Here is a 48,121-nt window from a genome sequence, read left to right on the forward strand (position 1 = left end):
GAGCGACACAGGAGCGTCGCGTCATTACGAATTACGAATTACGAATTATTTAATGATGGTGGTGATGATGTTCAGCTAATTGAGGATTAACCGTCATCGCTTGCTCATTCCTCAACTCGGCAATATGAGCATTTGCCCACTCGGCTGCCATTGCTAAAAAGTCTGGGTGGTCGTTGACGCAAGCCATTTGTACATAGTCTACGTCGGAATGTTGTTTCTCTAAAGTATGGATAATATGGTGTACATCCAATAGAGTTTCGTGGTTTTCTGTAGCAAAGCCAATTGGCATAAATACCACCACTTTTGCACCCAATTGAATCAGGTTATTAGCAGCTTGCTCTGCATTTGGCTGTGTCCACTCAATTAGAGGTGTATCGTGATTCAGCCAGCCTACCGAAATTAGAGGATAGCGATTAATCAACCGATCGCGTACTAAATCATATAGTGCTTGACTTTCGGTAATCCCAGAGGTGAATCCTTTGGCTTTATGGGGACAGCCATGGTTCATTAGCACAATCCCAATTTGAGAAGGTAAATAAGCACTTGCTAAGTCAGCATTAATTTTTTCTTCAACCAGGTGAGCCATTAAATCGATGTAGGCTGGTTCGTTGAAGAAAGAAGGAATGTAACGCTGTCCTTTTACCCAGTGTTCTTCACCATCGGCGATCTCAGCTAAAGCTTTGTTAACTTGCTCGATCGCAATTCCACTGGTAAAAATAGAATCGACAACCAGTAGCGGGTAAATTAGCAACTTATCAAACCCTTGGTTTTTGATTTCTGCCAAGACTTGTTTGGGTAAAAAGGGGGCACAAAAGTTGAAAGCTTTGAAGACTTGAACCCCATCACCCCACTTTGCTTGTAAGTGCTTTTCAATCCCAGCACGCTGCTGTTCAAAGATAGCGTTGTGTGGCGAGATAAAATCGTGATGTGTATGTCCCCATTCATGGCGATCAAATAATGCTAAAAGCCTTGCTAGGGGGGGATAAATCCAAGTTGGTACTGGTGCAAATTTTGCTGTCAGCAGATTTAAAGCTTGCTCGTTATAGTTAGCAAAGTCTTCGTAGCTTTCGACTTCGCCGTAGCCCATAAGCAGTACTGCTACACGGTCTTGACCTGGTAGATGCTCGTGGCTGTGTTGCAGTTTTTCGGGGGTAGCAACCACAATTAATTCCTCAATATAACCAAGGTGGAGAGCTAGGTAATAGCTCAATCATCTTCCATACTAGTAAATAATTATCCCATCCAGGGGGATAGGATAATTATTAAATTTAAAATCAGGAGTATAAAAAAGGCTGATTTTATGCATGTTAGGAAAATGGAGTGATTTTATTAGTAAAACTTATGTATTCTTTCTAAGATATAGAATTGTAGAAGCTGTTAACACCAAAGACGAATGAGTATAATCATTTGCCCTGGAATTAATGAGCCAGACTTAACAGAAAACTTTGTATCGGGATGTTTAGGTTTAGTTTGCGATCGCCCTCAACAAAATGCCGCAAATATACTGATTGTTCCCAGTCAAGGTTTTTTGAGCTTATCAGCATTGCATAGTTGGCAGTTTTTGCGCGATCGCTTGGGTAATCAGATAAAATCGCCAGTTATATTTATTAGTTTTAGCGCTGGAGTCGTTGGGGCAATAGGAGCAGCGTATTTATGGCAACTTATAGGTGGTTGCGTCAAAGCATTTATTGCTATAGATGGATGGGGAGTACCCCTTGCTGGAAACTTTCCGATTCATCGGCTGAGTCACGATTATTTCACCCATTGGAGTTCTTGCTTGCTGGGTAGTGGGCAAAATAACTTCTATGCAGAACCAGCGGTTGATCATTTATCTATGTGGCGATCGCCGCAAACTGTAAAAGGCTGGTGGGTAGATTCATCTATTGAATATTTTCCCCCTAAAGGTCATCTAACAGCCGCTGAGTTTTTGCATATGCTAATAGAGCGCTATGAAGTGAAATAGTCCGGAAAACAAAGCTGGCAAGTAGGAGTGAGAAATAAAAACAGAGTACGGGGATGTGGGGACGCGGAGACGCGGGGATGTGGGGACGCGGGGACACGGGGACGCGGAAAATAATTAATGACAATTCCCCAGTCCCCAGTCCCCAATCCCCAATCCCCAATCCCCAGTCCCCAATCCCCAATCCCCAATCCCCAATCCCAGTCCCCAATCCCCAGTCCCCAGTCCCAATCCCCAATCCCCAGTCCCATCTACCCTAGTTAATATCCTAAAAGTGTTTAATGTTTCCTACAGAACCTGCCACTGTTAATAATGGGTTTAGCGCGCTGCTAAAAAACCGTGGCTTTATGCTCTTGTGGATTGGGCAACTAGTTTCCCAATTAGCAGATAAAGTCTTCTTCGTTTTGATGATTGCCTTGTTGGAGGTTTACCCGCCTCCTGCTGGGTTGGCAAAAAACTCGATGTACTCAACTTTGATGGTGGCCTTTACGATACCAGCGATTTTATTCGGTTCCGCTGGTGGGATCTTTGTAGATCGCTTGCCAAAAAAGTTGATTATGGTTGGCTCAGATATTGTGCGTGGATTATTAGCACTATGTCTTCCCTTTTTGCCAAGGGAATTTTTGATTTTGTTGCTAATCACCTTCGCCATTTCCACGGTGACACAGTTTTTTGCACCAGCTGAGCAAGCAGCAATTCCATTGTTGGTGCGGCGAGAGAATTTGTTGGCGGCGAATGCACTGTTTAGTAGCACAATGATGGGAGCTTTAATAGTTGGCTTTGCGATCGGAGAGCCTATTTTGAGTCTAGCGAAAGATTTGTTTGGAGAAACCTACGGTCAAGAGGTTGTGGTTGGTGGACTATATATTTTATCGGCGGCAATCATGCAACCGATCAAGTTTAAAGAACACAATCCCCATCCAGAACATCAACAAACAGATCACCCTTGGGCCGAATTTACCGCAAGTGTGCGCTATCTCAAGAAAAATCGCTTGGTTTTGAATGCGATGCTGCAATTAACTACTTTATATTGCGTATTTGCAGCCTTAACAGTCCTAGCTATTCAATTAGCAGATGAATTTGGTCTTAAAGAAAAACAATTTGGCTTTTTCTTAGCAGCAGCAGGGGTGGGTATGGTATTTGGTGCAGGTATTTTAGGTCACTGGGGTGATAAATGGCATCGCAAGCCTCTGCCTTTAATTGGATTTTTGATGATGGCGTTAGTTTTAGGGGTGTTTACTTTTACGCATAACTTGTTACTAGCGCTGGGACTTTGCGCTTTGCTGGGTATAGGCGCTTCTCTCATTGGTGTGCCGATGCAAACTTTGATTCAACAACAAACCCCACCAACAATGCATGGTAAAGTGTTTGGTTTTCAAAATCATGCCGTCAATATTGCTCTGTCAGTTCCTTTAGCAATTACAGGGCCATTAACTGATTTACTGGGCTTGCGAACTGTGCTAGTAGCAATGAGTGTTGTTGTCGCAGCGGTAGGCGTTTGGGCTTGGCAAAATACCCGCAGAGTCTTGCAAGATGTGATTTGATGAACTGACTGCGTGGGGTGGGAATGGAGAGTAGGGAGTAGGGAAGAAATCAAAATCTAGGGATGAATCTTGTAGGGTAGGCCGGAAAGCCCGCCTGAAAATACAAGTAACGGGCGAGACGCCATTGGTGTCAAGTTAAGCTAGAAATAGCTTCGGTGTTGGCTTCCTCACCCGCCAAAAAATAAATTTCTTAGCTAATAGCTCAAGTCTACTTCAGTAGACTCAAAATCTTGGGGGATATTCAGTCATCTTGAGATGACTTGTTTCCCGGCAGCCGCGCAAGTGGCGTGGTTTCCCCCATGAACAACTGCCGTCAGAGTGCAGGTTTCCCTCTGGTGACTTGGCGCTAAATCCCCATTACAAAACTTAATTACGTTAGCGTAGCGTAAAGCCTACGGCATAGCTTCGCTTAGAGCGAGTCCTCGATAGCCTTAGCGTAAAGCCTACGGCATAGCTTCGCTTAGAGCGACGCAGGAGCGTCGCGTCATTACGAATTACGAATTATTTAATATCAGGCAGCCTTTGGTAAGTTTCGCGTCGCAGCAACCGTTTGCTCGGAAAACGTAAAGTTTAGTATCAAAAAAATACACCCTTATCTGGTAGTGATATTTTATTAGTAGAAGCAACAAAGCTTCTCTGGCAGATTTAACAGCCAATGTTCAATTGAGTTGAGAGGTAAATAAGCTGTTTGGTAACAATCTGTCTCACCAAAAAACAACAACACCCAACTTGAACACTAAATATTTCCTCATAGTAGCAAAAAGGGGATAATGCAACTGGTTGTTTAGCAGACTTCAATCAGTGCAGTCCTGAAGGGAAGAACGAAGGAGAGGAGATAACTAAGGTAAGTAAAGCTTGGGTGTTGTTGTTTGGCAAAGAGAAGCAAGCGATCGCCGAACTTCGTTCAACAACAAATAAACTTGCAAATTCATCAGCGTAATCATGAGTTCACTCAGCAAAATTTTGAAGCAGATAGAATTGCGATCGCAGAACTTCGTTCAAGTGCAAATTCACTACTACAAGTAGCTGAACTTCATCAGAGTAACTTTGAACAGCTTTCGCGGCAGTTGCCACCTTCAACGTACTCTAATGGTAGGTAAGGATAGCGGCCGCCCTGGAGGGCATCCTCAATCAAATCAAACCTACGGTTTGACAGAGCGGGGGATGTCCGAGGAATTGCCATATTCGGCAAAGATTTTATATAGTCTTGAATGACTTCAGACATAGACACATCTAGAGTCATCGCGTAATTTTCTAGTTTTTCTTTTTCTTTGTCTGTTAATCTCACAATGATTTTATTTGTTCTAGCCATTATTTGGAATATATGTTAGTCTTAATGTGTTCATAATAAGGCTAACACAAATGAGGTAAAAAACAAAAAGTGGCGACAAGAAGAATGACTTTTAGGTTATACCCAAATAAAAAATGAAGTCGGAAGTCGGAAGTATTAAATATATAAATTAATACACCATTATTCAGGATGGACTTATCCCGATTTGGCGAGTTTTAAAGTGCAGTCCAATGGTGAAAATGAATACCTAAATCTTTCTAAAATTGGGCGTATTCAGATGCGTGGTAAAGCAAAGTACTGGGGTAAGCCCACTACTTGCACTATTGTTTACCGTAATGGTAAATGGTACGCATTAATCACAGTTGACGTTTTAGACCAAATACTAAAGCCTGAGATTTTACCAGTTGGTGCAATTGGTATTGATTTAGGATGTAATATGACCAATGCAATACATCTAAATGTCTACGTTCAAGGTCAAGGATTTCCGATTTTAGCCCTGCATGGACATCCTGGTTCGGGCCGTAGTCTTTCTGTTTTTACAAATCATTTATCAAAGCGCTATCAAACCTTTGCCCCTGATTTACGTGGGTATGGCAAAAGTCACTTCGGGGGCAATTTTGATATGAATGACCATTTGACTGACCTAGAGGCACTACTAGACCGCTTTGAGATAGAAAAATGCTTAGTGTTAGGGTGGTCACTTGGGGGGATTTTGGCTATGGAATTGGCGCTACACTTGCCAAAGCGTATTACTGGCCTGATTTTAGTAGCGACAGCAGCAAGACCTCGTGGGAGTCATCCCCCCAATACTTGGCAGGATAATCTCTACACTGGCGTTGCCGCGCTACTGAGTTGTATAAAACCAACCTGGGATTGGAATATTGAGACTTTTGGCAAGCGATCGCTTTTCCGTTACCTAATTCAGCAACATACATCCACTGCCTATGGCTACATTGCCCAAGAAGCTGTCCCAGCCTACTTACAAACCTCTGCTGCTGCGACTCGTGCCCTCTACAGTGCAATTGCTGCTGGATACAACCGACTTGCAGATCTAGAGCAAATTCAGTGCCCTAGTTTAGTACTTGCTGGTGCTGAAGACCGCCACATTACAGTTGATTCTAGCTTAGAGACTGCCCAACATCTGAAAAATTGTCATTGGCATCGCTACCCTAATACAGCACATCTTTTTCCCTGGGAAATTCCTCAGCGCGTACTAAGTGACATTGACCATTGGCTGGAACATCATCCAAAGGGACTGTGTTGAAAATGGGGACTGGGGATTGGGGGCTGGCAAAGAGATATTTTCATACCCTTGTTATGTGAAAAAGCACATGGGAGTTTAACTTGCAAATGGGGAGTAAGGAGTGAGGGAGAAAATTTCTCCGCGTCTTTGCGTCCCCGCGTCCCCAGATCCTAGCCCCTCTTACCGCTAGAGACCAAATATAGGCCGCACTTTTCGGTCATTTCTTTCGCCCAAGTCTTCAGCAATTGTCAGAGCATCGGGTTTGCAGCGCTTGACATTGACAATAATTCCCTGCGCTCCTTCAAATTCTAAATCTTCTACATAGCCTTTGCTTGCCAGTGTTGCATCGGAAGCATTTAAAAATGGCCCAAAATAGTATGTGCAACGGGGATTTTGTGTTATAATTTCTACCCACCAAGCAAAGCCGAGATTGTCGAATATGTTAATTAATCCTTCCTTGAGGTTATGCCAAATGGTTTTCATGGTTTCTGGTGATTAATAAACGTGATACAGGGTGTTAAACGATATGCTGTAATTTTTTGCTTTACAATTCTTTATACTCTTTTCTCTTGTTTTTTAAAAGAATTTTTTTGTAATTTATCTAGGTACAGCGTATTTGACGAGCGTTGGCGATAGATTTCGTAAAGCGCCATCCCTGCTGCTACCGAAGCGTTGAGGCTGGGAGTTTTGCCTTGTAGAGGAATCGATACTAAAACATCGCAGCAGCGTTGAGTTAACATGCTCAGTCCTTCACCTTCAGAGCCAATTACCAAAACGATGGGGCCACTGAAACTAACTGTATGCACAGGTTCGCTGCCGCTTGCCGCAGTCCCATAAATCCAGAAGCCAGCGGCTTTTAACCCTTCAAGAGCGCGGCTCAGGTTAATGACTCTAGCTACGGGAAAGTTTTCTAAAGCACCGGCTGCGACTTTGACGACAGTGGAAGTGATCCCGGAAGCTCTTCTTTGGGGGATCACCAATCCTTGAGCGCCGATAGCTTCTGCGGTGCGAATAATTGCTCCTAAATTGTGGGGATCAGTAATTCCATCCGCCACTACAATTACAGGATCTGTGTAAGTTTTCGCCTGTTCGATTAACTCTGGTAATTCTATATAGGTGTAGGGAGCGATTTGTGCTGCCACCCCTTGATGATTAGCCCCATCAGTGATTTGGTCTAAGCGCTTGGGTTCAACTTCGTCAATGACTGTACCATTGTCCTTTGCTTGGAGGAGAAGATGGTGAAAACGGGGATCGTAGCGCAGACGTGAGGTAATCCAGATGCGGTTGAGACCACGCTGACTTTCTAAAGCACTTAATACTGGATGGCGGCCATAGATGAGATCGCTATCTTCCGTTGTTTTTGCAGAAGACGATGGCCCAGAGAAGTTATAATTTGGGCGTGTGCTGTTGGGGGCGAGGTGGCCATCTTTTTTTCTGGGATGGCGAATCGGATTAGCGATAACGGGCTTGCCTTGGATTTTCACAGGTTTACCACGATTTGGTTCGCTAGATATCTTGATTTTTTTTGGTTTATTCACCATATAAATTTTGGGCGTTGCGTATGGGTGAGCATCCCGATTACTTGAATTTGATTGATCTGCCACTATTTTTCTAGATGGATTATTTGTAATAGTTCAGTTAAGCGCTGGTAGTCCGTGAGATATAGATAGCCAATTAAAGTTTCTAGACTAGTCGCGTGCTGATAAATTTCAGGATTAACTCGCTTAGGACGCCCTGTGGCGGCGTTTCTTCCCCGTCGGACAATTTCTAGTTCGCTGTCCCTTAGATGAGGAATTAGCGATCGCAAATGTAGCGCTTGTGTTTCTGCTCTTACCTGTGCCACCACCAGACGATGATAAGTTTCTGGTCGCTGCAATGGCATTAAGAAGAACATTCTAACATATAGTTCATAAATTGCATCCCCTAAATATGCTAGGGCAGTTGGAGAGATTTGCTGTAATTGGGAATGGGAAATCTGTTGGGATAGTTGTGTGCTGTTAAGCAAGAATGCTTGAAACCAAGGTGAATTTTGCTTGGTAGCCTCATCTTGTCCATCTAATAGCTCATCTTCCTTTGATTTCACTAGTAAACCATTCCTTATGCGGGCTATATTAGGGAGGCATTTTTCGCCAAAATTGTTTTCTTAAAATATATATGCCATGTTAGTATACCTGGCATTATCCACACTATCAAAATTATTGAACTAATTTAAATAATATAGCTCTAACACCAATTAATAATTCATAATTCGTAATGACGCTCGTACCTCGCTCTAAGCGAAGCTATGCCTTAGGCTTGACGCTGCGCTAATGCTACCGCTAACGTAATTCGTAATTAAAACATAGTTTGAAAAGATTGATACAAGAGGTTTCCACTCCGTTATCCTGCGTTTGACACAATTATTTTTTCCCAATTTGGTATGACTGGCTGAGGGCCTCTCTCATAGAGTTACAGTGTACACATGTCTTAAAAATTCTCGTTCAAATTGACTCTAACAACCCTACAATTAAAACCTCACGCTCTGTTTTTGCTGTACAAAAATCTTTCCCTATTCTTGCTAATAAAAGGGATGTCCTTGAGGACAAGGTGAGATTGTTGAGGAATTTTAAGCAATTTGATCGCTTGTGCGTACACTGTAGCCTACAAGGAGAGAGGTGTTTTGACCAGAAGTTTTAAAAATTAAGCTATCCAGATTAATGATTGGATAGCTAAATTTGTCCCGCGGGTCAAGCAACCAAGACTACTTAACGTTTTCTAGAGCCGCTTCAACTGTTGGTTGCAGGGAGAGAAACTTCTCTAAGCGAACAAGCTTGACCGTTTGAGTGACGCGGGCGTTGGTGACAATTTGCAAAGTACCAGTGGCGTTTTGAGCCTGCTTAGCCAGCTGCACCAGAGCGCCTAAGCCAGAGCTATCAACAAAGTCGATTTGTGAGAGATCCAGAATAATATGCTTTGGGCCCTCATCAATCTTGTTGCCAAGTACCTTACGAAATGTCGGCTCAGAAAAAGCATCTAACAATCCTGTGAGGCGGAATAGCTGACAGTTATCCCGGACTTCACGAGTGCCTCTCAGGCTAACGGTTAGATTTAGTGGCTCAGCAATAATTCCCTCCTCATAAGTTAAAGTGGAACGCTCAAGTATAGATGTTTTTTGAGCAAATTGTCTACAATCTGTCGGGGGTATTGGAGATCGGGGATTGGGGATCGGGACGCGGAGAAATTTTCTCCCTCATCTCCCAGTCCTCATTCCCTATTTTTACCCAACTTTGGCTTTTATAGCTTGGCGTGCTGTTCGCATTTCTTGGACAAATTGCTCAAATAAGTAATCAGCATCATGAGGCCCTGGACTGGCTTCTGGGTGATACTGTACGGAAAATATGGGTAGAGATTTGTGACGTACTCCAGCAACAGTGCGATCGTTGAGGTTTAAATGGCTAACTTCCACAACTGCATCAGGTAAAGAATCGGGGTCGATCGCAAAACTGTGGTTTTGGCTAGTAATTTCTACCCGTTGTTGTAACCCTGCTGGCTGATTTAAACCCCGGTGTCCAAATTTGAGTTTATAAGTTTCTGCTCCTAAAGCGTGACCTAGTATTTGGTGTCCCATGCAGATGCCAAAGATGGGTTTTTGGCTCAACAGCAATGCTTTGGTGGTCTCTATTCCTTCTGTCACCGCAGCAGGATCGCCAGGGCCATTGGAAAGAAAGATGCCGTCTGGATTGTAGCTGAGGATTTCCTCTGGTGTGGTATTGGCTGGAACAACAATCACCCAGCAACCATAACTCGATAAGCGGCGTAATATATTGCGTTTGACGCCAAAGTCAAGAGCAACAACGGTGAAGGATGCTTCCTGATTTTCCCCAGCCTCTGGTTTGAACTCCCAAGCTGGGATTGTTGGATCTGACCACTCATAGACTGTTGGGGTAGTGACTTCACGAACTAGGTTTAATCCTGCCATGTTAGGCGCTGCTTGTACCTGCTCTAATAGCTCTGCCTCATCCAAAATGGATGTGGAGATGCCACCGTTCATGGCTCCAAAGAGGCGAATTTTGCGGGTGAGGGCTCGGGTATCGATCCCATAGATGCCTGGTATTTGGTGGTGTTTGAGGTAATCAGGTAAGGATTGTGTTGATCGCCAGTTACTCGGCCTGTGGCAAATATTGCGAGCGATCGCACCTTTTACTTGTGGTCTTACCGATTCGTCATCTTCGAGGTTGACGCCGGTGTTCCCTAATTCTGGATAGGTAAAAATAACTATTTGACCGCAGTAACTAGGATCAGTCAGCACCTCTTGATATCCGGTCATGCCAGTATTAAAAACTACTTCACCGATTGCAGTTCCTGTAGCACCAAAAGACCAACCGCGATAGGTAGTTCCATCTGCCAAGACAAGTAGAGCAGGTATTGCATCAGACAGCGGCATAAGGGGATAGGGGATAGGGGAACTCGGGGCCCCCGCTCCCGGAGGGAGTGGGGATTAGGGGTAATGGGAAACTCAGGGCCCCCACTCCCTCCGGGAGTGGGGATTGGGCAAGAAAATAACTATTCCCAATATTCTGCGATTGGTTATTATCCCATAAGTTCAGCTATTCAGTTTTGTTAATTAATTAATAAAAAGTTAAGAATCCATTGCTCTTACCAAATCCTTAGTCCCCAACCCTTTTGACAATTTCACCAAGGAATTTGGCAAGCGAGTAGATTTGAAGGAGCTAGGGCGGTTAAGATTAAAATTAACTATGCTTCAGTCTTTTTTATCTCGCGCAACTCTAATTGTTTTGTCAAGTGCTTTAGCGGTTTTGAGTGTTGCCTGTAATCAAGACAAACAAAATACCGCAACTAATGGTAATGAAACATCTCCGCCTATCGGGGATCTGGCTGCGGTACAACCTGCCGCTGAACCAACAATACCATTAGCTAGTCCAGAAGCACAGTCTAGAGAACCGTTTGAAATTGAACCAAGTTTTTTTGAACTGGGGTTAGATAGGGCTGCTGGTGCTATCAGCATCAGTCAATCTGCTCAATCTCCCGAGGATTGGAAGTTGGTAGGAATTCAGTTCCAGGAAGCGATCACGCTGATGCGAAAAGTCCGGCGACAAAGTTCCGATTTTGCGATCGCCCAAACAAAAATTGCCGAGTACCAGCGCCAAATTAAATATGCTCGACAGAAAGCTACTCCTAGTCGGCAGCCGAGAATTGCCGAACGTCAAAAGAGAGTAGTTTTAGTTCCTCAGCCAACACCAACACCAAAATTCACACCTGCACGGCTTCCTACTGTACAAACAAGAACAACACTACCACCAAAGCCAATTTTGCCTCCTTCACAACTGTTCAACACAGAACAAGAAGTATTTACAGCCCCGATTAAAAGGCGAGTTGGAGGAACGCCAATTATTCAAGTTACATTCAATGGTCAAAGGCAGTTTGACATGATTGTGGATACGGGAGCAAGTGGTACTGTAATTACGCAACAGATGGCGAATGCTTTGGGAGTAGTGCCGATAGGAAAGGCGAAGGCCAACACCGCGAGTTCTAGATCTGTGGAATTTCCCATTGGCTATATTGACTCAATGGCAGTCGCTGGAGTAGTGGTGAGTAGAGTACCAGTGGCGATCGCAGGCGCGGAATTAGAAACTGGGCTTCTAGGGCACGACTTTTTTGGTAACTACGATGTTACCATTAAACGCAATGTCGTCGAATTTCGTCCGCAATCACACGCAGAGATTAATTCTTCAGAAAATCGACTAATTGCTCCAATTTTGCCCAAGCAGCGCCACTCTGTAGAATATCCCTAGCGATGCTAATACCTTGAGCATGGTTCAGCCAGGGTGTAGCTTCTGCTACTTGTAGCGCTAATGAGGTGTTTAAGGCTACTACATCCTGTTGAGCAGTCGTTCCCTTACCTTGTAGTACAGCTTTTAAAATCTCCGCATTTTCCTGAACATCTCCACCCCGCAAAGCACCTATGGTAGCAGGTGTCAAATCTAACTCTGGGGGATTAATTGTGGTTAGTTGTATTTCCCCCGCCGACAACACAGCCAAGTCGGTTAAATCTCCTAACCCCGCTTCATCGAGTCTTTCTCGTCCATGCACTACTATTGCCTTTTGCTTGCCTAACTGATGCAAAGCTTGAGCAACTGTTGCCAAAAGTTTGGGAGTAAATAATCCTACCACTTGCCCAGTTGGACGCAAAGGATTGACCAAAGGGCCGAGTAAATTAAACACTGTTCGTACCTTCAGAGTTCGCCGCAAGGAAGCAACGGCTTTGAGTGCTGGATGCCAACCAGGGGCAAATAAAAATGTGATCCCCACCTCTTTGAGTGCGGCTTGCACTTTTTCACTGGGGGCACTCAAATTTACTCCCAAGGCTTCCAAAACATCGGCGCTGCCTGTAAGGCTTGATGCGGAACGATTGCCGTGTTTGGCGACGGGTATACCATAAGCTGCGGCAACAAATGCTACTGCTGTAGAAATGTTAAAGGTTGATGAACCATCACCGCCAGTGCCGCAGGTGTCAATTATGGGGAATGGGGAATGGGTGGATTCTTGTCCAGTCCTCAGTTTTGATTGGGATTGTAATACTTCAGCCATGCCTGTTAATTCTTCGGCAGAAACGCCTTTGAAGTTCAAGGCTGTTAAGATTGCGCCTGATAACTCTGGGGGAACGGATTCTGTTAACCAGCCTTGCATTAATTCGGCTGCTTGAGTGCGCGATAGGGATTCGCCATCTATTAATTGTTGCAGCAGCACAGACCAGTTAGCGATCGCGGTCTTAGTCATAATCAAGTTTGTTATGTGGGTAGGGGCATGGGAGTTATCCTACCGAAAAATGGCAAAGTTGGTAATGAATAATTCTTTGCCTTTTGCAGCTTTATTTTGTTTATAATTATTCATGCCATACTGCAATTCCCACTCGCAGATATTTGCCCATTTAAAGTTTTCTCGAATTTGTGGTGAGTCATCGTAGGTTATTAGCCAGCGATGATGACATTGTTTTACAAGTTCAGCAAATTTTTGATGATCGAAAGAGGTATGTAAATTACCATCTTTACCGTATAGTTTTGATTTTGTGGCACTAAAATAGGGCGGATCTAAAAATATAAATACGTCTTTACCTTCTGCATTTAATAAATGACTATAATCTAAGTTAGTAATTTTAATATTTGCTGTTAATATATTTTCTAATTGTTCTAGCCGTTCTATTGAAGAATTGGTAAAACGTTTATGAAAGGCTTCTTGAGAAAATCCACCCGATTCTACTGTTCCTGAGAAGGTAATTCTATTCAGAATAAAAAAGCGTATTGCTCTTTGAAAATCTGATATTTTGTTAATATCTATAGTAGTAAATTCTGTAAATAGTAATTTGCCATCTGTATATTTATTTTTGATTGCGTGTACTTCTTGAACTAATTTATCGATATCAGATTGGGCAAACTGCCAAAACAAAAATAATTCCTGGTTTAAATCATTAATCCAAATCTTCAAGTCAGGTAATTTTTGCTTTAAGTAAATAAATATCGAACCACCACCTACAAAAGGTTCTCTCAATTCGGAAAAGCTTTCTGGTAAATATTTAATTATTTGATTTAGGGCTTTTGATTTACCACCAGGATAACGTAGTGGGCTTTTCAGCATGGATGATGTTTGCATTCAAATTCTCTTACAATAACAAGACTGACGCTACTAGCATAGTGCGATCGCTTTTGCTTTGGGATTGCTAAAATAAACACAGAAATACTTGATGCCCTATCGATTCTATGACCATAGCTCAAGATAAGATATCTCAACAAGGCATCTGTGAAGATGTTACCTTTCCCCCTGGTGATTTATATAGCGACGAGCCTCCCTTGGAAACCGAACTGCATCTGAGACAAATAATCCTACTTTTAACCTGTCTAGAATGGCTATGGCGAGATCGAAATGATTTCTATGCAGCTGGAAACCTGACAATATACTATAGTCCAAATCAACTCAAATCAGAAGATTTCCGAGGCCCAGACTTTTTTGTAGTCTTAGGATGCGATCGCAAAACCCGTAAAAGTTGGGTAGTTTGGGAAGAAAATGGTAAATATCCGAATTTAATTATAGAAATTCTGTCAGACTCAACAGCGAAGACAGACAAAGGTTTAAAAAAAGAAATTTATCAAGATACTTTTCGCACTTTAGATTATTTTTGGTTCGACCCATACACACAAGAATTTGCGGGATTTCATTTAGTAGATGGAGAATATCAACCTCTGCAACCAAATGCACAAGAATATTTGTGGAGTCAACAGTTAGGGTTATATTTGGGAATTTATCAGGGACTATTGCGGTTTTTTACACCAGATGGGCAACTAGTACCAACACCTGAAGAAAAAGCACAACAAGCAGAACAAAAGGCAGAACGTTTGGCTGCAAAATTGCGGGAGTTAAATATCGATCCAGATACAATCTAGACTACTGGACTACTAAATTGTTGTAAAACCTTCCCAATAAAAATTTTAGGCGTTTTGGGGAGTAGAAATATTGCTTTGACCAGTTCCTGGACGTGAGAAGTTAGGCAAATCAATCCCACTATGACTAGAATGGCGGGTTTTGAGTGCCAAACGGTAACTTACACTTTGCAGTTCTGCTTGCAATTGGCGGTTTTCTCGTTGCAAGCTTGCCACCTTTTCTCTCACTGGAGCCATGCGCTCCTCGAACTTGCGACGGTAAATTTGAGGTAATTCTTGTACTACTTGCTCCAACATGCGGCTGCGGTCAGTCAGTTCTTGGACAGTTTGACGCAGTTGATAAATTTCGGTGTCACGGGTTGTGATTTGCTCTTGGTAGAACGCCACCTGTTGCTCAATAGCTTGGAGTTGTTCGCGCAAAGCTTGTAACTGGGTTAAATCTCGTTCAGGCTCCGGTCGTTGGGGTATGAAGTTAGCATTACCCTTCACTAGTCGAAAGAGTTCTTGAGATAGCTGTTGCACTAATTGATCACGAAGTTGCAACTCTTGGCGTAGCTGCGATACTTCCGAAGAAAGAACTTGGATGTTAGAGGTATCAGATTGGCTCACAGGGGCTTACAGTTTTTAAGTATAACTGCGGTAATTCTGCCTTTGGCAAGTAATAGTTAATTTAGCATTCCCAGTTCAATTTCAGAAAATAAAGAGTAAAGATAAAATTTTGGGGATTTTATTGGGGAATGGGGAACTTGTACTGAGCGGAGTCGAAGTATGGGGAATGGGTGGTTTTTATTTCTTCCCCTGCCTCCTCATCTCTCCCAGTCCCTAGTCCCCAGTACCTAACCCCTAGACTGCTGCTGCCACTTCAACAGGTTTTGCATCTTCGGCTTCTTGCTTAATCGTTAAGTAACGAATTACTTCTTCGCTTAAACGCATAGCACGTTCCATTGGGGCGATCGCGGTTGGAGGTGCGGTATAGTTCATCTGGATATAAACGCCATCTCGCTGTTTTTTGATTTCATAGGCGAGGCGACGCTTACCACGATTTTGAATTTGGATATCCTCACCACCTTGTTCGCGTAGTAAGTTCTGATATTTAGCAACTGCTTGCTCTACCTGTTCATCTCCCAGGTCAGGACGCAGAATGTACATTGTTTCGTAAACTGTGGTCATAATCTTTTAGTCTCCTTATGGACAATGTGGCTGCTAGTGTAAATTTGTACACTGTGCTGATGGGCGCTACTAGCATCAATCAACATCTGAAGCAACAAGGAATTATAATCTTACCAGTTTTCAATTTGAATCATTAACCCCATCTGCCGAAGTTTGGATCTCTAACGAGAACTAGAAGCCGAGCCACCCTAGCGGGAAGACGCTCTGCGTCTACGGACTTCTTCAGCAAGTAGAAATCTCTGTTTTGCTCAAAGCTTAACCGATTTCTTCAACAGCTAACCGAGGGTTGCTTCCGCTCACAGCTTTTAATCGCAGACAAGAGGATACTTATCAAGGTTATGGCGCAGCGCTATGTGCGAGTTCAAAATCAACAAGGACAGATTTACTATGGGTTACTACAGCTATCCCTCAGCGTGCAGGTGTTAGATGCTCCGCCTTGGTTGCAAGGTCAACCCACAGAATTAATTTTAACGCCGGAAAATTATCAAATTCTGGCACCCTGCGCTCCTTCTAAAATTGTGGCAGTGGGGAAGAATTATGCTGAACATGCAGCAGAAATGGAAACTGCTGTACCTCCTGAACCATTAATCTTTCTCAAGCCGCCTACGTCGATTATTCCTTCTGAAACAGAGATTAAATATCCGCCGCAATCGCAACGGGTAGACTATGAGGGAGAGTTAGCACTGGTGATTGGCGATCGCACCTTTGACTGTACGCCAGAAGAAGCCCAAACTAAAATTTGGGGCTATACTATCGCCAATGATGTGACAGCAAGGGATTTACAAAAACGAGATGGTCAATGGACGCGAGCTAAAGGTTTTGATACGTTCTGTCCTGTGGGCCCTTGGATTGTGCGAGAATTAAGTCCTGGAGCCAGATTACAGACTTTCTTAAATGACGACCCCAATCCTGTACAGTCTGCTGGTGTTGATCAGATGGTGTTTCCGCCGGATTTTCTGGTGTCATATATTAGTCAGGTGATGACGCTACTGCCAGGGGATCTAGTGCTAACGGGTACACCATTTGGGGTAAGTGCTTTACGCTTAGGCGATCGCGTCCGTATAGAAATTGAAGGTATTGGTCGCCTAGAAAACACAGTGGTAGGCCGTTAAGCAATTCCATCAATTAGCGTACTTGCATATACACAGCATCAGAAATCGCCGGAATTTCTGCGTAACGCCCAATTAAAGACTGGACAACAGAATAGACAACCGCTGCCACTATACCCAAAAAGATGGTACTGGCTAGTGTTTCTATTGCAAAGCCAGCGCCAGGAACCGGGGTCAAAATTCGCAGTAATATGGAACACAAAAATATAACAATATCCAATAGAATTGCCTGCATAGTGTTGAAACGAATAAAGTGATTGATTTTTTCGTTTCTCACCACCAATAGAAATAAAGCAAAGAAAACGATTAGTTGACCAATTTGCCCTAAGCTAGCGTAAACTACCAGCACTGGTTGTAACGGTAAAATTAGCACTTGTAGTGCTGGAAATTGGCTTAACAAAAAGCTACCAAAAACCAAACTATCAATCAAGGGGAGCAAATAAGGTAAACAAGCAAAAATTCGGTCGGAAACCGTTGTAGACCCGCGCCAAGTCATTGTGCGTTCTCCTGTAATTAAATTTCAACAGCTACTTGAGCTTAGGATAACGCAGTTGTCTTCTGTTACTGGCAAATTCAAATTATTCTATATACGCGATGCGGAAACCCATGACACATTCATACTGGTCTGGCTGTTGTTCAGTGAGTTTGCGAATGGCTTGACCACAACGCAGTTGACCTCCACGCCACCGGGGTTGACCATTGCCATTAGCCAATAAACAGGACTGGCAAACTTGCTCAGGGGCAATGATTTGATCGTCCATTAAAATGATTAACATCGAAATCCCTCCCAATAAATCCTCATCTTTTCCTACATTTCACTCAGGAGGAGGACACACTTTATGGTGGTTTTAAGAGTGGCTTGAAAGGTATGTGTTGGCTGCGCGTTGTCAGCTGTTATGATTTGTGATGGTAAATCACACCTAAGAGTAACCTCTAGCACTCTTTTTGGCGAAAATATGGATCACAACAAAATCGCCAATAGAACCTAAATTTATTGTATGTTGTGTATGCTGTTTCTAAAGTTGTGTAGTAAAAAATAATACTTAAATTCTTAAAGTAGTGTTTAGTAGGAATAGGCAATTGTATTTATTAAACCTGTTAAGTTAGGGATGGAGAGTATTTAAGTTTAATGTCTGGCAAAAAGCTTTATAAAAATTGATGCATTCACTAGGCTTGCACCTAATAATAAATTAGGTCAGTATAAACCAATGTCAATAGTCACCACTCAAAACGTGAAATCATCAGCCCTTGATTGTGGACTGTTAATTGGGTGGTGCGTTTAACCAAAATCAACAATTGTGTAAATTATTACAAGGATAGTTGCAGTGACTAGGACTAACTCAGATTTTTTGGCTTCTGGCGATGCTGCGATCGCGGATTTAATTAACCAAGAACTACAGCGTCAACGCGATCACCTAGAGTTGATCGCTAGTGAAAATTTTACTTCTGCTGCTGTACTAGCAGCTCAAGGTTCTGTATTAACGAATAAATATGCCGAAGGATTGCCTGGTAAACGCTACTATGGCGGTTGTGAGTTGATTGACAAAATCGAACAGTTAGCTATAGACCGAGCTAAAAGCTTGTTTGGCGCAGCTCATGCAAATGTACAACCCCATTCTGGCGCACAGGCGAATTTTGCAGTATTTCTGACGCTGCTGCAACCGGGAGACACAATTATGGGAATGGATTTGTCTCACGGGGGACATCTCACCCACGGTTCGCCAGTGAATGTCTCAGGTAAATGGTTCCAAGTTCGTCACTACGGCGTTAGCCAGCAAACAGAACAACTAGATTATGACCAAATTCGGGAGCTGGCGCTGAGGGAGCGTCCTAAGCTGCTGATTTGCGGTTATTCGGCTTATTCTCGTGTAATTGACTTTGAAAAGTTCCGCAGCATCGCCGATGAAGTTGGTGCTTACTTACTGGCGGATATTGCCCACATTGCTGGTTTAGTGGCTACTGGTTTTCATCCTAATCCGATTCCTTACTGTGATGTTGTCACCACGACTACACATAAAACTCTGCGCGGCCCCAGAGGCGGTTTAATCTTAACTCGCGATGCAGAACTTGGTAAAAAGCTAGATAAAGCCGTCTTTCCTGGTACTCAGGGTGGGCCATTAGAACATGTGATTGCTGCGAAAGCAGTAGCCTTTGGAGAGGCTTTAAAACCAGAATTTAAAGCATATTCGGCTCAAGTGATTGATAATGCTCACGCTCTAGCTAGTCAACTCCAAAACAGAAATTTAAAAATAGTGTCTAATGGCACAGATAATCATTTAATCTTAGTAGATTTGCGTAGTATTGGATTGACAGGTAAGCAAGCAGATCAGCTGGTTAGTGGTGTAAATATTACCGCTAACAAGAATACAGTTCCCTTCGATCCAGAGTCACCATTTGTAACTAGTGGTTTGAGATTGGGTTCTCCAGCGATGACTACAAGGGGGTTGGGAGTAGCAGAATTTACCGAAATCGGTAACATTATTGCCGATCGCCTACTGTCTCCAGATTCAGATGTAGTTGCTCAAGATTGTCGGCAACGGGTAGCGACATTATGCGATCGCTTCCCGCTATACCCTCATTTGGAAATTCCCGTACCAGCCTTGGCGTAGGGACTAGGGATGAGGGAGATGAGGGAGATGAGGGAGACGCGGGGACGCGGGGACGCGGGGACGCGGAGAATAATTAATCACAATTCCCCATTCCCCATTCCCCATTCCTATGCTGATAAGTGTTTGAAATGTAGTAGATATAAGGTAAATACATCCCTTGGCAGAGTTTAGTCTGAACAACTACTTATTTAAAGATCCAAATGCTTCCTCAGATCTATCATCTGATTGCTTTTCTTGTTGCCGCAGTAGTCGTTCTCTGGACTACCCCTGATATTAAAAAAATCGGTATAAAAAGTGGACGCGTAGACCAACCGGGCGATCGCAAAGTCCATCAACGTCCAATGGTACGCTTGGGAGGAGTTTCTATCTTCGCAGGTACTATTATCTCGCTACTTATTGTCTGGTGGTTAGGTGCCTTTGGAAATCTACCGCCGGAAAAAGAATGGCAAATTTGGGGGGTCACTTTAGGCGGTCTTGGCTTTTTTTTGATTGGTTTAGCAGATGATTTATTAAACTTATCACCCCTAACACGTTTGCTAATGCAAATTATTGTGGCAGCTGGTGCTTGGAAAGCAGGGGTAAGTATAGATTTTGTGAGTATTCCCACAGTCGGAATAGTTAACCTTGACTGGCTGAGTTTGCCCATTACAGTCATTTGGTTAGTAGGAATGGTCAATGCCATTAACTGGATTGATGGTTTAGATGGCCTAGCCGCCGGTGTTTCTGGAATTGCCGCCGTCGTGATGTTGGTTGTTTCATTATTTATGCGACAACCAGCAGCAGCTTTAATTGCCGCAGCCCTAGCTGGTGCGTCATTGGGATTCCTCCGTTATAATTTCAACCCCGCGCAAATCTTTATGGGAGATGGCGGAGCTTATTTTATGGGATTTACTCTAGCTGCTGTGGGTGTAATTGGTCTAGTCAAAATCCCTGCTTTCACTGCTGTGTTATTACCTTATCTAATTTTGGCAGTGCCAATCGTGGATATGTCAGCTGTCATTTTAGCGCGACTCCGCCGTGGTAAATCGCCATGGGTAGCAGATAAGCGACATCTCCATCACCGACTGCTCAACGCTGGTTTATCCCATCGCTGGACGGTTTTGTTCATTTACTCTCTAACCCTGTGGGTAGGGAGTTTGGCGTTAGCTATTGCTGGTATACCTAGCGGTATTACTTACGCCTGTGGTGCGACTTCGCTACTCAGTTATGCAGTTTGGCGAGTCTGGAAAGTATCTCGACAACCTTAAGTATTGGGTATCGGAAATCCTTAATCAAATGAGTGCAGAAATTATTTGTGTTGGTACTGAATTGTTGCTAGGAGATATCCTCAACAGTAATGCTCAATTTATAGCTCAACAATTAGCTCAGCTAGGTATTCCCCATTACTATCAAACTGTAGTTGGGGATAACCCAGAACGGTTAAAGCAAATTATCGAAATTGCTATTTCCAGGGCGCAAATTCTCATTTTTACTGGTGGTCTTGGCCCTACACCCGATGATCTCACCTGTGAAACCATCGCCGATTTTTTTAGCGTTCCCTTGGTAGAACGGCCGGAAATCATTGAAGACATAACTCAGAAGTTCGCCCAACGGGGTCGGGTGATGACCCCCAGCAACCGCAAGCAAGCCTTGATTCCTCGAGGTGCAGAAATTTTACCCAACCCCACAGGTACAGCACCTGGTATCATCTGGGAACCCCATCCTGGGATAACGATTTTCACCTTTCCTGGTATTCCCAGTGAGATGTATCAGATGTGGCAAGAAACAGCTGTACCTTTTCTTAAAAATCAAGGCTGGGGTAAGGAAATTATATACAGTCGGAGTTTAAAGTTTTGGGGTATTGGTGAATCTGCTTTAGCGGAAAAAGTTGCTTCTTATTTGAAGTTGCCTAACCCCACGGTAGCGCCTTATGCAGGTAAGGGAGAAGTGAGACTGCGAGTTTCTGCGAAAGCAACTTCGCAAACGGCAGCGGAGGCTTTAATTGCACCGATTGAAAAACAAATTCAAGAAATTGCTGGACTTGATTATTATGGTGCTAATGATGACACTCTCGCCTCTGTAGTTGGTCAATTGTTGCGAGCATCACAGGAAACTTTATCGGTAGCAGAATCTTGTACTGGTGGTGGTTTGGGACAAATGTTGACTGAGATTTCTGGTAGCTCAGATTACTTTTGGGGTGGGGTAATTTCGTATGACAATTCTGTGAAAGTTGGGTTGTTGGGAGTAAATGCAGAAGATTTAAATCAATTTGGGGCAGTAAGTGCTACTGTGGCTCAACAAATGGCACTGGGAGTAAAAACCCGACTCGCAACTACTTGGGGATTGAGTATCACTGGAATTGCTGGCCCAACCGGCGGTACTGATACTAAGCCAGTTGGTTTAGTTTACATCGGTTTAGCGGGGCCAAAAGATGAGGTAGAAAGTTTTGAGTATCGCTTTGGTGTGATGCGGGGACGTGCTTTAATTCGTCATGTGAGTGCGAACGCTGCGTTGGATTTGCTGCGACGGAAGTTATTGACCAGAATTAATGGGATACAAGCCCCATCCTTCTAGGACGGCTTTTCTTGATTTTTGATATACTCCTTTAAGACTTCTAGCGGCGCACCCCCTACAGAAATCGCAAAATAACTTGGACTCCACAAGGCTTCTTTGTGGGGTTTTTTATATCCCATCTGCCCATATCTGCGACTAGAAACGCCTTTTAATGCATTAACTATTTGAGAGATAGACAACTTTGGCGGATATTCGATCAAGTTACCGTCAGCGCCTAGTTCTGTAACGGTAATCAAAGATTGCGCTAATCGCTATTTTTTAAGCTTTGTGGTAGAAGTTGAACCCGTTCAAGTTGATGCTAAAAACCAAAGTATTGGTATTGATTTAGGAATCGAGACTTTTGCTGTAATGAGCAACGGCGACAAAGCTATCAGCCCCAATTATTCAAAGCTGGATAAGAAAATACGCCGCAAACAACGTAAACTAGCACGGCAATCTAAAGACTCAAAACGCAGGAACAAAACTAGAATTCAAACAGCTAAACTTCATAACCGAATAGCAGACACAAGAAAAGACTTTCTACACAAGCTATCAACCAAAGTGGTGAGCGAAAACCAAGCTATTGTTTTGGAAGATTTAAATATTTCAGGAATGGTTAAAAACCGCAAATTATCACGCGCTATTAGTTTGCAGGGATGGCGAGAGTTTAGAACGCTTTGTGAAGCTAAGTCAGTCAAGCTAGGGAGAGATTTTCGCGTTATCAGTCGATGGGAACCCACTAGCCAGACTTGCTCGGAGTGCGGTTATCGGTGGGGCAAGCTTGATTTAAAAGTCCGAAAAGTTCAATGCTTAAACTGTGGCAGCGAACACGATCGAGATGAGAACGCTGCAAAAAATATAAAGAAAGTCGGGATAGGGCATTGCCACGACTCTAAACGGACACAGAGACAGAGTAAGACTATTTCGGTAGCGTCAGTCATTGAAGTGTCAAGTGTTTCCCCGCGCCTTTAGGTCGGTGAGTATGTCAAGAGGTAGCAGTTCAGCTACAGAAAAAGGCTTGCTCCAAAAAGCCATTATTTACGTCTGATGTGAATTAAAAACGGCTATATCGTACTTGTTATGCTAAACAAACACTCTGTTAAGAGGGAACAGAGAACGGTGAAAAGAGCAATCTGAAAGAGTCGATTGCCTCGTGAATTTCTTCAGAATAGTTTCAATCCCTAATAGGTTGTTTGAAAAGTCTAAATTAATACTAAAATAGGCGATTAGAAATCGCGACTATACAGACAAAACCCACCTCCGTGGGTTTCAAGAACTCGATTTTCCGTGTTTTCCAAAGGAGGTGGACTTCGCTTGTGTAGTAGCGAATTATATTCGCCCGAAACTTTTCAAACATCCTCTAATAGGGATTTGGGTTAATTAAAACCTGGCTTAAATGGCGCTCCTGGGAGAGATGGGCAAAACGGTATTGTTTCAATCCCTAATAGGGATTTAGGTAAATTAAAACGCTTTGCGGGAAGCCCGCCCACAGCGCTGTCTCCCCGTTTCAATCCCTAATAGGGATTTAGGTAAATTAAAACCAAAACCCAATCACCGTTTTCGATTTGCCTTACCTGAAGTTTCAATCCCTAATAGGGATTTAGGTAAATTAAAACGCTATATCTGCAATCTGCATCTACAGTAGTAGTAGGTTTCAATCCCTAATAGGGATTTAGGTAAATTAAAACTCGTGCTTGCCTTTGAGGATTTGAATGCGATCGCCAATGTTTCAATCCCTAATAGGGATTTAGGTAAATTAAAACTTTAGTCCGCGCTTTGTTGGCCACAGTTGGCCAACGTTTCAATCCCTAATAGGGATTTAGGTAAATTAAAACATTCTTCATACTATAGAGTCATGTAGAATATTAAGTTTCAATCCCTAATAGGGATTTAGGTAAATTAAAACATTATCCCAGTTGCGATCGCGTCTCTAAACTTGTGCGTTTCAATCCCTAATAGGGATTTAGGTAAATTAAAACATCTGAAAATGTAGCAGATAAGTCTGCTATAGATAAGTTTCAATCCCTAATAGGGATTTAGGTAAATTAAAACAAGTTGTTGAGCCTGAAGTTACAGTGCGATCGCCTGTTTCAATCCCTAATAGGGATTTAGGTAAATTAAAACGCGACCTTCTTAAATGCCATCAACAATCCCTCATTTGTTTCAATCCCTAATAGGGATTTAGGTAAATTAAAACTAACAGTTCGATATACGGAGAACAAGAAGACTTGTTTCAATCCCTAATAGGGATTTAGGTAAATTAAAACAAGTCGGACTTGTCAAAAGTCAAGGGAGACTAGTTTCAATCCCTAATAGGGATTTAGGTAAATTAAAACCTCCAAGACATATGAAGTACTAACCTTCCCAGTAGTATCAGTTTCAATCCCTAATAGGGATTTAGGTAAATTAAAACTCCCGGATTTTCCGCTCCACTGTTTCCATAAGAACTGTTTCAATCCCTAATAGGGATTTAGGTAAATTAAAACTTTGACTCTGAATCTGATTGCCAACTTTCCAGGTTTCAATCCCTAATAGGGATTTAGGTAAATTAAAACTTTGACAACAAAGTTTGGATTTGAAAACAATTATTTTGTTTCAATCCCTAATAGGGATTTAGGTAAATTAAAACGTGATAGATCGGTATTCAATAAACTAGTCATCAAAGTTTCAATCCCTAATAGGGATTTAGGTAAATTAAAACTTCTGATTTCATCCGGTTGCATATCCCTAAATAGGCGTTTCAATCCCTAATAGGGATTTAGGTAAATTAAAACTTGCTGATTGGATTATCTGCTTGCGATAAACTTGTTTCAATCCCTAATAGGGATTTAGGTAAATTAAAACAGAAACGCTTCAAACGGGTAAATGCGACTGAGCAGGTTTCAATCCCTAATAGGGATTTAGGTAAATTAAAACTCTCTACGCAGCAATTAGTACTCTATCTCAGTGCTAGGTTTCAATCCCTAATAGGGATTTAGGTAAATTAAAACTAAAATCCGGTCAGGTAAAGGTCGTGTTGATCGGTTTCAATCCCTAATAGGGATTTAGGTAAATTAAAACTCGGGCGAAGGGCGATCGCTCCCAAAGTGAATTTGCTCGTGGTTTCAATCCCTAATAGGGATTTAGGTAAATTAAAACAACTAAGATGCAATCGCCTCAACAATTGGCAGCATTGTTTCAATCCCTAATAGGGATTTAGGTAAATTAAAACTTGTATGGCGATACACCACAATCGGCATATGGCGTTTTAGCAGTTTCAATCCCTAATAGGGATTTAGGTAAATTAAAACCCAGGCGATCGCATACAACATCGGCAATCGAATAGTTTCAATCCCTAATAGGGATTTAGGTAAATTAAAACCTGGCGTTCAACAATCAACAATCATCAATAACCGTACGTTTCAATCCCTAATAGGGATTTAGGTAAATTAAAACGGCCGGGGTCTGCGAGCCTTGGTATATTTGGTTTTCAAGGTTCAAAAGTGGCAACCTGTAGCTAAGATACCTTTTCAGACGTTTGGCTGTCAAGAGCGCAAGAATAATAAATCACCTCAAAAGCAATTGTGATAAGGATTTGAGGGTGTGGTGTCAACCTCCAAAACACTCAAAGAGGATTCAAAGCTGGAGAGGATAAGCTTTTCAGGCACAAAATTTTATTTTGTTTGAAAAACACCTACTGGTTGACCCCATAATTACTAATTCACATTAGGCGTCATTTGGAAAATATTAACTGAATCGCCGTAAGTCCCCCTGCCTCACCTATGCATTATAAACATCTTTGGTTACAGAAAAGTTGACAAAAGGCAGAAATTGTGTTTTTTATCTAGCAAGACCTGGAAGCAGACCAAACTCAGCAAATGGAACAATGGATTACACAAGAACTAAAAACAACTGAATTAGGGGATACCAGACTCACCGTTCGCGTAATAGAATTTGACTTACGAGGAATTATCCACAAGATTGCTATAAATATCAGGTGAAAGTCCAAGTAAACTAATGATTTCCTGCTGTAGAGGGTTTAAAGGAGGAACATAACCAAAATGCTGACCACGGACTTCTATAATCGTCAAAGTGAGGTTAGAAAAAGCACGTAAAAACCTCTCAGCAGCAGGTTTATCAGTTTGTTTTTTTGGGGTTATTATAGCCCAGTAAGAATTTTGCTCTGTGTTTCTAGTTATCGTCGGACAACAAACTCTATTGGACTTTGTAATACAAACATCAAAAACCCAGTCTTAGTGACCGGGTTTTTGAGCAATAAGGATGGGGTGTATTCCCCAAAGATTAGTTATAAGTGTTAAGTATAGACTCTAAATATGAATACCACAGTAGTTTGAGCGATTCCGGAGGATTCCTCAAAAGTTTTTAGAGTAGTTTTTGTCGCCAAGGGCATGAGTGATATCATGTTCGTCTGAAGACTTATCGTTAGGGCTGACGCGGGGACGCGGGGACACGGGGACGCGGGGACGCGGGGACACGGGGACAGGGAGAAATTTTAATAATAAGTAATTACGCGAACTTGATATGAAATACAGCCTGTGATGGAACGCGTCTTTGCGTCTTCTTCAATGACTATTGACTAGGTGGACTTGCTTGCTCAAAGGGACGGATAATGGCAGGGGCTGGTGTGACTTGTGGTTGAAAGATTGCCTGTAGTGCTTGCTCTAAGGTCTGTGTCATGACAATGCGGTTTTCATAAGCTACTACCACCCGCACCAGAGTTGGTAAGCTATTCTGTGTTGCTTCTAAATAAATTGGCTCGACGTACAGCAGCGATTGCTCAATTGGAATTACTAATAGATTACCTTGAATGGCTCTCGATCCTTGACGATTCCACAAGGAAATTTGTTGGGAAATTACCGGGTCTTGGTTGATTCGGGCTTCGATTTGTTCTGTGCCGTAAACTAGACGCTCTTTAGGAAAGACATACAACAATAACTTACCGTAGTTTTCACCATCCGATCGCGCTGCTAACCAAGCTATTAAATTAGTCCTTTGTTTAGGGGTGTAAGGCAAAAGCAAGATAAATTCTTCAAAGGGAACAGTAGGCAAACTGGTAATCAAATAATAAGGTTCTACTGGTCGGGCTTCGCTACCATAAATTTCATTGGGGATTTGCCACTGGTCTTCCCGGTTGTAAAATACCTGGGGATCGGTCATGTGATATGTCATCAACCGCTCAGATTGAATTCTAAAAAAGTCCGTTGGGTAACGCACATGACTACGGAGGGTTGCAGGCATGGTACTCAGCGGTTGGAACATCTTGGGAAATATTGCTGACCAGGTAGTAATTAGCGGATCGCTTGTATCAGTGGTATAAAATTTTACTGTTCCATGGTAAGCATCAACTACTACTTTAACGGAATTACGAATGTAGTTGATGTTATCCCTATCTGTATCTGAATAAGGATAGCGATCGCTGGTTGTGTAAGCATCGATAATCCAGTAAAGATAATTTTGATTGTGATCATTGCTGGTATTGGTATTAGCAACAACTAGATAAGGGTCGCTGTCAAATTTTAAAAAAGGTGCGATCGCGCGAATTCTTTGGTTAATGTTCCGTCGAAATAATACCTTTGTCTGAGGTGTAAAGTCCTGTGTAAACACCATCTGCCAGTCTCTTAAATACGTAGCAAATAGCCACCGACGCCACAGTGAACTAATGGAGACACCACCCTGTCCATCATAACTATTGTATACATTATCACTACCACTGGGATAGTCTAGCTCTTTGGCTTTTGTGCCTGTCATGACATACGTATTAGCAATTTCACCATAATAAATTCGGGGTTGCCCAATGGGAATGCTGTTACGAATGGTTTCGCTAGATGTGCTAAGGGCACTCTTGTTACCGCTAATATCTTTGACAAAATATTCTGGTAGTCCACCTGTTCCGGCTGTATTCACCGGACTCATGGTAAACCCGTAGCCATGAGTATAAATTAAATGACGGTTAACCCAAGTTTGAGCTTGTTGTGGTACGGCAGTGTAGTCTAATTCCCTTGCTGCAATTAGTACTTGCCGCTGTTCGGTTGCTTCGGTTGGCTGAGATACTGGTGGCTGTTGAGATGCAGCTGGTCTGGTTGCAGTTATGTCTGTTTCTAGGGTATACCGATCAATATCGGCATCGGGAAACCGATAGTAGGGTCGAATTTGTTGCAGTTGACGGTTAGTTTCTAGCAGCGGCCGCTGATCCCAAAGGCGAATATTACGAATGGTTAAGTCATTAGCTTTGATATCTGCTTGAGTTAGTGTTCCTTGCGGGTTGAAGGGAATAGTATTGATTGCTTGTAAGCCGAATGCCTGCCGAGTCAAGGCAATAGTCCGCTGAATGTAGGGTTGCTCTCGTTGCAATTCATTTGGTTCAACAATTAAATATTGCACCGCAGTTGGCAAAATCCAGCCACCCAAGACAGCTAAGACAAAATATAGCCCTGATAGGTAAAATCCAAATCGGTGATACCGAGACTTATATCGCCAAAAAATCGTTCGCCACAGTAGATAAAATGCGATCGCCACTGCCAGAACGCACAAAATTGTGTAAGCTGGCAACTGTGTTGTGACATCGGTATAGCTAGCACCATAACTCACCCCACGGGTAGAATATACCAATTCGTAACGGCTAAGCCAGTAGCTCAAAGCTATCACCAGCATTAAACAGCCACCCAAACCAGACACATGACGCTGCTGTCTAGGCGAAAAACCAGGGAAAATTCCCTGACTTAAACTGTGTCCCGAGAGGAGATAGGTAAGGGTGACAGCCACAAAACCATATAAAGATAACCCCATCAGCCACAGTTCCAGTATTTCCCAGACTGGGAGGTGAAATACGTAGAAGCTGATATCTTTGCGAAATAGCGGCTCAGAGTTATTAAAGAGCGTGGGGTGAAAATATTGTAGTATCTTTGCCCAATGTTGGGATAATAAAAACCCGAATATGGCAGTAAACAAAACTGCGATCGCGCTGAGGATAAATTGGGGATAAATTAGGATAGCGATCGTTATTCCCCCAAGTAATCCAAGATACCAAACTTGAGAGACAATTTGCTTACTAAGTTGCCCGATAATTTCTGGTCGAAACAGCATCGGCACAGGTAAGCTAGCTTTGCTAACTGGAGAATGCCAGTAAGAAAGGGCAATCTGACTGTAATGGGCTAGCATTAAGCCTACCAATAAGCTCAACACTAAAGCTAATGGTAATAGCCAGCGCAGTTTTAAGGGTTGTAAGCGTTGATGATCGGATGTTTTAGTTGCATCGAATCTCTGATAGTCAGGACTGAGAAAGCTTTTGAGTTCACTATCTAGTCCTTCAACTTGCTCAAGCTTCCAAGACTGGGGATACTTCAAATGTTGTGCTAACCACAAATTTCCCAGAAGATAGGCAGCAGTTATACTAACCACAACTGCCCACAAAGCACCTTTAGTGAGTACTCTCAGTAAAAATACTTGCAAATAACCGACTTTTTGAAACCAGAGAATCTCTGCACCCAAGTGGGAACTCAAATCCCAGAGTAGCCACAGCGCTAATAATCCAATTAATAATCTAAAGCACCACTTCCAGAACATTTTACTTGGGGTATCTGTAATTGCTTGCGTGCCCTATGCTCTATTTTATAATCGCCTGAGATGCAAAGCGGCAGAACGCCAAGAATACTGAGGAACAAAGGTATCGATGAGATGCAATTTCAAAAAAATAGAGTGGGAGGAAGCATACCACTTAGCTTTACAACTCCCACTCTGCCATTTGCCGCTGGAGTGAACAGAAATATTTGTACAGACGTTGTTTGTGATTTAGGGGGCTAATTCGTATTTCAACAACGCCACGTATTGATTAGTTCTGTTGCAGCAAATGTCAAACTTAATTATTAATATTTATTTGGCTAGATGTAGATTTGTTTGTTCTATGATTCCTACGCTAGAAAGTACTAGTAAATAAGCTAAACTTACGTGGTAGACCCTGATAACAACACCCTTGAAGTCGTTTATCTTCTACAATTTAACTTGACTTATCTAGGATGTGGTTGCCATTTTGGCAGGTTTTTAAATTTCTTGGTTGCTCATCTCAAATACTGTTTATTAATTAAAATTTTCTATTTTCACGCAGAGACGCAGAGGCGCAGAGGCAAGGCAGCGCGGTCTTGGGGTCTCCCCCATGAGCGACTGCCGCGCAGAAGAGGACACTTGCGTGCGGAGTTCGCCCCAGTTGAACAATGTGTCCGTTGTGCATAGAGTGAATGATATGAAAATATCTCTTCCCCCCACTCCCTACTCCCCATTACAATTGGGATTACCACTGGGAGTAGCATCAGGATAAAAAGTACGGATAGCACCTTCTCTTCTGACAAATACGGCTTTGAACGTTTTACCATCGTCGGTTACACTCAAATTACAGGCTTGGTTGGTAGTGCTGGTGTTGGGGTTGTTCTTATAACCTAAAGTTGCTACTGATAGAATTTCTTCAGCGTTGAGAGTGTAAGGATAACCTTTGATAGAAGATTGAGCTGTTCCGTTGCCAACCTTCATCACTACGCCCATTGTGTAGACTGCACCGGGAATGACTTCTTCTCTATAAGTGTTATTGCTCAGCCGTCCGGCTAAACCTTGATTTTGAAGTTCAATATAACGGCCAATAAAATGTAGTCCGCCAATAGAACCACCTATAACTGGTTCGCCACAGAAGACATGCTCAAAACCTTCCACGTTAAACCAGACATCGGTTAAGTCTTCTAAGAATTGTGCATCAGAAGTCCGACCTGTTTCTAGAAATCCTCCTACATATGCTTTGATATTTGCCAAGACAGTAGGATTATTTTGCATTAAAGATTGGAAACCGCTACGACTAACGACTGTACCGGGTGCGCCACAAAGCTGATTCACGGCTGTGTCAAAACTGTTGAGAGTTGGTGGTATGGGTGTAACATCAGCTGGACTACCGTAGGCTAAGCCTGATACAGGATTGTTGATATCGTCAAAGAAGGGTAAAGAACCAGATGGTAGGGAAGGAGAACCAGAAGAACCATAATCAGTAATTACGATGTCATCAATGTTGGTTCTGTTTGCAGTTCCATCTGTCTTACGAACTTCACAGCGAACTGTGCCAGCAATATTGGGAGTAAAGGTTGCTGTTTGCAGTGTTGTGGAAGTAGTAGTGATTACAGAACCAATTTGTGCCCATGAAGAACCGCTGTTAGTTGAACACCACATTCCCCAAGTTGTGTTACCGTCGGAACCAAACTTAGCGTGTTTAATAGTGATGGAACCAGCACCCGTAGTACGGTCAAATTTCATAGTCAATTTGCCGCTGTTGCGAATGCGGGCAGACTGTACTCCACTCTTAGCATCAGAGCTAAGATTGCCAATCAACGCGTCATTAAAATTCCAAACACCTGTACTGAGGTTAGCATCGGCTGCTGCATAACTGCCTTTGACGCCACTCTCAAATCCTTCGGAAATTGTAGCGCCATTCACACTGGAGACATAAAAGAAAAACAACAGCGCGGTTCCTGCTGATACCTTTAAAGGAAAAGCTAATTTGTACATCACTTAACTAGGTTAGATCCTTGATACTAATAGAAATGGTATTGAAAGTAAAATTAAGGCTGAGATTTATTAATTAAATTAATTGATTTATAAAATAATTTTCAAGAGTAAAAACTTTAGTTTTGTATAAACTTAAATTACTCTTAGATTCAGTGAATAATTATTAGTCCTGAAATATACTGATGACTAATAACTATTAAGTTCTCATAGTTTGATTAAATTGTGATTAACTCTCGATTAAAGTAGAGAGACGCTGCAAACAGCGCGTCTCTACGTCTTAACTAATCTTCATCTTCTACCCACAGCATCCCAATTTTTGTATTGCTGAGAATAATAATTCCCGTATCAAATGTTGCTGGAGTTACGGGATTCCATGAGCTGATAGCGGAGTAATTATCGACAAATATTGCATTTGTAAAGAACTGACAATCTTTAGCAAAGAGGTTGAAGATTTGAGTGGAGATTTGCTCAGCTGCTTCTATGTCCATGATTTCTCCACGATAAGCTAAGTCTTTTGTCATCACAAGTAGTGAAATTTTCTTTGCTTCTTCTTGATTAATTTTTAACCATTTATTATCAATATCAAAATATCCTAGTTGAGTGACAAATAAATTGAGAATATTAGTCACGTTTTCTAACTTTTCAACGGTACTATCAGATATTAATTGCTTGATTTCAAACACAATCTTGCCAATATCGCGTTTTGATATTATTTCGGTCTGAAGTTTGGCAAGTTCTGAAGAATCTGAGATGTCTGAGAAGGTAATAGTCATTTTATTTCAGCAATTAATTTATTCAAAACAGTTAATAGGTGATGAAACTCAATACTTATTTTAGTTCGACTTTTAGTTTCTTATTTGTTTGTCGCGGATCATGATTTTTACTTATTTGCTTGTCACCAGTGAGTGACTTTTATTTTCCAGTTAACATCATGCAAAAAATTAGCTTTGACTTAGAAGTTTACTCTTATCAAATCGATTTTTTGGGACATGTCAATAATGCTGTTTATATTCATTGGATGGAGATAGGAAGAACTAAGTTATTAGAGGCTATAGGACTGCCAACTCATGAGATTTTCAATCAAGGTTTTGCACCTGTTTTGGTTCATACTAGTATTACTTATAAATCGCCTTTATATTTAGGCGATCGCGTGCAACTTGAACTTTGGTTAGCTGAACTACGAAATGCTTCTGCTATTATGCAGTTTCGCTTTTACAATAGCCAAAAAACACTTGTTGCTGAAGGACTACAAAAAGGATTATTTGTTGATAAGCGAACTATGCGCCCACGGCGGCTTAGCCCAGAAGAACGCGCTTTGTTTATACCATATTTAATTGCCAACGATGCTGAATCGAATAAGTTTTTGACTGGCATTTAACCTCGAAAGGAGTAATTATGAATATTAACGTTAAACGTCAATCTCTACTGCAATTTTTGTTAATTGTGAGTATTATCGCTACAAGTATTCACTATACAGATAACTTTCTATTTATTAATAGTTATCCTGAACCAAACTGGATTACTCCACCTTCAATTTATATTTCATGGATAGTTATGACAACGGTTGGTATTGTGGGATATTTATTGTATGGGAATAGAAAATATTGGCTAGCGTATATGTGTCTTGCTATTTATTCTTTAACTGGTTTGAGTAGTTTAGGACATTATTTATATGGAAGTATGTCTCAATTTTCGTTGAGAATGCACTTGTTTATCTGTACAGATGGGATTACAGGATTAGCAGTTCTGGGATTTACGCTTTGGTCTGGATTAATTCTGAGGGAATGGCATACTGAACTCAATTCTGTTGATCAAGAGTAATCAAATGATCGTCTAAATCGAAGGATACACAAGGGCTGTCAATTTCCTGTGTTGGTTGGAATGAATTGCAAAAAATCACAGTAGAACAATTAATTTCTATCTCATCAGGATGAATGCACTCTATGATTTTTTCTATCAGAATATGAAAAGCACAGTCGTTGCAGAGAGTTTGATGCTGCATAGTTTATGAAGTTGGAAAGGAAAGAGAACTAACCGCAGAGAACGCGTTTGTAATTCGTAATTCGTAATTTGTAATTGTCAACTTAAGCTAGAAATAGCTTCGGTGTTGGCTTCCTCGCCCGCCAAGAAATAAATTTCTTGGCTAATAGCTCAAGTCTACTGAAGTAGACTCAAAATCTTGAGGGATATTTAGTCATCTTCAGATGACTTTTGCTATCAGCAAGGAACTTCAGTTCCTTGCGGGACATCGGTTCTATGTTAACTTGACACCAATGGCTTTTCGGTCCACCCCACAAGAGTTTGATTTAATTTGATTATGCAATTTAAACGTTTTTTAGCTTAGTAAGGACTTTAGTCCTCTAACATGAAAGCACGCTTTGTGCTGACTACGAACCTTGCAGAATTTAGGGGACAAACCACTAGCATGAAATAAATATCTTGGCTGTGTAGCTGGGTAGGTCTGTAACTAAATCATCTTCTCCTATTTCTATTTCACGGTTGCCAAACCAATCTTGCCAATACTCAACTTCTGGAAAGTTGGGAATTTCATGTTTGATGAGATCTTGGTCAGAGAAATTAGCAACAACAACGACATGGGAAACTTGGTTGTTCCAGCGAGTGTAGGCTAACACTTTGGCCTCCGCATTTTCGTAGAAAAAATCGATATTGTTGCTTTGTAATGCTGGGTTTTGTCGGCGTAAGACAATCAGTTTTTTGTAATAGGTAAATAAATTTCGATTTTGGTCGTTTGCTAATAAAGACCAGTTAATTTTTTGTGGCTGTGTGACACTTTCACTTTTTGGTTGGTATTCGCCAAATTCTTCTCCCATCCATAACATCGGTATGCCCATTGCTGTCATTAATAAGACAGCTGCTAGTTTATCGCGTGCAAATGCAGCTTTGTCAAATATGGAGCGATCGCCTAATTCTTTTAACAGACGTTCGCGGTCATGAGTTGCGATATAGTTGATCACATTGGTGGCGATCGCATAACCTTGTTGTTTAGGATCTAAAATCTGCTTCAAATGATCTAATTCAAATTTTTCACCACTGATTATTGGCACCATAAAGTAGCGAAAACTCTCGTGCCAACATCCATCTAATGGCCCATCTGGTTTGACTACGGTGTTTGTATCAGGGATGTGTTCGGCGATGTTATAAAACTCCTTGGGTGCAGCATGGTTTTTCGTTTGCTTGGCTAGCCAGTCGAAAAATTCAAAATTAGCCAATTGCCGCACTGCATCAAAGCGAATTCCATCAATGTGATACTCTTTAATCCAAAATTGCACTACATCGCCAATATATTTCCATGCAGGCTTAACATCTAATTTTTGATCATAATTGTTGTAGTTAAACTCTGGCCCCCAGTAATTTGCTGGGTCTTCTGGATAATGCATGTGTTCGTAGTACCAGTAATTTCGGTCAATCAGCATTAAGGGGCATTCTTCATCTGTATGATTATAAATTCCATCAATGAAAACGCGAATGCCTCTACCATGACACTCATCAATTAAGTGTTTTAAATCTGCTGTTGAACCGTAACTAGATTCTGTTGCAAAAAAGTGCCGAACCTTATAACCCCAACTGTAATTACCAGGGTATTCATTAACAGGCATTAATTCTATTGCGTTAATTCCTAGTTCACTGAGATAATCTAACTTATCAATTATCCCTAAATATTTGCCTCGTTTTTCAAGATCAGTTTCATCACCTGTAAAATCGGCAACGTGCATTTCATATATTACTAATTCCTGATTATTAGATAATGACTGATCATCGTGCCGCCAAACATAAGCGTCAACAATTCGTTTACCATCTTTAATTCGCACAATCCCTTGTTTTTTAGCTTCATCAACATCTGTGGCGTAGGGATCAATCACCTCTATCCATTCATTAGAGGCAAAATTCGGACTTTGAGTTTGAATGCGAAACTTATATTGATAAATGCCATCTGCCAATTCTATTTGAGTTCGGAAATAACCATCTTCACCTTTTTGCATGGGTATTTCTTTCCCTGCTAAAAAAGAACCAATTAATGCGGCTTTCTGATTACGAGGAGCAAACAATTTAAATTCAATGGAACTTGTCATTTTATTTTTTTAAAGTGATTGATATAGCAATTTTCAATTAAGTTAGTTAACAAATGGCAGTGTCAGGTTTTACACTTTTGTTTATTAATTTATATTGAAAAATGCTATCTGGTTAATAAGATAATTTTTTAGTATATTATTATTGGTAGCTTCTGCCTCAAGAAATAACAATAAATAATATTAAAATATTTAATCTTTTACCAGTTTGAAATAAGAATGCAAAAAAACCCCGCTTTTTTAAAAAGCCGGGAATCTGAATTTTCCACTTTTTACAAATCAAATATAATTACTGGAAAACTTAAGCGTTTGCTGAGGCAACTGGTACAGCAACATCTGCTACCGAGCCATTTTTGGGAATGGGCTTACGAGTCTTGAGGTCAAATTTGTAACCATGGGGCAAAATATGTAACTTCGCGCCAAAAATCGCCAACGACTCATCTTTTAAAATTTCATCCATGTTGTTATATGTAGCTTCTGATTCATCCACAACTGTGATAGCACCTTCGCCAATTACTTCAAATTGGTTATCAGTAACTGCCATCGCGGTATTTTCATCAATACCAAATCCTAAAACAGCAGGCTGTTGTACCAAAGCAGAAATTAGGCGTCCTAAGCGACCGCGTTGTAAAAAATGTTGGTCAATTACTACTCCTGGTAAAAAACCCATACCAGGGCCAATTTCCACAATTTCCATCCGAGGATTAGTTTGAGAGTCACCCTCGACAATCATATTATCTGGCATCACCGCAGCACCTGCGCTTGTGCCTGCTATGACTGCGCCTTCTGCAAACCGTTTGTGTATAGCTGTATCAATTTCAGTATCTTTAAGAATACTAGTAATACGAGCCTGGTCTCCTCCTGTAAAGAATACACCAGTTGCTTTGGCGATCGCAGCTAGTGCAGTGGATGAGGTTGCATCTTCACGGGTTTCTGTATCTACAATCCGAACATCTTCGGCCCCTAAACGTTCAAACACCCTGATATAATTCTCTCCTACTTCTCTTGGCAGTTCTGTGGCTGCTGTCATAATCACAATATTTGCTTTTGTACCCCCAGCGCGGCGAACAAATTCTCGTAAAATATGGCATTCCCCTTCTTTATCTTCAGCACCGCCAATAATTATTAGCTGCCGCTTAATATTGCTTTCTGTCATATTGGCTCCTAATATGAGTTATTTAATTTCACTAAACCATGACATTCGTACCTACGCAATCAGCTTTTTGGTAGATTACGACACATAAATAGAAGGAAATGGGGTACTGGGGAACTCGTGGCCCCCGCTCGCGGAGGGAGTGGGGATGAGGGGTAATGGGGAATGGATAAAAACATGTTGTTAATATTTCGTCAACATACTCAAGAAGGAGTTAGAAATACTTGTGATTTATAAAATTGATTTTTCAGTACTATGATGCTCAAGTTGCTATAAAAAAATCCCAAATAGCTTGCTATGTGTGGGAAACTACGCTAATTTTTCGACATTAATTTCTTAACACTGCCTTTTTCCTTTGTTAAGCGTTCCCTTTTGCAAACATGTCTATTTGGTATAACAAGTACGGTAGAGCCATAAAGTTGTACTAATGACCCTAATTTTATGGAAACAATCGGGTCTAAAACCTTGCCTTTGAAGGCGAAAGGTTTTTGGAGGGGGGTTATAAATCCCCGTTACAAAAATGGCCCCCTGCCTCCTAGCTTCGTTAAAATATAAGTCCTTGAAATTCTCGACCAAATGGTAGAAGCAGAATCTATCTTGCAAAAGATGCTAAAGCTTAGCGCTTAGTTAAAGATGGAAATAAGACATGCACAATATAAATTTTTGGTTCTATAGGTGAAGAAAAATGATGGGAACCTTTTTAACCGCGATCGCTACAGCTTTAAGTCTGCTAATTGTTGATTTAGTAATCCCTGGTGTTAATATCGCTAACTTTCCCGCTGCTATAATTGCCGCTTTAGTAATTGGTGCAATTAACGGTTCAGTTAAACCAGTTCTTTCTACTCTCTCTCTACCGCTTAACTTTGTATCATTAGGAGCCTTTTCGCTAATTATTAACGGTTTGTGTTTCTGGTTAGCAGCAGTGCTGGTTCCTGGATTCTCAGTTAGAGGAATTATCGCTTTTCTGATAGGGCCAGTAATTCTATCTTTTTCTAGCACCTTCATCAATAAATACTTTGCTGAGAGAAATCTGGCTTTAACCAGCGGTGGTGATGTAAAAAGCCAAAACGAATTACCCTCTAGCTAAGTAAAATCCCGAATTAAAATAATTCAATGGATGGATTTTATAATTCGGTATGATCACGAGAATGTAATTGACCAATCGCAAAACTGTAACAGAATCAATCATGAAATTAGCTCGTTTACTTTTAGGTTTGGTATTGCCTCCTCTAGGCGTTTTTCTCACAGTTGGTATCGGCCCCAGTTTTTTAATTAACGTTTTACTCACACTTCTTGGCTGGCTTCCCGGTAGTATTCACGCAGTTTGGGTAATTGCTAAGTATGAGGAAGCACTTAATAGACAAGAACCGATTTCTTAATTTTAGCTGACACTCTTGTTCACGAAAGTCTCAGAAGAAATTCTGAGGCTTTTAGCTGTTATGATTAGGAATTATATTTGCACGCAGAGGCGCAGAGGCGCAAAGAAGGACTATTCGTAATTCGTAATTAATAATTCTTGTGCAACGCACTGGCTTTTCTGCGTGAGATAAAAATAGTTAGGATATATATCCTAACTATTTTGATGTTTATTTCTATTTCTCAGAATGTTCTCTTTCTTTAAATAAGTCGGCTGCTGATAGCAACAATTCTCTGAGAATTAGTTTTACTTGCCGTTCTTTTTTCGCTATGGCTGTACCTGCTTCACCTAGTTTTTGGTCTAACCGTGAGTGCTTTTCTTGTACTTGTGTAACCATAGTTTCGGCTTGTGGACGAGCTTGACTATACCAGTTTTTAGCCTCATCTAAGTAGTCTTTAACCTCATCAGCACGTCCACCGTAGCGTGCTGCTAAATTTGCTCTGACAATAGCTAACTGTGCTTGTAATTGAGCGTAACGCTTTTGTAGTAAGGATGCTTCTTCGCTATTTTTAATCGCATCAACAGCAGAGTCAATTGCAGTCTTGGTAGTAGCAGGTTTTTCTTTACTTGTTTCTTCAACCTCGGCTAAAATTACGTCAACTTCTTTTTGGAGTTCGGCTTCTTCGTTATCTAATTGAGCCTGCAACTTTTTCATTTCTGTTTGAGTTTTAGCAATAGATTCGTGTCTTTTTGTATTAATTCCTTCTATTGCTCCTTCTATTGAAGCTGTCACTTCTTCTTTCAGTTCGCTACCTTTTTCTTGAAAGTTTTCAATCACAGCAGAAACCACATCTCTAACAAGACTACGAAGTTCGCTAGAACCTTCTTTGAACTCAGAAGATACTTGAGAAACTGCGGCTTTGACAATTTCTCTAATTCTTTCAGTTCTTAACTGACCAGTTGCTTTAGCTTGTTGTAAATCAGCCTGGATTTGCTCTTTGATATTTTTAGACATCTTCAACTCTGGGGATTAAGCTAATTTGGAAAAAATTATAGACATGATGCTATATTTACATTATGACGTAGCCCTATTTAGCTAATCCCTTCCTTTAGATAGAAAACTTCAGCCATTGAACTCAGTCTTTTTGATGCCTACCTAATCAAGTCAGTGATAAGCTAAAAAACATCTAAATTACATAATCAAATTAAATAAAACTCTTGTGGGGTGGGCATCTTGCCCGCCCTAATTATGCAAGTTATATATGGAACAGCTTATGTACTATGTTGCCTATTTGTGAGATGATGAGTATTTGTTGTTATTAAATAAATCTCGATTATGTGGCAAGTAAACATCACCTGTTCAGGCGATGCTTGGAAAATTTATGGTAGTGAATTTAAAGCGATCGCAGATAAATATCAAGGCGATTGTACTTCTTCTAAAAAGATGCCAGATGGGACACGCATCATGACATATAAAATTGAAGATGTTAGTGATGCTGAAGCATTTCAAGAAGACTGTACGCATTTTGCAGGATTTACGGCTGACTTTGAATCCTTATAAGGAGAAGCATAAGTGAAAAAACTACTAACACTAGTATTAGTAATATTTGGGCTATTGACAAGTACTATAATTTTGCCTGCTAGCGCCGTAGATATAGCAAATGGCGAGCAAATATTTAGCACTCAATGTGCTGGTTGTCACATTAACGGTGGTAATATAGTCAGGCGAAATAAGACATTGAAAAAGAAAGCATTGAATAAATATAAAATGGATTCAATGGAGGCAATTATATCTATTGTTACCAATGGTAAAAATAATATGTCAGCTTACAAAGACCGTCTGAATGAGCAAGAAATTCAAGATGTTTCTGCTTACGTTCTCGAACAAGCTGCAAAAGACTGGCGTTAAAAATTCCAAATCCAAATAATATGACATTACCCGTAGAAAGTCGTTTACAATTTACTCCTGATTTAAATATTTGCCGGATTTTAAATGGCATGTGGCAAGTCTCTGGCGGACACGGAAGCATTAACCCTAAAGCTGCTATTCAAACTATGTTTGATTATTTGGATGCAGGCTTTACCACTTGGGATTTAGCAGATCATTATGGCCCCGCAGAAGATTTTATTGGTGAATTTCGCCGTCAATTAATTGCTAATCGCGGGAAAGAGGCTTTAGCTAATTTGCAAGCCTTTACAAAATGGGTTCCTCGTCCAGGGAAAATGACGAAAAAGCTAGTGGAGGAAAATATTGATATCTCCCTCCGCAGAATGGATGTTGAATCATTAGATTTGATGCAATTCCACTGGTGGGAATATCAAGATAAAAACTACCTTGAAGCCCTCAAATATATGGCGGAACTTCAGACTGAGGGAAAAATTAAACATCTTGCTTTAACTAATTTTGATACCGAACATCTCAAGATTATTGTGGACGCAGGTATTAAAATTGTGTCTAACCAAGTACAATTTTCCTTAGTTGATCGCCGTCCTGAAATTAATATGGTGCAATTTTGTCAACAGCACGACATCAAACTTTTTACTTACGGCACAGTTTGTGGTGGTTTGTTATCAGAAAAATATTTGGATAAACCGGAACCAGGAAGGTTTGACTTAGGTACAGCCAGCTTGAGAAAATACAAAAATATAATTGATGCTTGGGGCGGTTGGCGATTATTTCAAGAGTTGCTTTCGACCCTCAAGCAAATTGCTGATCAGCATGGGGTAAGTATCTCGAATGTGGCAGTACGTTATATCTTAGATAAACCCACAGTTGGCGGCGTAATTGTTGGTGCTAGACTTGGTGTATCTGAACATATCCAAGATAACGCCAAAGTATTTACTTTGACGCTGAATGCTGAGGATGGCGATCGCATAGACACAATATCTCACAAATCACGAGATTTATATGAGCTAATTGGCGATTGTGGTGATGAATATCGACGGTAAAGCTTGAGATTGCTAGTTAATTTCGTACATCTGTTTATGCTTGGCTAACAGTTGGAGATATTTTGCATTTGTTTTTGCTTCTATCCATTTGACTTTAAATATTGCTGCTGACTCGGCTTTTACTGGGTCTACGTCGTAGGCTAAAATCTCTTTTTTAGAATTGGCTAGTTGTGAGTTTTGTTTGTATTTTCTCCCACTTTTATGATTAGCATAACGGCGAGAGCGTGTATAGCCCATTTGTAAAAATTTACGTGCCATATCTGCACCAACAAAATCATCTTGTTCTAAGTAATCAAGAAATATTTTGTAGATTTTTTCGCTGGATTGTTTAGCAATATCAGGTGTTTTGAAGCGCCAATGGGGAAGGATTTCGGATTTATATGGTTCTACTAAGAGTACACCTTGCTCGCCTTTACCAACACGATAAAGTTCGGGATGTTGGCGAAAATCAATGTGATGAAAATCTAGGGAATAATCGAATGACATAACGAACTGCTAAGACGCCAAGAGAGAGAATAATATCATGTTAGCTTGAAGACTTATTGTTAGGGCTGACGCAAAGATACGGGGACACAGAGAAATTTTAATAATAAGCGATTATCCGAACTTGATATAAATAGAGGATTTCGCTAGTTTGCAAATTGTTTAGAATTTATATAAATAATAAAATTTAGTAGAATAGTTTAACTTCTATCTTTGTAGAGAAATCTTTTCTATCATGCTATCTAGTTCTCAAACAGTGAAAAGTGTTTTAGCAGTGGGAAATCTGCGTAAGGTGCATCATATTGCTTTGAATGTTTGTGATATGCAAGCTTCTCGATACTTTTACGGTACTATTTTGGGTTTGCATGAACTCGTTGGCGATGAAGTACCGGAAACCTTGCTGGAACTTGTAGCATCAGGAAAGGTAGCCAATTTTGTCACACCGGATGGCACAGTTTTAGATCTATTTTGGACACCCGATTTAACACCACCTGATCCAAATCCAGAACGGAATTTTACTAGAGCTTATCATCTGGCTTTTGATATAGATCCGCCGTTATTTGAGCAAGCGGTGGCAGTATTGCGAGACAATGAGATTGCGATCGCTCATGGCCCTGTTACCCGTCCCACTGGTAGAGGTGTGTACTTCTACGATCCTGATGGCTTGATGATTGAAATTCGTTGTGATCCAGACTTATGACAGCACTTACACTAAATCTTAATTCTGTAATTATGCTCACATGTGTGAGGAAAACCCCGATTTAAAATTAGAACGCAATGCTCAGGGGGAATTGATTATAATGCCACCTACGGGAGGAGAAACAGGAAACTCATGCAAATATTTAAAGTCATTGAAGAAACGATCACAAAACCGCCAATTCCTCACGAACCATATAAACAATCTTTGAAAGCTTGGGCAATGTATTGTTTACGAGACAAGGGTTTTAAAGTTATTTATGCCCAAAATGCCGACTTTGCGATTGAAACTAAAGGTGCAGAAAAGCTATATTTTAAAGTTTCCAATAGTGCTGTTGATTTAGATGATTCTGTTAGCTGGATAGTGTGGGATAGTACAACCAAAAGCGCCAGCTTGATTCCTCAAAAATCTTAAGCTTGCTTTTCAAATATCATTAAATGCTGCTGGGGTAATAAGTTTTTGGTTTCACGCCAAACCAAACCAATAGCTTGCATTTCCTTACGAACCTGCTTTTGAGTCATCTTGTGCAGACGTTTGATCATAATGAAAGGATTTTCAGCCCGATACTCAACCAAAACTACCCTACCACCTGGTTTGAGCGCGTTCACAATTTTTTTCATCACTTCTTGGGGATACTCAAGTTCGTGGTAAGCATCCACCATCAATGCTAAATCGACACTTGCGGATGGCAGGTTGGGGTTGGTGAGGGTTGCTAAAACAGGTTCAATGTTGATAATATTTTTCTCTTGTTGAAAAAACTTGATGATATCTAACATTTCTGGCTGAATATCTACAGCTAAGACTTTGCCTTTTGGTAATAAAGGTGCAATGATAAAGCTTAAATAACCTGTACCTGCACCAATATCTGCAACCACATCGTTGGGTTTAAGGTTAAGAACACTCACTATTCTGCTTGGTTTTTCTTCTGCTTCTCGGCTTGCCCTTTCCAGCCAGCCTGCACCCGTATGTCCCATAACCTTAGCAATTTCTCGCCCCATGTAGTATTTGCCGATGCCGTCTAGGCTGTGGATGGTTCGTTGTTTGTAAGTTATGGCGGTTGCAGAAGCTACTGCTGTGTCAGTGTTGAATAAGCAGCAAGTAACTATTAATAAGCTGGCTAGGATGAGATGTAAAAGCTTCTGTTTGGGCATAAACACAAAGGTGAACGCAGAGGGGTACGCAGAGATTTTATACTACAAATGGCTGAAACTGGTGACTATACCACTCATCGTTGATACGCTCAGTAACTAGGGGTTTGACGATAAACTTGGGGGGACAACCATCTAAAACATCAATTCGCACGCATGAGTAAGGTAGTCGCTTTTGGGAAGCGTAATCATGACGGCCGATGTAAAGCATTGAATCGGCAACTTTGCGAGTGGATTTACCTGTGATTTCCGTAAAAGTTTCCATCAATTCAGTTCCCTCCTCTCTCTGGCGGCGGGGACGATGACCGCTACCACCGGAGATAATACAGTTGATGTGTGAGTCAGCATATCCGGTATCAACTGTACGGAGATGTTCTAGACAGTGGGCGTGACCGTTTAAGATTAAATCGACTATGGGACGTTCTTTAATTAGGGAACCAAGAGTTTCGGCTACTGCTTCAAATACCCAACGTAAACGGTGGCGAACCGCTAAGGTTTGTGCTTGATGCCACTTGGTAGCCTCTGTAACGTAGGGGGGATGGTGGAAATAAATTACTCGTCCGCGTACATCTGCTGTATTCCAAGATTCGATGAGTCTGTTTCGCAACCAATGGAGTTGTTCAAAGTCTACTGCTGGCACTTTATCGGATGTCAGCTGTTTTTCGATGTCGATTTTGATTTCGTTGATTTGGTCTAATTTGGCACTAAGGTAATCGAGTTGTTCGGCGTCTGCGGGTATATTTGGGTTAAGCCGATCGCATTTTGCTAAAATCTGTAATTCTTCTTGGTCTATCTGTTGGCGACGCTGATGCAATTCTCGACGGTTCAGATCACCTTCTTTGGTTGCAGGTAAAGGTGACGGGTCATTAAAAGTATTAGAATCTAAGGCGAAAAAGTCAATACCGCCGTAACGAAAAGTATAATAACGATTGGGTACGCGGGTAAAATATCCTGGTTCGTAACGCAAACACCGCCCTGTATTGGTTTTAGCGGTGTAGTGTTTATCTAAATGATGTTCTAAATCTTGTGGAGAATTTGCCCCCAAATAATCCATAAATGCCCGTGCATAGGCATCGCCTTGATAAGAACCATGCCAGCCAATCTCAATATCTTTGTAGCGTAAGAGGCGGCGCAGTGGTAAGGTGGTTCCAGCTAGCCAGCGATACATCAATGGGACATCGTAATAATCGTGATTACCAGGCACTGGCAGAAATGGCAAATTAAATATCATGCGATCATAGGGAATGCTTTTAGGGTTGTCGCCACCTAAAATAAATTCCCGGTAAGGTTCGATAAAGTTGCTTGAGTAATACTCTTGGGAACCCACCACATAAATCACATCTCCTGTATGTAACACAAAACGGCATTCATCGCGGTGAGCAAGCATCAACTCAGCAACTTTTCTTTGTGGGTGGTTTCCGTAGTGAGATTTAGTACCCGAATCTCCGATAACCATAAACGAAAATTCTGGATTATTTTGGTTGCGATCGTCTAGTACCATGCAGGTTTGGTCAATTCCTCGCTGCACAATACTCGGATGCTTCCACCGCACCCGTTCCTTCATTTTTTGAATTTTTACGGGAATCGATGGATCACAAATCAATTTCATAGCTGATAACTCTTAAAATGCCTAACCCATAAGCTGATTTTAACGAGTTGATTTGTTATGAGACTGGGGAACTCGGGGCCGCCGATCCTGGAGTGATTAAATAATTCGTAATTCGTAATGACGCTCCTTCGTCGCTAACGCTACGCTAACGTAATTCGTAATGACGCGACGCTCCTGTGTCGCTACCGCTGACGCTCGAGGACTCGCTACCGCTAACGCTAACGTAATTCGTAATTAAGTTTGATTTAACCCCAACACAAAACTTGCCGGTTATAGAACCGGGGACTTAAACCCACGGAACTTGTTAATTATTTCTCCCCCTGCTTTTTTTACTCCCTCATCTTTCCTGTTCCCTTTTATAAAAACTATACACAAGTCAATATATTTAATGTTAATTTAAAGTATTAAATTTTACACACATTTAGGTGTAATTTCATGTTTAAATTAGTGTCAGCAGCTTTAGTAGCAACAACTCTGCTTTTTACATCAATTAATCACCATAACGCTGTACTGGCTGGAACTTGCGCTTCTAAATGTGGGCGGCGTCCAATTCAGTTTACACCCGGTCAACGTATCCGCATAGAAGTAGTAAATGCCACATCTAATTTAGTCAAACTAGAGAGAGTGCAAGGAGGTACACCCATTTCTTTGCAACCTGGACAAAAATTACAATTAGAGCCAGGAGGCAATACACAGCCAAATCTCTCTCTGATTTTTTGGAGTGAAACAGAATTACCTCTCGAAGCCATCGTTACTAAACCAAACTTTGGTACTTTACACCTAGAAATCCGTCCTGGTTGGCGCTACCCTGGCGATCGCTCTCTCTATATCCTCAATGACGGTAGTATAAATGTGTTCTAATGATTAATTTTGCGTGATGTAAAGACGCGTCATGGCGCGTCTTTACATTTATTAACAGACGACTTCTAACACTGTGCCTGAAAACCATTTACCAGAACCTGTAAAACACCGGAGGCGCTTACCAAATCAGCGCTGGCAAATTGCACCACAACAAACCGAATTAGCTCAAAATTTGGCGGTTGCTACCAAAACCACGCCCATTATTAGCCAGTTATTAATTAATCGTGGCATTGATACGCCAGAACAAGCACAAGCATTTTTAAATCCAGAGTCTTTAATTTTGCCTTCGCCACTAGAAGAATTTCCCGATTTAGCGGTAAGTGTGGAATTATTACAAGAGGCGATCGCTTACCAACACAAAATCGCTATTTGCGGAGACTACGATGCTGATGGTATGACCAGTACTGCTTTATTATTGCGTAGTCTGCGTACCTTGGGCGCTAATGTCAACTATGCTATTCCCAGTCGGATGCATGAAGGTTACGGAATTAACAAACGCATTGTTGAAGAATTTCACAGCGAAGGTGTCGGTTTAATTCTCACTGTAGATAATGGCATCTCAGCATTTGAACCAATCGCTAGAGCCAGAGAACTGAACCTAAAAGTAATTGTCACCGATCACCACGATATTCCCCAAAAATTACCCCCAGCTAACGCCATCCTCAACCCCAAACTGATAGCCGAATCTTCTCCTTATCGGGGTGTTGCTGGTGTTGGTGTTGCCTACATCCTTGCGGTATCGCTTGCACAACAACTAGGTAAAATGCAAGGCTTAATTCAGCCAATGCTAGCACTATTTACATTGGGAACGATCGCAGATTTAGCACCCTTAACTGGTGTCAATCGCCGCTGGGTAAAACGCGGCTTAAAACATCTACCCACATCCAAGTTACCTGGTGTGCAAGCTTTAATTCAAATGGCCGGAGTACAGATACAAGGGGGACACGGGGACGCGGAAAGAGGACGCGGGGACACGGGGACACGGGGACGCGGGGATACGGAGAGCTTATTCACCGCGTCTTTGCGTCTCCCCATCTCCGCGTCTCCCTCCCCCCCCAAATCACTCAAACCAGAAGACATCGGCTTTCGCCTGGGGCCGCGAATTAATGCCATTGGTCGAATTGCTGATCCTCAAATTGTAATTGAATTACTGACTACAGATGATATGGGAATCGCGCTTGAGAAAGCAATGCAGTGTGAAGCGATTAACCAGCAACGTCAGCAAATATGTGAGCAAATTGAACAAGAAGCGATCGCAACTGTAGAAACGCATCACATCACATCTTTACAAGACGATCGCGTATTAGTGATTGTCCAGCAAAATTGGCATCACGGCGTCATTGGGATTGTTGCTTCGCGCTTGGTGGAACGTTACGGTGTTCCTGTTTTCATCGGTACATATGAGAATGAGGAACATATACGTGGTTCAGCACGGGGAATTCCTGAGTTTCATGTATTTGAAGCATTGGAATATTGTCATAAATTACTAGGCAAATTTGGTGGACACAAAGCTGCCGGGGGATTTTCGCTACCAGCAGAAAATTTGCAGAAATTGCGATCGCATTTGAGTGAATTTGCTAACCAGTGTCTCGAACCCCAGCACCTCAAGCCTTTACTCAAAATTGATACCCAAATTAGCCTCAATCAAATCGAGCAGCAGCTTTACCAACAACTAAATATTCTTCATCCCTGCGGTATCGATAACCCTGATCCCATATTCTGGACAGCAAATGTGCAAGTAATCGAGCAACAAATTGTAGGTAAAGGTCACATCAAACTCACACTTGCTCAAACTATAGATCACCAGCAGTATAAACTTAAAGCGATCGCTTGGCGTTGGCGCGACTATTTTCCTCTACCTTCACGATTGGATATCGCTTACAAACTGCGAGAGAATTACTTTAACGGCAACACCACTATCGAATTAGAGCTACTAGGTGTAAGACTTGCAACTCATCCTCAAAAATTATTCGCCTCACCATCTACCCCGTCAAGCACCACCTTTGAGTACAATCAACGTCAATATATCTGTGGCATCTATGCCAACGGTTCTGGTTCAGAATTAAGAATTAAAAATCCTGAAGGCAAAGTTTTAGTAATGCAGCCAGGACATATAATCGGCCTGCTGGGCACTAATCGTGAAACTTCCCAACAGGTTGATATCTCTCAACCACAATATGACAATATTATTCAAGCTGCTCTAAAAGCCTTGTCAGTAAATGGGGGCGGGTTTACAGATATCACCAATTAACAAGTATCTCAGTAAACCCGCCCCTACTAGTAAAATTCACTACTTTAATTACGAATTACGTTAGCGCAGCGTAAAGCCTGCGGCATAGCTTCGCTTAG

The 48,121-nt window shown here is 41.5% G+C and carries 45 protein-coding genes, 3 pseudogenes and 1 CRISPR repeat array; of the genes and pseudogenes, 23 read left to right on the forward strand and 25 right to left on the reverse strand.

What is annotated here, in order from left to right; translation table 11 throughout:
- Positions 1 to 49: 49 nt before the first annotated feature.
- A complete protein-coding gene (locus tag AC5JMF_RS07890; protein ID WP_495795152.1) occupies positions 50 to 1,162 on the reverse strand; it encodes a ferrochelatase in 1,113 nt (370 codons plus the stop codon).
- Positions 1,163 to 1,393: 231 nt separating this feature from the next.
- Here AC5JMF_RS07890 and AC5JMF_RS07895 point away from each other — a divergent pair, with 231 nt between their 5' ends.
- Positions 1,394 to 1,963, forward strand: coding sequence for a hypothetical protein (locus AC5JMF_RS07895; RefSeq protein WP_495795153.1), 570 nt, complete (start codon positions 1,394 to 1,396; stop codon positions 1,961 to 1,963).
- A gap of 278 nt (positions 1,964 to 2,241) precedes the next feature.
- Positions 2,242 to 3,504, forward strand: a complete 1,263-nt coding sequence (locus AC5JMF_RS07900) for an MFS transporter (protein WP_495795154.1) — start codon at positions 2,242 to 2,244, stop codon at positions 3,502 to 3,504.
- Positions 3,505 to 4,540: 1,036 nt separating this feature from the next.
- Here the strand turns inward: AC5JMF_RS07900 and AC5JMF_RS07905 are convergent.
- Positions 4,541 to 4,816, reverse strand: a complete 276-nt coding sequence (locus tag AC5JMF_RS07905) for a hypothetical protein (protein WP_495795155.1) — start codon at positions 4,814 to 4,816, stop codon at positions 4,541 to 4,543.
- 415 nt (positions 4,817 to 5,231) lie between these two features.
- On the opposite strand from AC5JMF_RS07905, the gene AC5JMF_RS07910 reads away from it, so the two are divergent.
- Positions 5,232 to 6,059 carry an alpha/beta fold hydrolase gene (locus AC5JMF_RS07910; protein ID WP_495795191.1) on the forward strand — a complete coding sequence of 276 codons (828 nt, stop codon included), beginning with the start codon at positions 5,232 to 5,234 and terminating at the stop codon, positions 6,057 to 6,059.
- A gap of 165 nt (positions 6,060 to 6,224) precedes the next feature.
- Here the strand turns inward: AC5JMF_RS07910 and AC5JMF_RS07915 are convergent, their stop codons facing one another.
- The 5 genes from AC5JMF_RS07915 to carA form a co-directional block, all read right to left on the reverse strand.
- Positions 6,225 to 6,521: a DUF1816 domain-containing protein gene (locus AC5JMF_RS07915; RefSeq protein WP_495795156.1), complete on the reverse strand. Its 297-nt coding sequence runs from the start codon at positions 6,519 to 6,521 to the stop codon at positions 6,225 to 6,227.
- A gap of 71 nt (positions 6,522 to 6,592) precedes the next feature.
- The gene (gene rlmB, locus AC5JMF_RS07920; RefSeq protein ID WP_495795192.1) at positions 6,593 to 7,579 is read right to left on the reverse strand and encodes a 23S rRNA (guanosine(2251)-2'-O)-methyltransferase RlmB; all 987 of its coding nucleotides are present in this window, start codon (positions 7,577 to 7,579) and stop codon (positions 6,593 to 6,595) included.
- A 62-nt stretch (positions 7,580 to 7,641) separates the two neighbouring features.
- Positions 7,642 to 8,121, reverse strand: a complete 480-nt coding sequence (locus tag AC5JMF_RS07925) for a Mini-ribonuclease 3 (protein ID WP_495795157.1) — start codon at positions 8,119 to 8,121, stop codon at positions 7,642 to 7,644.
- A gap of 657 nt (positions 8,122 to 8,778) precedes the next feature.
- Positions 8,779 to 9,180, reverse strand: coding sequence for an STAS domain-containing protein (locus tag AC5JMF_RS07930; protein WP_495795193.1), 402 nt, complete (start codon positions 9,178 to 9,180; stop codon positions 8,779 to 8,781).
- Between the two features lie 114 nt (positions 9,181 to 9,294).
- Positions 9,295 to 10,461, reverse strand: coding sequence for a glutamine-hydrolyzing carbamoyl-phosphate synthase small subunit (gene carA, locus AC5JMF_RS07935; protein ID WP_495795158.1), 1,167 nt, complete (start codon positions 10,459 to 10,461; stop codon positions 9,295 to 9,297).
- A 313-nt stretch (positions 10,462 to 10,774) separates the two neighbouring features.
- On the opposite strand from carA, the gene AC5JMF_RS07940 reads away from it, so the two are divergent.
- Positions 10,775 to 11,830, forward strand: coding sequence for a retropepsin-like aspartic protease family protein (locus AC5JMF_RS07940; RefSeq protein WP_495795159.1), 1,056 nt, complete (start codon positions 10,775 to 10,777; stop codon positions 11,828 to 11,830).
- Here AC5JMF_RS07940 and trpD read toward each other — a convergent pair.
- Positions 11,760 to 12,815, reverse strand: a complete 1,056-nt coding sequence (gene trpD / locus AC5JMF_RS07945; protein WP_495795160.1) for an anthranilate phosphoribosyltransferase — start codon at positions 12,813 to 12,815, stop codon at positions 11,760 to 11,762. The genes AC5JMF_RS07940 and trpD overlap by 71 nt on opposite strands.
- 39 nt (positions 12,816 to 12,854) lie before the next feature.
- Positions 12,855 to 13,670 carry a DNA adenine methylase gene (locus AC5JMF_RS07950; RefSeq protein WP_495795194.1) on the reverse strand — a complete coding sequence of 272 codons (816 nt, stop codon included), beginning with the start codon at positions 13,668 to 13,670 and terminating at the stop codon, positions 12,855 to 12,857.
- A gap of 122 nt (positions 13,671 to 13,792) precedes the next feature.
- On the opposite strand from AC5JMF_RS07950, the gene AC5JMF_RS07955 reads away from it, so the two are divergent.
- A complete protein-coding gene (locus AC5JMF_RS07955) occupies positions 13,793 to 14,473 on the forward strand; it encodes a Uma2 family endonuclease (protein WP_495795161.1) in 681 nt (226 codons plus the stop codon).
- A 45-nt stretch (positions 14,474 to 14,518) separates the two neighbouring features.
- On the opposite strand, the gene AC5JMF_RS07960 is transcribed toward AC5JMF_RS07955, so the two are convergent.
- Entirely contained in the window at positions 14,519 to 15,079 is a 561-nt protein-coding gene (locus AC5JMF_RS07960) for an Npun_F5560 family protein (protein WP_495795162.1), read from the reverse strand.
- Positions 15,080 to 15,313: 234 nt separating this feature from the next.
- The gene (rpsF, locus tag AC5JMF_RS07965; RefSeq protein WP_495795163.1) at positions 15,314 to 15,640 is read right to left on the reverse strand and encodes a 30S ribosomal protein S6; all 327 of its coding nucleotides are present in this window, start codon (positions 15,638 to 15,640) and stop codon (positions 15,314 to 15,316) included.
- Positions 15,641 to 15,978: 338 nt separating this feature from the next.
- Here rpsF and AC5JMF_RS07970 point away from each other — a divergent pair, with 338 nt between their 5' ends.
- Complete coding sequence (locus tag AC5JMF_RS07970) at positions 15,979 to 16,752, forward strand: fumarylacetoacetate hydrolase family protein (protein WP_495795164.1); 774 nt, start codon at positions 15,979 to 15,981, stop codon at positions 16,750 to 16,752.
- Positions 16,753 to 16,765: 13 nt separating this feature from the next.
- On the opposite strand, the gene AC5JMF_RS07975 is transcribed toward AC5JMF_RS07970, so the two are convergent.
- Positions 16,766 to 17,245, reverse strand: a complete 480-nt coding sequence (locus AC5JMF_RS07975) for a Tic20 family protein (protein WP_495795165.1) — start codon at positions 17,243 to 17,245, stop codon at positions 16,766 to 16,768.
- An 82-nt stretch (positions 17,246 to 17,327) separates the two neighbouring features.
- Positions 17,328 to 17,525: a hypothetical protein gene (locus AC5JMF_RS07980; protein ID WP_495795166.1), complete on the reverse strand. Its 198-nt coding sequence runs from the start codon at positions 17,523 to 17,525 to the stop codon at positions 17,328 to 17,330.
- 549 nt (positions 17,526 to 18,074) lie between these two features.
- Here AC5JMF_RS07980 and glyA point away from each other — a divergent pair.
- From glyA to AC5JMF_RS07995, 3 genes are all read left to right on the forward strand, one after another.
- The gene (glyA, locus tag AC5JMF_RS07985; RefSeq protein WP_495795167.1) at positions 18,075 to 19,358 is read left to right on the forward strand and encodes a serine hydroxymethyltransferase; all 1,284 of its coding nucleotides are present in this window, start codon (positions 18,075 to 18,077) and stop codon (positions 19,356 to 19,358) included.
- Between the two features lie 200 nt (positions 19,359 to 19,558).
- On the forward strand, positions 19,559 to 20,605 hold the full coding sequence (locus AC5JMF_RS07990) for a glycosyltransferase family 4 protein (protein WP_495795168.1): 1,047 nt from the start codon (positions 19,559 to 19,561) through the stop codon (positions 20,603 to 20,605).
- A 28-nt stretch (positions 20,606 to 20,633) separates the two neighbouring features.
- Entirely contained in the window at positions 20,634 to 21,911 is a 1,278-nt protein-coding gene (locus AC5JMF_RS07995; protein ID WP_495795195.1) for a competence/damage-inducible protein A, read from the forward strand.
- Here the strand turns inward: AC5JMF_RS07995 and tnpA are convergent.
- A pseudogene (gene tnpA / locus AC5JMF_RS08000) lies at positions 21,908 to 22,111 on the reverse strand (IS200/IS605 family transposase); the annotation flags it as partial. The gene AC5JMF_RS07995 and the pseudogene tnpA overlap by 4 nt on opposite strands.
- 67 nt (positions 22,112 to 22,178) lie before the next feature.
- On the opposite strand from tnpA, the gene AC5JMF_RS08005 reads away from it, so the two are divergent.
- Positions 22,179 to 22,862: an RNA-guided endonuclease InsQ/TnpB family protein gene (locus AC5JMF_RS08005; RefSeq protein ID WP_495795169.1), complete on the forward strand. Its 684-nt coding sequence runs from the start codon at positions 22,179 to 22,181 to the stop codon at positions 22,860 to 22,862.
- Positions 22,863 to 23,321: 459 nt separating this feature from the next.
- Positions 23,322 to 25,325: a CRISPR direct-repeat array (repeat unit 37 nt; unit sequence GTTTCAATCCCTAATAGGGATTTAGGTAAATTAAAAC).
- Positions 25,326 to 25,747: 422 nt separating this feature from the next.
- Complete coding sequence (locus tag AC5JMF_RS08010; protein ID WP_495795170.1) at positions 25,748 to 25,870, forward strand: transposase DNA-binding-containing protein; 123 nt, start codon at positions 25,748 to 25,750, stop codon at positions 25,868 to 25,870.
- Here AC5JMF_RS08010 and AC5JMF_RS08015 read toward each other — a convergent pair.
- From AC5JMF_RS08015 to AC5JMF_RS08030, 4 genes and pseudogenes are all read right to left on the reverse strand, one after another.
- Positions 25,829 to 26,023 (reverse strand): annotated as a pseudogene (locus tag AC5JMF_RS08015) (IS1634 family transposase); the annotation flags it as partial. The gene AC5JMF_RS08010 and the pseudogene AC5JMF_RS08015 sit on opposite strands and share 42 nt — an antisense overlap.
- A 436-nt stretch (positions 26,024 to 26,459) precedes the next feature.
- A complete protein-coding gene (locus AC5JMF_RS08020; protein WP_495795171.1) occupies positions 26,460 to 29,453 on the reverse strand; it encodes a UPF0182 family protein in 2,994 nt (997 codons plus the stop codon).
- Positions 29,454 to 30,152: 699 nt separating this feature from the next.
- The gene (locus AC5JMF_RS08025) at positions 30,153 to 31,427 is read right to left on the reverse strand and encodes an EndoU domain-containing protein (protein ID WP_495795196.1); all 1,275 of its coding nucleotides are present in this window, start codon (positions 31,425 to 31,427) and stop codon (positions 30,153 to 30,155) included.
- Positions 31,428 to 31,708: 281 nt separating this feature from the next.
- A complete protein-coding gene (locus AC5JMF_RS08030; protein WP_495795172.1) occupies positions 31,709 to 32,200 on the reverse strand; it encodes a hypothetical protein in 492 nt (163 codons plus the stop codon).
- A gap of 158 nt (positions 32,201 to 32,358) precedes the next feature.
- On the opposite strand from AC5JMF_RS08030, the gene AC5JMF_RS08035 reads away from it, so the two are divergent.
- Together AC5JMF_RS08035 and AC5JMF_RS08040 are read left to right on the forward strand one after the other, a co-directional pair.
- On the forward strand, positions 32,359 to 32,805 hold the full coding sequence (locus AC5JMF_RS08035) for an acyl-CoA thioesterase (protein ID WP_495795173.1): 447 nt from the start codon (positions 32,359 to 32,361) through the stop codon (positions 32,803 to 32,805).
- Between the two features lie 17 nt (positions 32,806 to 32,822).
- Positions 32,823 to 33,248, forward strand: coding sequence for a hypothetical protein (locus tag AC5JMF_RS08040; protein WP_495795174.1), 426 nt, complete (start codon positions 32,823 to 32,825; stop codon positions 33,246 to 33,248).
- Here the strand turns inward: AC5JMF_RS08040 and AC5JMF_RS08045 are convergent.
- The 3 genes from AC5JMF_RS08045 to AC5JMF_RS08055 all read right to left on the reverse strand — a co-directional run bounded on the left by AC5JMF_RS08045 (position 33,226) and on the right by AC5JMF_RS08055 (position 36,671).
- The gene (locus AC5JMF_RS08045; protein ID WP_495795175.1) at positions 33,226 to 33,429 is read right to left on the reverse strand and encodes a hypothetical protein; all 204 of its coding nucleotides are present in this window, start codon (positions 33,427 to 33,429) and stop codon (positions 33,226 to 33,228) included. The genes AC5JMF_RS08040 and AC5JMF_RS08045 overlap by 23 nt on opposite strands.
- Positions 33,430 to 33,847: 418 nt before the next feature.
- Positions 33,848 to 35,518 (reverse strand): alpha-amylase family glycosyl hydrolase, encoded by a 1,671-nt coding sequence (locus tag AC5JMF_RS08050; RefSeq protein ID WP_495795176.1) that lies wholly within the window; start codon positions 35,516 to 35,518, stop codon positions 33,848 to 33,850.
- 298 nt (positions 35,519 to 35,816) lie between these two features.
- On the reverse strand, positions 35,817 to 36,671 hold the full coding sequence (locus AC5JMF_RS08055) for a cyanophycinase (RefSeq protein ID WP_495795177.1): 855 nt from the start codon (positions 36,669 to 36,671) through the stop codon (positions 35,817 to 35,819).
- A gap of 682 nt (positions 36,672 to 37,353) precedes the next feature.
- Here AC5JMF_RS08055 and AC5JMF_RS08060 point away from each other — a divergent pair.
- Complete coding sequence (locus AC5JMF_RS08060) at positions 37,354 to 37,755, forward strand: phage holin family protein (protein WP_495795178.1); 402 nt, start codon at positions 37,354 to 37,356, stop codon at positions 37,753 to 37,755.
- Positions 37,756 to 37,855: 100 nt separating this feature from the next.
- On the forward strand, positions 37,856 to 38,047 hold the full coding sequence (locus tag AC5JMF_RS08065) for a YqaE/Pmp3 family membrane protein (RefSeq protein ID WP_495795179.1): 192 nt from the start codon (positions 37,856 to 37,858) through the stop codon (positions 38,045 to 38,047).
- A 213-nt stretch (positions 38,048 to 38,260) separates the two neighbouring features.
- Here the strand turns inward: AC5JMF_RS08065 and AC5JMF_RS08070 are convergent, their stop codons facing one another.
- A complete protein-coding gene (locus AC5JMF_RS08070; RefSeq protein WP_495795180.1) occupies positions 38,261 to 39,040 on the reverse strand; it encodes a histidine kinase in 780 nt (259 codons plus the stop codon).
- A 321-nt stretch (positions 39,041 to 39,361) separates the two neighbouring features.
- Between AC5JMF_RS08070 and AC5JMF_RS08075 the strand changes: the two genes are divergently transcribed.
- The 3 genes from AC5JMF_RS08075 to AC5JMF_RS08085 are packed head-to-tail and all read left to right on the forward strand — an operon-like array spanning position 39,362 to position 40,974.
- On the forward strand, positions 39,362 to 39,586 hold the full coding sequence (locus AC5JMF_RS08075; RefSeq protein ID WP_495795181.1) for a hypothetical protein: 225 nt from the start codon (positions 39,362 to 39,364) through the stop codon (positions 39,584 to 39,586).
- A gap of 12 nt (positions 39,587 to 39,598) precedes the next feature.
- Positions 39,599 to 39,934: a cytochrome c6 PetJ gene (petJ, locus tag AC5JMF_RS08080; protein WP_495795182.1), complete on the forward strand. Its 336-nt coding sequence runs from the start codon at positions 39,599 to 39,601 to the stop codon at positions 39,932 to 39,934.
- Between the two features lie 20 nt (positions 39,935 to 39,954).
- On the forward strand, positions 39,955 to 40,974 hold the full coding sequence (locus tag AC5JMF_RS08085; protein WP_495795183.1) for an aldo/keto reductase: 1,020 nt from the start codon (positions 39,955 to 39,957) through the stop codon (positions 40,972 to 40,974).
- Positions 40,975 to 40,986: 12 nt separating this feature from the next.
- Here the strand turns inward: AC5JMF_RS08085 and AC5JMF_RS08090 are convergent, their stop codons facing one another.
- Positions 40,987 to 41,460 carry a DUF4385 domain-containing protein gene (locus tag AC5JMF_RS08090; RefSeq protein ID WP_495795184.1) on the reverse strand — a complete coding sequence of 158 codons (474 nt, stop codon included), beginning with the start codon at positions 41,458 to 41,460 and terminating at the stop codon, positions 40,987 to 40,989.
- A gap of 232 nt (positions 41,461 to 41,692) precedes the next feature.
- Between AC5JMF_RS08090 and AC5JMF_RS08095 the strand changes: the two genes are divergently transcribed.
- The 3 genes and pseudogenes from AC5JMF_RS08095 to AC5JMF_RS08105 all read left to right on the forward strand — a co-directional run bounded on the left by AC5JMF_RS08095 (position 41,693) and on the right by AC5JMF_RS08105 (position 42,568).
- On the forward strand, positions 41,693 to 42,157 hold the full coding sequence (locus AC5JMF_RS08095; protein WP_495795185.1) for a VOC family protein: 465 nt from the start codon (positions 41,693 to 41,695) through the stop codon (positions 42,155 to 42,157).
- Positions 42,154 to 42,290 (forward strand): annotated as a pseudogene (locus tag AC5JMF_RS08100) (Uma2 family endonuclease); the annotation flags it as partial. The gene AC5JMF_RS08095 and the pseudogene AC5JMF_RS08100, both read left to right, overlap by 4 nt.
- Positions 42,290 to 42,568, forward strand: a complete 279-nt coding sequence (locus AC5JMF_RS08105; RefSeq protein ID WP_495795186.1) for a hypothetical protein — start codon at positions 42,290 to 42,292, stop codon at positions 42,566 to 42,568. The pseudogene AC5JMF_RS08100 and the gene AC5JMF_RS08105, both read left to right, overlap by 1 nt.
- Here AC5JMF_RS08105 and AC5JMF_RS08110 read toward each other — a convergent pair.
- Together AC5JMF_RS08110 and AC5JMF_RS08115 are read right to left on the reverse strand one after the other, a co-directional pair.
- A complete protein-coding gene (locus AC5JMF_RS08110; RefSeq protein WP_495795187.1) occupies positions 42,565 to 43,305 on the reverse strand; it encodes a class I SAM-dependent methyltransferase in 741 nt (246 codons plus the stop codon). The two genes, AC5JMF_RS08105 and AC5JMF_RS08110, sit on opposite strands and share 4 nt — an antisense overlap.
- 37 nt (positions 43,306 to 43,342) lie before the next feature.
- Positions 43,343 to 44,911 (reverse strand): metallophosphoesterase family protein, encoded by a 1,569-nt coding sequence (locus AC5JMF_RS08115; protein ID WP_495795188.1) that lies wholly within the window; start codon positions 44,909 to 44,911, stop codon positions 43,343 to 43,345.
- 435 nt (positions 44,912 to 45,346) lie between these two features.
- Between AC5JMF_RS08115 and AC5JMF_RS08120 the strand changes: the two genes are divergently transcribed.
- Entirely contained in the window at positions 45,347 to 45,772 is a 426-nt protein-coding gene (locus tag AC5JMF_RS08120) for a hypothetical protein (protein WP_495795189.1), read from the forward strand.
- Between the two features lie 73 nt (positions 45,773 to 45,845).
- Complete coding sequence (locus tag AC5JMF_RS08125; RefSeq protein ID WP_495795190.1) at positions 45,846 to 48,023, forward strand: single-stranded-DNA-specific exonuclease RecJ; 2,178 nt, start codon at positions 45,846 to 45,848, stop codon at positions 48,021 to 48,023.
- The last annotated feature ends 98 nt before the right edge of the window (positions 48,024 to 48,121 follow it).

It is taken from the genome of Desmonostoc vinosum (assembly GCF_059505385.1).

Excerpts from the sequence above, each read along its gene's own strand:
- AC5JMF_RS08095 (WP_495795185.1), top strand. The coding sequence starts at position 41,693 with ATGCTATCTAGTTCTCAAACAGTGAAAAGTGTTTTAGCAGTGGGAAAT.
- AC5JMF_RS08050 (WP_495795176.1), bottom strand. The coding sequence starts at position 35,518 with ATGACAAGTTCCATTGAATTTAAATTGTTTGCTCCTCGTAATCAGAAA.
- AC5JMF_RS08115 (WP_495795188.1), bottom strand. The coding sequence starts at position 44,911 with ATGAAATTGATTTGTGATCCATCGATTCCCGTAAAAATTCAAAAAATG.
- AC5JMF_RS08065 (WP_495795179.1), top strand. The coding sequence starts at position 37,856 with ATGAAATTAGCTCGTTTACTTTTAGGTTTGGTATTGCCTCCTCTAGGC.
- AC5JMF_RS07970 (WP_495795164.1), top strand. The coding sequence starts at position 15,979 with ATGGCGCAGCGCTATGTGCGAGTTCAAAATCAACAAGGACAGATTTAC.
- AC5JMF_RS07905 (WP_495795155.1), bottom strand. The coding sequence starts at position 4,816 with ATGGCTAGAACAAATAAAATCATTGTGAGATTAACAGACAAAGAAAAA.
- AC5JMF_RS08045 (WP_495795175.1), bottom strand. The coding sequence starts at position 33,429 with ATGCAGCATCAAACTCTCTGCAACGACTGTGCTTTTCATATTCTGATA.
- AC5JMF_RS07895 (WP_495795153.1), top strand. The coding sequence starts at position 1,394 with ATGAGTATAATCATTTGCCCTGGAATTAATGAGCCAGACTTAACAGAA.
- AC5JMF_RS07980 (WP_495795166.1), bottom strand. The coding sequence starts at position 17,525 with ATGTTAATCATTTTAATGGACGATCAAATCATTGCCCCTGAGCAAGTT.
- AC5JMF_RS07910 (WP_495795191.1), top strand. The coding sequence starts at position 5,232 with ATGACCAATGCAATACATCTAAATGTCTACGTTCAAGGTCAAGGATTT.
- carA (WP_495795158.1), bottom strand. The coding sequence starts at position 10,461 with ATGCCGCTGTCTGATGCAATACCTGCTCTACTTGTCTTGGCAGATGGA.
- AC5JMF_RS08010 (WP_495795170.1), top strand. The coding sequence starts at position 25,748 with ATGGAACAATGGATTACACAAGAACTAAAAACAACTGAATTAGGGGAT.
- AC5JMF_RS08120 (WP_495795189.1), top strand. The coding sequence starts at position 45,347 with ATGTTTAAATTAGTGTCAGCAGCTTTAGTAGCAACAACTCTGCTTTTT.
- AC5JMF_RS08040 (WP_495795174.1), top strand. The coding sequence starts at position 32,823 with ATGAATATTAACGTTAAACGTCAATCTCTACTGCAATTTTTGTTAATT.
- AC5JMF_RS08030 (WP_495795172.1), bottom strand. The coding sequence starts at position 32,200 with ATGACTATTACCTTCTCAGACATCTCAGATTCTTCAGAACTTGCCAAA.
- AC5JMF_RS07975 (WP_495795165.1), bottom strand. The coding sequence starts at position 17,245 with ATGACTTGGCGCGGGTCTACAACGGTTTCCGACCGAATTTTTGCTTGT.
- AC5JMF_RS07990 (WP_495795168.1), top strand. The coding sequence starts at position 19,559 with ATGCTTCCTCAGATCTATCATCTGATTGCTTTTCTTGTTGCCGCAGTA.
- AC5JMF_RS08055 (WP_495795177.1), bottom strand. The coding sequence starts at position 36,671 with ATGACAGAAAGCAATATTAAGCGGCAGCTAATAATTATTGGCGGTGCT.
- trpD (WP_495795160.1), bottom strand. The coding sequence starts at position 12,815 with ATGACTAAGACCGCGATCGCTAACTGGTCTGTGCTGCTGCAACAATTA.
- AC5JMF_RS08105 (WP_495795186.1), top strand. The coding sequence starts at position 42,290 with ATGCAAATATTTAAAGTCATTGAAGAAACGATCACAAAACCGCCAATT.
- AC5JMF_RS08020 (WP_495795171.1), bottom strand. The coding sequence starts at position 29,453 with ATGTTCTGGAAGTGGTGCTTTAGATTATTAATTGGATTATTAGCGCTG.
- AC5JMF_RS08090 (WP_495795184.1), bottom strand. The coding sequence starts at position 41,460 with ATGTCATTCGATTATTCCCTAGATTTTCATCACATTGATTTTCGCCAA.
- rlmB (WP_495795192.1), bottom strand. The coding sequence starts at position 7,579 with ATGGTGAATAAACCAAAAAAAATCAAGATATCTAGCGAACCAAATCGT.
- AC5JMF_RS08025 (WP_495795196.1), bottom strand. The coding sequence starts at position 31,427 with ATGTACAAATTAGCTTTTCCTTTAAAGGTATCAGCAGGAACCGCGCTG.
- AC5JMF_RS08060 (WP_495795178.1), top strand. The coding sequence starts at position 37,354 with ATGATGGGAACCTTTTTAACCGCGATCGCTACAGCTTTAAGTCTGCTA.
- AC5JMF_RS08035 (WP_495795173.1), top strand. The coding sequence starts at position 32,359 with ATGCAAAAAATTAGCTTTGACTTAGAAGTTTACTCTTATCAAATCGAT.
- AC5JMF_RS08110 (WP_495795187.1), bottom strand. The coding sequence starts at position 43,305 with ATGCCCAAACAGAAGCTTTTACATCTCATCCTAGCCAGCTTATTAATA.
- AC5JMF_RS07900 (WP_495795154.1), top strand. The coding sequence starts at position 2,242 with ATGTTTCCTACAGAACCTGCCACTGTTAATAATGGGTTTAGCGCGCTG.
- AC5JMF_RS08075 (WP_495795181.1), top strand. The coding sequence starts at position 39,362 with ATGTGGCAAGTAAACATCACCTGTTCAGGCGATGCTTGGAAAATTTAT.
- AC5JMF_RS07940 (WP_495795159.1), top strand. The coding sequence starts at position 10,775 with ATGCTTCAGTCTTTTTTATCTCGCGCAACTCTAATTGTTTTGTCAAGT.
- rpsF (WP_495795163.1), bottom strand. The coding sequence starts at position 15,640 with ATGACCACAGTTTACGAAACAATGTACATTCTGCGTCCTGACCTGGGA.
- AC5JMF_RS08085 (WP_495795183.1), top strand. The coding sequence starts at position 39,955 with ATGACATTACCCGTAGAAAGTCGTTTACAATTTACTCCTGATTTAAAT.
- AC5JMF_RS07950 (WP_495795194.1), bottom strand. The coding sequence starts at position 13,670 with ATGCTGAAAAGCCCACTACGTTATCCTGGTGGTAAATCAAAAGCCCTA.
- AC5JMF_RS07995 (WP_495795195.1), top strand. The coding sequence starts at position 20,634 with ATGAGTGCAGAAATTATTTGTGTTGGTACTGAATTGTTGCTAGGAGAT.
- AC5JMF_RS07955 (WP_495795161.1), top strand. The coding sequence starts at position 13,793 with ATGACCATAGCTCAAGATAAGATATCTCAACAAGGCATCTGTGAAGAT.
- AC5JMF_RS07915 (WP_495795156.1), bottom strand. The coding sequence starts at position 6,521 with ATGAAAACCATTTGGCATAACCTCAAGGAAGGATTAATTAACATATTC.
- AC5JMF_RS08070 (WP_495795180.1), bottom strand. The coding sequence starts at position 39,040 with ATGTCTAAAAATATCAAAGAGCAAATCCAGGCTGATTTACAACAAGCT.